The following is a 57,671-nucleotide window of genomic DNA, read 5'->3' as shown; positions in this document are numbered from 1 at the left end:
ATTGAAAACAAATACTCCCGAAGACAAAAAACAGCTTAAGCGCGGATTAAGCAACAGACATATTCAGTTAATAGCCTTAGGCGGTGCCATTGGCACGGGTCTATTTTTGGGCGTCGGGCAAGCAGCTGTTCTGGCTGGGCCATCGGTTATACTTGGTTACGCCATTGCAGGGATCATCGCCTTTTTTATCATGCGGCAATTAGGGGAAATGGTGGTGCACGAACCTGTTTCGGGCAGCTTCAGCTATTTTGCAAACAAATATTGGGGGTCGTTTGCCGGATATGCTTCGGGTTGGAATTATTGGGTTCTTTATCTATTAGTCAGTATGGCCGAGTTGACAGCTATTGGTCACTATGTACAGTTCTGGTGGCCGGAAATTCCATTGTGGATATCTAGCTTGTTTTTCTTCATCGTAATCAACTCACTCAACCTGGCTTCAGTAAAAGTATACGGTGAAACAGAATTTTGGTTTTCCATTATCAAAGTAGTAGCTATTATCGCCATGATTATTTTTGGAGTTTACCTTCTGATAAGTGGAAAGGGCGGAGAACAAGCTACAATAGAAAACTTGACCAACGACGGAGGTTTCTTCCCAAAAGGTTGGTTGTCTAGTAATGAAAATGGTGCTTACCAAGGGCTTTTAGCGGCATTGGTGATGATTATGTTTTCCTTTGGTGGACTGGAATTGGTCGGCATCACCGCCGCAGAGGCTGAAAATCCCGAAAAAAATATCCCCAAAGCGACAAACCAGGTGTTATGGCGCATACTTATTTTTTATATCGGTTCATTACTGGTGTTGTTTTCGCTCATGCCCTGGCGTAATATCACGCCTGAAACAAGTCCGTTTGTAGAAGTTTTTGCCAGTCTAAAAGGGTTACAGTTTGAACTTTTTGGCATAACGTATTATTTTACAAATATCATTGCAAATGCATTGAATGTTATTGTGCTTACCGCAGCACTTTCTGTATATAATAGTTGTGTATATAGTAACTCGCGGATGCTTTTTGGTTTGGCCGAGCAAGGCAATGCCCCAAAGTTTCTGACGAAATTGAATAAGAACCATTCTCCTGTGAACGCCATCTTAGTTTCTGCGGGGTTAGTCGCGATATGTATCATCGTCAACAAGTTGATGCCGGAAAAGGCATTGGAGGTATTGATGAGTTTAGTCGTTTCATCACTCGTCATCAATTGGATTATGATATCTTTAACACATATTTTTTTCAGAAGAAAAATAACCGAAAGGTTAGAAACCTCGTCATTTCCCACGCTTTTATATCCTATCAGTAACTATGTCTCTCTTTTCTTTCTGTCGGGCGTACTGGTTATGATGTGGTTTACCGGGTTAAAGATTTCGGTAGAATTGATACCTATCTGGCTGATATTGCTATATATCACGTATCGATTGGTGCAACGCAATAAGAGTCAAGGAGAGCTTTGATAATAAAACCGTCAGCTTTTAGTTTTCACCAGCTTCCTCTCCCCATGTTTGCAGTTTTTCTTGAAGAATACGTGATATTTTATTGAAATAACGTTTTTGTTTATATCCCATTACCCATTGCACACCTTGAACAGCGTTCGTACAGAAAATCTCGTCCGCTTCTTTCATGATTTCTGGGCTTATCTGTGCCTCAACCACGGGCACGCCTTCGTGCTCCGCCATCTCCATAACAACTTTTCGCATCACACCTTCCACACACCCTTCTGTTAAAGCAGGTGTATACAGTGTTTTGTCGTAATATACAAATATATTGGATATCAATCCTTCGCATAGATTTCCTTCTTGATTTAGTAGAAATACCTCATCGTACGCAAATTTCTTTTTATATAGACCTGCCATCACGTAAATCAATGCATTATTTGATTTCAGATGTGACAAGTCGCTGTAGGGCTTTTTAAAATCCGTATACAAATCAACAATGAGTCCTAATTTTTTATCACGTAGCATAGGCGGCATACGGGACACCTGTAGGACATATACAGGCTTATTGGTTTCCGGCGCGTATGTTCCACCACCTGCTCGGTAAACAATTAAGCGTATACGTACCTGCTGCCCGAGCATATTATTTTTTCTTATCAGTTCTTCGGCTTTGGAACGAATAAAAAAAGCATCAAACTTAGCATATTCATCCAATTGCAGCGTTTGCATACCCTGCTGCAAACGATTTACATGGAGATCCAAAAACCGTATACCGCCATCTTTCCACAACATGGTTTCGAACAGCCCGTCCCCATAGCGTAAGGCGCGATTATCTATTGTTGCGATTTCTTGATTTTCGGCAATAAGCTGCCCATCAAAGTTGATATATTGTAAAGACATAAATTTTCTAATTTAAACTTATCGATCTGTCGACGCGACATAAGACCGCCATTTTTCCAAAACGGCTTGAAAATCGGAAGGAGGAGACATACGAAAATGCATCGGTTCTTTTGTGCGGGGATGAATAAAACCCAATGATTCGGCATGTAATGCTTGTCGAGGCAATAACTCAAAACAGTTATTTACAAATTGCTTATACTTGCTGAATACTGTTCCTTTTAGAATCTTGTCACCTCCATATGATTCATCCGAAAACAGCGGATGACCTATAGATTTAAGATGTGCCCGGATTTGATGGGTACGCCCTGTCTCCAACTCACATGCTATCAACGTAACATATCCCAAACGTTCCAATACTTTATAGTGCGTAACTGACCATTTGCCTTTTTCAGGATCATCATACAGCTCCATTATCCGACGATCTTTAGCATTCCTCCCGATATAACCGGACACTGTACCGTCCTCTGTTATATCTCCCCAAGCTAACGCCAGATATTTTCGATTTATTGTGTGATCAAAGAACTGTTTGGCCAAAAAAGTCATCGCCCATTCATTTTTTGCGACTACCAACAATCCCGATGTATCCTTATCGATCCGATGTACCAAACCTGGACGTCCCGTATTACCTGGTAGAGTAGGCAATTGGCTTAAATGATATGTCAGGGCATTGACGAGCGTTCCCGTATAATTGTTAAAACCGGGATGGACAACCATGCCAGCCTCCTTATTTACCAACAGTAGGTCATCGTCTTCATAAATAATATCAAGCGGTATCTTTTCGGGATAAACTTCTGTATCACGAGGTGGGTCTGGCAAGACCATCGTGACGACATCCAATGGTTTTACCTTATAACTCGCTTTAGCCAATTTTCCATTTACAAAAACAGTTTCGGCATCAATAGCATTTTGAATGCGACTTCTGGAAGTATTTTCCACCCTGTTCATCAAGAACTTATCAAGTCGCAATAGCGCTTGTCCTTTATCGGCTTCAATTCGATAATGCTCGAAAAGCTCCTGCTCATCCTGTTCGTGAATGTCTAATTCTTCTGCCATCACGCAAAAGTATCGAAATCCTTTAAAATCTACTAACTTTGGCAAAAGTATATGTTGGATTTTGAGTTTTACAGTCCCGAAGAAGAGATTGCCCTCCCATTTTATGGAGAGTACGGTGTCCGCGTATTTGTCAAACGAGATGACCTTATCCACCCCTATATATCGGGCAATAAATGGCGGAAACTGAAATATCCTCTGCAGCAAGCAAAAGAAGAGGAGAAAAGTTTATTAGTGACTTTTGGCGGAGCGTGGTCTAACCATTTACTGGCCACAGCGTGTGCGGGGGCGAAATTTGGTTTCCGTACGTATGGATTTGTACGTGGAGAAGCAATAGACAACCCTGTACTCACATTATGTCAGTTATTCGGTATGGAATTACATTTTGTAGACCGGGAGAGCTATCGAGATAAAAAAGGATTGTTTGAGACCTATTTCGCCAGCTCGGAGGAATCTTATTTTATTGAAGAGGGGGGGTACGGCCCGTTGGCCGCTCAAGGATGCAGCGAAATAACAAACGAATTACGTCGTACTTATGATCACTGCTTTTGTGCCTGTGGTACCGGCACTACTTTGGCAGGCTTAGCACACGGTATCGCTAACCAACAACGGGCGACAACATTACATGGTGTTCCTATACTTAAAGGAGGCAACTTTATCCGCGATGAAATCGCGAAACTTGGTGTACTGAACGCAGTGGATATATGTCTACACCTAGATTATCATTTTGGTGGGTACGCAAAGACCAAACCGGAACTCATCGAATTTATAAAAACATTTACGAGTCAGACATCTATCTTAATAGAACCCACGTATACCGGAAAATTGTTCTATGCAGTGCACGATTTAATCGCGCAACGACAGATTGCACCGGGATCGACAGTGTTAGTGGTTCACTCCGGGGGGTTGACAGGTCTTTTAGGGATGCTGGATAAGTTTTAATTATTCAAAAACAATTTCTCCAAAAAAGTCTGGCAAATGGAAATTTGGCGTAGGATATTCTATTTTATTCCACGAAAGGAAATGTGGAGTTGGTAAACTATCGCCGCACTTAAAGAAGTTGCCATGTGCACTAACACCCGTTAAACGCTCTATTTTATCTTTTACAAATACATCTGTTGGAATCACAAGAATGATATTCCATTTCTTTTTTCCATCCACATTTACAACTGTGGTTGCTGTCTGAATTTTTACTGTCGTTTCTGGCTCAAGACGTATTCTCTCGTCTTTTATTCGAGAACCGGCACCTACCAATCCTGTTCCCAATACATTGAATTCGATGTTGTAATAGCTTGCTTTTCCGTCGAACGAAACGAAAAACTCTACACAACTATCTTCCCATACGGCTTCATTGATCCGAACATATTGTGCTTTAACAAACTCTTCCTGAACGCTATAATGGACAAATATCCTTTGATTGTCATGCGCTATCTGGAAATGCACATCGGGCTTGTAAGGAAATCCTTTCCAATTTACCTGTGCTATAGATTGCCACTGCAATGTCTCCATTTGTTGGCTTAAATCATAATATGTAAAGTTTTCGAGCGCTATATCACGGTAAGGTACTTGTAAATGAGTCACCATTTTCTAAATTTATACATGAACACTTTCTTCCAGAATGGATGCAAGTTCCTCTTGATGCCGTTCCATTTCTTGCACTAATTTAAGCTGTGCTTTCGTTCTAACCAAATTATGTGTAGAATAATGTATTTTATAGTAGGTATCGCCGTTTAGATAATCGGTAAGAAAGCGAACGGCTTGCATAAAGGGCAACAAAAATACGCCGTGCAATAATGACGTTGTTTCCTTTTCCGTCAAAAAATCGCATGCTTCGCTCATATACCCCTGCGTATAAGCTTTGAATAATGGTATATTCAATCTAATCTTCTCCGTATCCGGCTCATCCTCTGCTGCAGAATTGATAATAGTGCGAATAGCGTCTCCGAAATCGTAAGCTACGTAACCCGGCATTACCGTATCCAAATCAATTACACATTGCACACGGTCATGCTCGTCAAGTAAAACATTATTGAACTTTGTATCGTTATGGGTAATACGCAGTGGCAAATCACCGCTGTTCCCCATTAATAAAATGGTGCGCATCCGTTCTTCCCGCTTCAATATATAATCTAGTATATCTTGTACTTCGTTGACACGGCCTGCGGCGTTGTCCTTTATAGCTTTACGCAAATTAGCCATTCGGAAGTCGATGTTATGGAAATTCGGTAAAATCTCTATCAATTTGCCTGGATCAAGATCGGATAGCTGCTTTTGAAACTCGCCAAATGCCTTTCCCCCCGCATATGCTTGCGCTTGCGTTTCTACTATATCGTAGCTTTTCGTACCTTCCAATAAGATAAACATTCGCCAAAAGCCATCATTTTCATCTTGGTAGTACAACTTTCCCTCATGGGTGGGAATCAATGTTAATGTCGATTTGTCTACCTTTTCTTTTCCGAAATGTGCTAATTTCTTTTTCAGATGGTCCAATACGACTTTCGTATTCTCCATCAACCCTGCTACGTCAGCAAAGATCTGATTGTTAATCCGCTGAAATAGATAACTTTTACTATTGGTTTTTACTCGATAGGTATCATTGATATGCCCCGATCCAAACCGTTCTACTTGAATGATATCTCCTTCTATATCAAATTGAGATGCAGGACCTAAAATATTATTATTCTTTAATTCAGACATCGGAAATTTTAAAAATTTAACAAAAACTATGTTAAACGCTGGCAATATCTATAAATAAATCAATAAATAAAAGTGCTGAATTAAAGCAAACGTTTGTTCTTTTTCTAATTTGATTTTGCGTAAATCTAAGTTGAGAATCGGGAAACCAAGAATACTATCGTTTTAGTTTTTTTAGAATGATGTGCAACGCTGGAAAAGAATTTGTATTTTAGAGCATAAAATGGGCGTATGCTGACAGAGATTATTATTATAATAACATTGATCATTTTTAATGGAATATTATCTGCTTCCGAAATAGCGATTGTATCAAGTCGAAAAGCTCGTCTTCAGGCGGCAGCAGATAAAAACAACAAATCTGCTCGGATAGCTTTAAATTTAAAGGAAAATCCCAATCAGTTTTTATCTACTATTCAGATTGGCATCACTTTAATCGGCATCCTTACGGGTTTTTTCAGCGGCGGAACTATTTCTTCTTATCTAGCCACCGTATTTAGTCAAGTATCGTTTCTCACTCCCTATAGTCAACAGGTCGCTATCATTGTTGTGGTACTCGTTATTACTTATCTTTCCCTAGTCATCGGCGAGCTTGTTCCCAAGCGGATCGGAATGGCTATACCAGAGAAATACGCGTCATTCGTTGCCACACCAATGCTGTTTTTGAGTAAATTTGTCAAACCATTCGTTTGGTTATTAAGTATTTCAACAGACGCACTTGTTCGGTTACTGAATATCAAGGTTTCAAAAAATACCGTTACAGAAGAAGAAATCAAAGCGTTGGTCGACGAAGGCGTGATGAGTGGCGTCATTGAGAATTTCGAACATGATTTTGTCGATCGCTTGCTCATATTAGGAGATAAACGCGCTATCAACCTAATGGTACACCGCTCAGATATCGATTGCTTGGACCTCCAAAATAGTTTCGAAGAAAACAAGAGCATTATCCGACAGTCTGAACACACTGAATTCCCAGTAGTAGACGGTAGTTTCGACCAGGTGAAGGGTATCATCCATGTCAAGACTTTTCTAAAAAAATATATTGACAATAAACCGATTGACTTGAGATCATTGGTGAGACCCATTCCTTTCGTCAATGAAAACACATCGGCTTACAACATATTAAACGTCCTGAAAAATGGCAGAGCACAACTCGCGATCGTGATTGATGAATACGGTATACCACAAGGTATCGTGTCCATAAAAGATATTGTACGTCAGCTTTTTGGCGACATGAACAATGGAGAAGAACGTTCAGATACCTCTATCCGCAAACGGGAAGATGACTCGTATATTATCGATGGAAGAACACAGCTAGATGATTTTTTAGAATATTTTCAAATCGAGTTAAGCGAAGAAGAGGAAGATGATATCTCTAATATTACTACGTTAGGCGGATTAATATTTCTCACGTTGGACCATGTACCGGAAGAAGGTGAATTCATCCACTTCAAGGACTATAAATTGGAGGTAATTGATATGGATGGTCATCGAATTGACAAGGTGTTGGTGACCACACCGCCCCTTTTTACGAATAACGTCAACGAGAACGCGGATTAATAAGGAATTGTCAACTCTTCTAGTTCTTCAATACTTCCTTTAAACATGTTGAGGTCTACGTTTCCCTTTATGCCCCGTACATATCCTCGTTCAGAGAATTGCCAGAAATTCCAATGCTTTTTAGGTTTATCTACCCAAAAATTGTAATTCGCTATCCACAATACGTAATCAGAAAACTCTTTTTCCAAAAAATCAGTAAAATAACTATCCCCCGAATAGAGGATAGGTTGGATACCGTAATGTTTCTCGATTTCGTCCAACCACCGCTTCAACCCAACCTTTAACGAATCCATGGGCTGCTTGCGTGGACGTTCCTCAATATCCAATACAGGTGGCAGATCACCGGGTCTGAGTTTAACTGTGCTTATAAAGTTACGTGCTTGGCGAATAGAGTTTTCGTTTGGTCGAAAATAATGATAGGCTCCACGTAATTTGGCTCTACTTTGTGCAGCTTTCCAATTTACTAGGAAGCGTTTGTCCTTTGCCTTCTCTCCCATCGTAGCACGAATATACACAAAGTCGATCGGAACCTGATCGTATATGGTGTTGATATCTATCCAATTAATATCGCCTTGGTACTGGGATATATCGATACCATACACGTAATCATCATGCTTCTCCATCAACTTCACGTTGCGCTCTTCATGTTCGCCCGTGGTGTGCCTATCCGTTGACTCTTCCAGAAAAATCCAGCTTTTGAGGGTATAGGAAAAATCGGTTTTAAAATATAGGAGAGCCAATCCTAACAGTATACCTACCGGTACAACCACACTCCAAACCAAATATTTCCTCCGTTCTGCATCGTTTGCTTTAGCCCCTCTCCTAACGGCTTTCCTATGTTTTGTCATATCTCGCAGTGAAAATAGTGGATTTATTTTTCATTGGCAAACGGAAAAAATACGTAATGAGCCAGAGTTTGAATTGTTTTTTTGTAGCTGTCGAGACGTCCCAAAAAATAATCCACCTCATTTTCAAAGGATAATACACAAAGGCTAAAATAAGTTTTGAGAAGCGGGTCGGAATTTCTACTTTTGTCGCGGAGAGTTGGCAGAGTGGTCGAATGCGGCGGTCTTGAAAACCGTTAACTGTCACAGGTTCGGGGGTTCGAATCCCTCACTCTCCGCCAAAGCTTCAATCAAAGGATTGGAGCTTTTTTGGTGTTCCTTTTTCGTGAAAAAGGGAAACCGGAATGCAAAAAAGGGTTCCCGTTTCAGGACCCAAAAGAGGTAATAGGCGCAAATTGCTTTTGCCGTTTTAAATCCGTATATTTGTATACATTTCAAAAAAGGCATCTATCTCTTATCCTCAAGCCATCCGCTTCTTATAAGATTTACACCCTTATTATTTATCACTTTAACCCCTTTTAATGTCAAGAAATCAACTTACATTCAAGAAAAAAGAACTTGCTAAAAAACAGCAACTGAAAAAAAAAGAAAAACAAGAAAGAAGAGAACTAAACAAATCCTCAAACAACAAAGGTAAGTCATTAGAAGAAATGTTTGCCTATGTGGATGAATTCGGCAATCTTTCCGACACGCCACCAACACAACCTTACAAGTTTAAAGAAGAAGACTTGATTCGTCCTGCAGACACAGAAGACGAATATCTTTATGGTAAAGTTTCTTATTATAACGAAGTAGGCCACTACGGTTTTATCCGTGACAACCTGAGCAAAGAAACAGTTTATTTTAACGATAAACTGGCCGGTATGGTCTTAGCCGTAAATCAAAAAGTAAAATATAAATATATTCGTACGAAACAGGGAAACCAGGTTTCAGAAATAGAACTACAACCTTAATCTTTAGGGTAAAACAGAAAATGGCGGGCTAAAAAGCCCGCCATTTTAACATGAAGAGTAGCCTAACCTCCATAGTTAGACTATTCCACCATTATCTCGCTACGCGAACATTCACCGCGTTAAGCCCTTTTTTACCTTGCTCAACATCGAATGTTACGCTATCGTTTTCACGTACGTCACTTACTAGACCTGTTGAATGGACAAAGATGTCCTGACCACCATTACTTGGTGTAATAAAACCGAAACCCTTGGTAACGTTAAAGAATTTTACTGTTCCTTCTTGCATTGTATTAATTGTTTATTGATAAATTATTATTTCTTTTTTCGGTTATTGGTAATTGAAAACCGATTAATCTTTGAATTTTTAAAAGTGTTGGCTTTTCCTCCTCACTACATAAAGAAAGTGCTTTCCCTTCCTTTCCAGCTCTTCCCGTACGGCCGATACGATGTACGTAAGTTTCCGAATCGACAGGCAGATCGTAGTTGATAACAAATGGAAGCTCCTGAATATCAATCCCCCTAGCCGCGATATCGGTAGCTATCAATATATTCACACCACCGTTTTTAAAAGATGTTAAAGCCTTCTGTCGAGCTGACTGCGATTTATTTCCATGAATACTAGCAGCAGCTATTCCGCCTCTACCAAGTATTCTGACCAATCGATCCGCACCGTGTTTCGTACGTGTAAAAATCAAGGTCTGTGTTACGTTTCCAACTCGTAGTACCTCCGCTAAAAAAGCAGCCTTGTCCTTCTTTTCAACAAATGAAACAGATTGTACAATTTTCTCGGCTGTAGACGATACAGGAGAAACATTGATTTCCGCCGGATTATGAAGCATGGTATTGGCAAATTTCCGGATTTCATCAGGCATCGTGGCGGAAAAGAATAATGTTTGTCTTTTCTGAGGGATATGCTTTAAGATACGTTTTATATCATGTACAAAGCCCATATCCAGCATACTGTCTGCTTCATCCAGTATTAATATTTTAATTTGGCTAAGGCTTACGTGTCCTTGGTTAATCAAATCCATCAATCTACCCGGTGTAGCAACCAGTATATCGACTCCCTTACGTAATCGTTCCACTTGTGCAACTTGGGAAACACCACCATAGATCGCCAAACGACTTATGCGGATATTCTTACTGTATTGCGCAACACTTTGGTCGATTTGTATTGCCAATTCTCTTGTGGGAACAAGTACCAATGCTCTCGGCATACGGTATTTATCAGTATCTAATGCCAGCGACTGAAGTACCGGCAAAGCAAAAGCTGCTGTTTTTCCAGTTCCGGTTTGGGCACAGCCGATGATATCTCTGCCGTCCAATATAAGGGGTATAGCTTGTTCTTGTATCTGTGTGGCCGACGAGTAACCAATGTCATTGACGGCTCTTATAATAGGGTCTATTATCCCAAAATTATTAAAATTCATTTCTTTAAAATTATGATTGTACTCCATAACGTCGTTTATAACGTTGACGGATTATCAATCGCATATCCCGACAAGCCTTTGCTTGTTCCCAGTAGAACAATGCATTTTGTTTGTTAGCAGTAATATATCGAGATGTTCAGATCGGAGGGTTTCAACGCCAATCAGCACGAATGCTGTCTATATTTATGATAACTTAAATGGCAACTGAAAAAGCTAAAATTGATATCGCAAGTTAAACTAAACGAATCAGAAAGAGCGTAGGCAGAGCCTTGTGTCACCAAAGGTAATGCTAATTATTTGTAAATAAAAGACTTTTCGTTATTTTTTGAACTATCGCTTATCAATATATATCTTTTGCATTATTAACTTACTATCTGGACATCGCTTGAATAACCCTGACATGCGACATAAAAGCTTGTCTAAAAGACTTGAATTCGACATATTGGATATTGTATTCTTTACAGGTTTGCTGCACAATTTTATTGATGGCAGGATAGTGTACGTGACTAATCCGCGGAAAAAGGTGATGCTCCACTTGAAAGTTAAGTCCTCCTAATAACCATGTTAACACGTTATTCTTCGTAGCAAAATTGGCTGTTGATTGAATCTGATGAACCATCCACTCCTCTTCCACCTTAGATTCATCTATTGTCTTGAACTCTGTTCCAGATACTACATGAGCTAATTGAAACACCGTTGCCAAACTAATACCACAGACAGCACCGGCAATTCCCCATCCAATCAACGTAGGTAACCAACCGACATATATAATAGGTACTAGGACAAACGCAGTAAAATGTAATATCTTACTTGTCCAAAAGATGACTCTTTCACGAAGTGGGAAATGGAATTTATCTGAAGTTACTCCCATCCTCTGCCTAAAATACTTTTCATAATCCTGATAAAATATCCAAGCTAAATAGGAAACACCATATAACACGATAAAATAAAACGATTGATAACGGTGGTGTTTTTTTAATTGCTGGTCGTGATGGATCCGCATGAATTTCACTTCAATATCGTGATCTTCGCCATCGATATTGGTGTAGGTGTGATGCGCGATGTTATGTTTAAGTTTCCAAAAATATATGTTGCCTCCCAATAGATTTAACGTATAGGAAAGCACGGTATTTAAATGTTTGTTGTCCGAGAATGAATTGTGACCTGCGTCGTGCATAATATTGAAACCAATTGCGGCAAGATTGCCACCGAATAAAGCACAGAGTACAATACTTATAGCCCAATGAGGCTGTATAAACACTAAAATGGCATATAACAACGCAAAAGTAGTTAACAGCACCGCTGCTTTGATAAATATTCGTCTATTTCCCGTTTTCTTCTTATCTGTACTCTTGAAATAATCGTTGATTTTAAATTTAAGGGATTTTGAGAACAATGTGTTGACATTGTTAAATTTAATGGATGAGCTCATTGGATCTTGTAAAAGTGGTATTGTATCTCGTTGTCTTTAATGTCTAGTCTATCGGCTAGTGTTTCTTTTGTAAAGATAGGCGTTATACATCACAATTTATCTAGTTAACAGTTAAATGAATGTTAAATCGTAAATTGCCGTTTTAAAGTGTTAAAATTTGTTAATACACTTGATGCTATGTAACATAAGACACGGATCATCGTTATATAAGTAATTCATAATTTAGGTTAATAATTGGTTAGTTAGTGAAAATCCCGGAGCTCCCCGCTTCGGGATTTCTTTTTGTAGAGATAATTTCTAAATTACTATAAAAAGCAAAAGGGTTCAGATTTTATCTGAACCCTTTCTAGCCTCTTTACTTCGTATCTTTTTTTTCCGTTTCTGTGTTTCTTCTTGTTTCTATGTTTCTTTTTTCGAATAAACCCTTTGCTTATTCTTTGCAGATACATTCTCCATAAAGAAGCGTTTATTTTGAAGATCGTCTCTTTTTACTTTTTTGCTTCTCTCATATATAGAACGTTGGCGTGTCTAATATATTGTATAAAAAATATATTTTTTTTTGCAATCTTGATTATAAAATTACTTGTTATACCTTATAGAAAAATGCCCCAGTCGGCTTGTAGACCCTGGAATAGCAATACTACCACCATTTACGGAAGTATTATTGGTATTCAACAACCTAATTTTAATATTTGGCTTGTTGAGGAGCTCATCTGGTAAATTATACGTGAACACCTTAAGTCCAGCAGTAACATTCTGTACTTGGTTTGCAGCAATTTGTCCTGAAAGCTGATAGGCTACAATTTGATTCCAGTTGTCGCCATCAAGCGAATATTCCACCATAAAATCCCTAGGCCCACCACCGGTGCCTGTACTACTAATACTGACGGCTTCAAACTGTAAAGAAAGAGACGAAGTAATTCCTAATGTAGATACATTGTCCATAATCCAGTATCTACCCGCTCCCCACGAATTTACGTTATATGAAGAATTGGCAATAATAGTATTAGCCCCGGGTTTATCTCCTCTGTATTTGTCAATGAGATATATCCCGTTCAACGTATTACCTGCATAAAACCCTGTACCGTTATCTTTTTGAAGCGTTGCATTCGCAGGGCCAGTAGTAGGCGGAAGGTTAGGCGTCCCATTGGGAAACCCTGTGGTTGGTTGGAACTCCCATTCCACCAATACATTCGAAAAACCATTTGCTCGATTTGGATTGATGGCAATATCGGATTCGTCAAGATGGCGGATAGCGTATTGTCCCAAATTGCCATATGCGCTCTCCGTTATTTTGACCACCAAGCCTGTGAGAGTACCAGCACCTTTAGGCACGCTTTTCCGACGATATTCAACATCACGGTTTGTAATGAGATACATGGTCCCTCCTTGTATGTCTCTTATTGGGGCGGGATAGTGCCTCGTTGCATAATCAGCATACGATTGAGTAACATAGAATTCATGGAAATTGGTATATCCACCGTGTGGCATGGCAAATTCCACATCTTTGAGTGTCACTACAGACAATAGATGATCTTCTGTCAAATCGCTCATATACAAACGATGTGGAGCAAAGCTCAAATCAGCTTCACGTGTCAATACATTAGCTGCATTTATACCCTTTATGATTCTATATTCGGCACCACAGTCTTTAAATGAAGCGATTTGGGCACCATCTAGAAGCAAATGCACCTTATCATATTTATTGAATGTAAGGTTTTCAGCAGATTCAAACGCTATCGCTCTACTGTTCTCGTCTTGAATAATATAGGTATTATTTCGGAAGTTCTTGGAAGTTCCGGTGGAAACGATATTTCCTATCACCGATATATTTTCGTCTATCCCGCCCAAAGACAATCCGTTGACATACCCAAAATCTTTCTGTTCAGGCGGGCCGTCGTTCCCAGCAGCCATCTGTGTCACGAATATTTTATCCCATACTTCTATATCCTCGTCTCCCGTATCTTCATATGACAGAATAACGGTTGCGACCCGTTCCTCGTCCAAAGTATTCCGTGTTGTCTGGAATTTAAGGGCTTCCTGTTCTACACTTACACCAACTACCCAGCCACTGCTCTCCTCTTTTTCATAGATAATTTCTACAGCGATTGCCTCCGATGGAATATTACTATTTAATTTAATTTCATGGTTTCTAGGCCGTGATCCCACTTCCATTTCATTTTCCTCTAATGTAAGAAAAGGATCACTAGATAATTGTGTGAGCTTGATTTTATGATATTTTCCATCCTTAACCGTCACAATAAAAAACTCTACTGATCTGGCTTGAACAGCGTCATTTTCATCACACGACAAACGTAATTGCCCGTCTCCTGTTCCCCCTGTATTTTCTACCTTTAGCCAAGCAGCCTCTATTTCCCCCACTTTCCAAGACGTATTGGAAGAAACTTCAATAGATATCGAACCTCCGTCGGCCTTAACGACAGGATTCACATTGCTAACTTCTAACGTATCGGCCATTTCGATCTCTTTGCTACAACCGATAATCGTAGCAAGAAAAAGAAGTATAGATGCCACCGAAAAGACAGAAGGCAATATCTGTTTATAATATTTTTTATTTAGCATAATCGGTTGATTTGTTTATTTTTTTATTTCGATATATGTTGGATAATGATCAGAAAACTTATCGGTAGACGTCGACTGTATAATATCAGCATAAACTACTGTATTTTTAGCGTTATTGCTTACGAAAAGATAGTCTAGTCTAGCGCCTTCATTGGGTCCGTTCGACGATACGTTATCTACTGGCCATGTGGGTTTAAACACGTTGTTGAGCAACGGATACGTATCATGGAAGTTATATACCTTCAACGTATTGGTGACAGTATGGTCTCTACCCGCATATCGATATGCAGATCCATAACTATCGCGGTCAAACTCATTGTGATCGTTGAAATCTCCCCCAATTATAACCGGAACGTCGGTATATAGAGCGGCATCATCCATAATGATTTTTATCTCGTCTTTACGAGCAATTTGATGGACATTCCGTTCATTATCCAATTCATAGGGACAGAGATGAATAGAAAATACTCTTATGCCAGACGTTTCACCCGTTACATAGCCATGATGTAATACGCCGGTTTGAACCACTTTTCGGATGTCTTTAATTTCCTTTTTGGAAGTGATACCTGTGGGGATACCCACCGTTTTTGTCAAAACAGCATAATCATGTCCATAGGCTTTGGCGAACGTGGCAAAGGAGGCATCTGTAAAATGCATCATTTCCTGGAGCAAAATAATATCGGGGTCGTACAGCTTCACCCAATTCGTAAATTCTTGTCTCAACTGGGCATTGTTTTTAAAGCCCTCCTGAATATTATAACTCATTACTTTTAGTACATCCTGTTCGGCTAAGGTTACAGCAATATTATTGTTCTGTTTTTGTTCAATATTAAGCGCTATTTTCTTAGAATTGTATCCCGGAGCGACGACGGTTGCATATCCTGTCGTAGTGTGGCTTGCGTCTTCGATCTGTATTTCTCCATCTTCCCTTGTGAAACCTTCGCCCACCCGAATATGTTTTGGTGCAAGTCTTCGGTAAGACACGACATAAGCACCGTCAATAGGTTTACCCGCTTCGTCTGTTACATGGAAAGTCAATAAAGTTCGATCTTCACCACTTCCGGGAGCAAAAGGTCCCGGATCAAACGCTATATCCCCCTTACATCCTACCGTTATCAGAAATAGAAAAAAGGCAAGCGGCATAATATTCTTTATTTTTGTTTTCATTTTATCATTCCTAGTTTTCATTATCTTATCCTCCTGTTTTATCCCAACCCGGATTTTGGGCCAGATTTTCTTCACTCAATAATATCTCATCTAATGGTATCGGATACAGGTAATCTTTACCCTCATCCCATTTCTTCGTTATATCGGGCAAATTGATAATCCGTCCACCATTTCGACCGTTTTCCAACACCAATTCTCCAAGGCGTTGATATTGTCTGCCCGGTATGGGAGTAGGTGCGCTACCCTCATAAATAACCAAGTCGACTGTACCATTCCGATCCAGATCATACTCGCCTGCCCCTGGAAAATACATGCCATAAAAAGGCTTGGCAAGCCGCGCTCCTTCCTTCCACCGCATAAGATCCCGGTAACGATGTCCTTCTTTAACAAGTTCAATGCGACGTTCACGTCGGATTTCCAGGATAACACCTCTATTTGCTCCAGTTCCTACATTTGGATATTCGGAAATGAGATAAGGATCCGGATTTGCATTGGCCATATCTATATCGAGATTAGGCATATCTACACGGTCACGCAATAGTTTGATGCTACGATTGACATCTGCTTGTGAGAGTGTACCTAACTCTGCCTTAGCTTCTGCATAGTTTAATAGTACTTCCGCATAGCGGAATATCGGCATATCATTGATATTCCTCCCCGCGTCATACTGGGCAGACAAAACATATTTAACATATTGGTATCCGGTTACGCAGGTAGCAAAGTCCGGTACACTCACTTGGTTACTCCCGATCCGTCTATAACCAGGCGTACGGATAGTTTGTCCCAAGCGAGGATCCCTGTTCTGTGTTTCTTCATAGAATTGCATCGTTCTATATCCGGAAATGTCCGTAAAACGGCTGCCGTCTTTCATGAGGTAGCTGTCTACTAAGGATTTTTGCATACCAGGTCTACCGAACGAAGCGGAAAGGATATAAAAGTTAGCCGAATGTATCAATGGAATAGCTTCCGTATATTGCCGTGCCAGGATCATCTCCTCCGTTATGGCATTTTCTGCGATGAACAGCTCGTGGTACGCTGCATCTGGATTACTCGTATAAATGCTATATACGCCTGCTTCCATCAATTCTTCTGATGCTTTTACACATTCCTGAAGAATTTCCTCCCAGTTTCCCAAATCGTGATATTTCCGGAACGTTCCCTCAAATAGGCACATGCGTGACTTTAATGCTAAAGCCGTCCACTTGGTAATCAATTGTGCACTTTTTTCCTGTCTACCGTGGGCTATAGCGAAATCAATGTCTTCCAACATTTTTTCAAACACCAGTTTTCGAGAGTCACGTGGCTTCAGAAGTTCTTCATCATCTGTTCCCAAAGCTTTCTCGTACCAAGGTACATCACCAAATCGTACTACCTTATCGAAATAGAAATACGCTCTGAAAAATCGCGCTATTCCATCGTATAATAGCCGAGCCTGCTCATCCGGACATTGATGGGAGTGCTCCAAGTAAATATTGATTCGACGTAATGCGTCCCAAGACCATCCACCTCCACTACCGGGAGTTATACGTGTTCCCCGGAATTCATCCGGCAGGGTATTACGCGCCTCATCATCAGCTTGATGTGGATTATTATAATGTATAGCTAGTGCATCAGGCAACTCATTATAAAATGCATTAGTATAGTTCTGTAACTCTTGTGCATTACGAAAATAGTTTTCCGGCGCGAGTTCTGCCAAGGGATAGCGCTCTAAATAACTGTCATTGCAGGATACCGCGAAACCAATTATACTTAAAGCAATATAACGGAATGTCTTTTTCATCATCTTTAATTTCTAATGCTGTTTTACTTGATTAAAAAGTTAATTGTGCGCCAAACGAATAGATCTTGCCCATAGGATACGTTCGACCAGTGGGATCAGACATGACTTCTTCGGGATCCAGATAATCCGTTTTCAACTTTGTCCATGTATGCAGATTTTCACCTCCCACATATATCCTCAACCGATTTACCTTAATTCGGTCCATCCACTGTTGCGGCAGCGTATACCCGATGGTCAGATTACGCAGCTTTAAATACGCTAAATCCTGCAAATACATATCGTTCGCAACGGATAGTTCTGCGTTTTGCGCCGTATAACCTCGTAGAAATGGAAAATAGGAGTTAGGATTGTCTTGCGACCAGACTTTGCTTGGGAAATCAACCGGAATAAACGAATCGTATGGACGTGAGTACACCGACCAAAATACTTGACTGTTCGGATCCGGATACCAATGTCTGCGGCCAATACCTTGGAGAAAAACCGTCATGTCAATACCGTTCCAACTTCCTCCCAAAGTCAGCCCATAAGAGTAGCGTGGCAGACTATTTCCGATGATTTTCCGATCACCCGGATCATCCAGGGTATTAGCTCCACTGTTGATAACACCATCACCATTGATATCCATAATCTTAATGTCCCCCGCCTGCAACATGCGCAGTTCTTCTGTAGGTGCTTGCACCCTGCGACGGTTAATCTGGTCTTGGTTCACGATGGAAGCCCAAGCCTGTGCTTCTTCTGTAGTCTTAAAAAATCCGGCATACGTATATCCCCAGATTTCGCCCCAACGCTTACCCACGTAGTGCGAACTGAGATGTCCGTCGGGATTTTCAAATTTAGTAATATGCGCTACGTAGTCAGACAATACTCCTCTTACATTATAGGAAAAGGGTTTCCCAGCTATTTCAAACTGATCATTCCATCCGATAGTAAGATCAAATCCTTTGGTCCGAAGATCGGCTGCATTCACTCGCGGCTCGGTCGCACCGAAAACACCTGGCAGCTTCTGTCCCAAACTAAGCATATCACGTGTATCCCGAATATAGAAATCCGCTTCTACTGACAAGCGGTTTTTCAACATATTTATATCCAAACCAAGGTTACTGGTCGTGATGCTTTCCCATGTCAACGTATTTGCTACCGGGGCAGGGTGGTTCGTTACCGAAAGTCGTTGGCCATCGACTCCGTAATTAATTTGTCCTGTTCCCATAGAAGAGATATAGGCATATGTATCAACTTCTTGGTTTCCAAGTGATCCATAGGACGCCCTGATCTTCAAATTACCTATTAGTGGGCGTATGTTATCGAAAAACGTTTCTTCGCTAAGACGCCATCCGGCAGAGAAAGACGGGAAGAAACCAAATCGACTACGTTTAGGGAAACGCGACGTCCCATCGTAACGACCACTTGCCTCAAAAAGATATTTTTCGGCAAAATTATAGTTGAATCTATAAAAGCCACCGCGCACCGCCCATTCATCGGCACCACCCTTAAACTGTTTATTTCCAACGACTAGATCTAAGTCATTCAATGTTTCGGAAAGTAGATTATCACCTATACCGCCGATGCGTTTATATGTTCGGTCTTCTTGGTTAAAACCTGCGGTCACACTAAAATTGTGGTCACCAAAGTTTGTTTCGTAATTTCCAAAAATATTGATAAAGTTCCAATAAAATTTGGTCATATGTTCGTCCAATCGATCCGAACTGAGTGCGGCTAAATTATGACGTTCCATGACACCGGGAAATTTGGAATAATATTGTGGGGTAGACCGATATGAATAATCCGTTCGATACTCTCGATATGAATAATTGGCTGTCATGGTCAAACCTTTTGCCAACTTGAATATTGCCTCTGTCGTATTGGTCATTTCTGTTCCATTGTTATAGCCTTTCATTGTACCGCTTTCCAAGGCATTATGAAAACCGTAACCAATGGGGTAGCTATTGATCCCCGAATATCCTGTCAATGTACCGTCGGGATTTCGAGGTACATACGCCGGATGGTACTGATAAATCGGGTCGTTGCTCACATTGTTTGACACCTCATTGAAATTGGTAGCTAAGCCATGCCAATCGTAGGAAGACTTAAAGAAATGGGTATTGTTGCTTACTGTCAACCAGTCTTTCAACTCACTCTGTACCTTAGCTCGCAGGTTATATCTTCTAAAGTGGTCAGGATTAATATTAAGAAGTCCTTGTTCTTTTGAAGTAGCTCCAGTTAATGAATATCGGGTCTTATCATTTCCACCCGAAATCGTGACATTATGTTCCTGCTTTGGACGCTTATCGTTATATAAATAATTAAACCAGTCGAAATTCCCATAATAACGGTACATATCTTGCCCACTGGCATTTTGTTTGACAACTACCCACGGTCTGTCGGGGTGTTCCGTCTTATCATTAACCCGTGCCCAAAGTTCAGCGTAATCTTCCTCACTATAGCGTGTAGTTCCATATCCAAGGGCGTTGTACATAGCGTCATCATTGATTCGGGCATTCCAGTATCCAGATGTGATGAAATCAGTATTTACTGCATGGGTGGTATAGCCTACATTAGTCGTATAAGCTATATTTGTTTTACCTTCTTTCGCGCTTTTAGTCGTCACTAATATCACTCCAAATGCTCCACGTGCTCCATACACAGCTGCGGCAGAAGCATCTTTTAGGACCGTAACGGATTCTACATCATTTACGTTGACCCGATCTAATGTTCCCAGGATGCCATCAATCAGAATCAACGGCCCTCCCCCATTAATCGAAGTGGTTCCCCGCACGTTGACACCACCACTGGTACCCGGTCTTCCCGAACCGAAAGTTACATTAACGTTGGGAATAGCTCCTTGTAATGCTTGGCTAAGTTGGGTAACGGGACGCTGTTCAAAATCTTCGCCCGAAATCTGGCTTACTGCTCCCGTCAAATTCACTTTTTTCTGCGTACCATACCCTACCACGACAACTTCATCCAGATCGGCAACTTCTTCTGCTAACTCTATCCCAAATACCTTGGTATCTCCGATACTTATCTCTTGCGGTCTATAACCTATAAGGGAGACGACTAAGACCTGTCCGTTTTCTCCTACGATCTCAAATCGTCCATCTTCCCCTGTCATCGTACCTTTCGATGTGCCTTTAATCGCAACGGTGGCTCCTGATAAAACTTCGCCTTTCTCGTCGCGAACGACACCCGAAATCGGGCGTTGCTGAATAGGTGCTACATAAGATTCTGATTGGTTTTTGGTTTGATGGATTTTGTTAACGATAATAGTCTTTTCTTTTAAATTAAAATCAAAAGGCAAGCCTTTTAATAATAATTGCATCGCTTGTTCCAAGTTTGTTCTACTCGTCTTGATGTGAGCGACCTTAAAACCTTTAACTTCGTTATGTTTGTAAAAAAGGTAATATCCTGTCTGACGGCTAAACTCTTTTAACGCGTCTTCTAGCGAAACATTACTACCTTCATAACTCACATGCTGGGAATAACCCTTGGCACTCAAAAGAAATGTTCCAAGAATCATAAATAATACTGTAAGTCGCATAACCCTAAAAATCTGTGAAGAATAAATTTTACGGAAAGGTATTTTCCGTAAACCGTTTAAATTCATATTTTTGATATAGTTAAGTAGTGAATTGATGTATCCGATTTTTCAATCTTACTATTTGATTATTTAGCGGTAGTATGGCAGTACTACCGTTTTTTATTTTATTATGTTCCTTTCATACATTTAGTTTTTTTGTCCAACCATTAGTTTTCTACCCTCAAGGGAAACATCTATATTTCCGTATGTTAATATGTCCAGTACTTTTTGAATGTCCTCGTTCCTTTTTATTTTACCGACAAATTCGTCTTTTGGATACGCACCCGTATAGATAACTTCCACATCGTACCATCTTGCTAGTTGTCGCATCAGCACGCCCAACTCTACCCGATCAAATTGGAATACCCCCTCTTTCCAAGCCATGATAGCTTCTATATCAGCTTTTGCTATTCTATCCTTTCCATTTTTGTTCGTTATCATTTCAAAACCAGGTTTCAGTACATGTTCCCGCTCTGCCCCTTTGACGCTAACACTACCCTCTAAGAGAGACGTCCGGATATAGGGTTCATCAGCATACGCGTTGATATTGAACTTGGTTCCCAATACCTCAACCTGTTGTCGTGAAGCTTCAACACGAAACGGTCTGGATACATCTCTTTGTACTTCAAAATATACTTCTCCTTTAATGGATACCTTTCTTTCTTCCTTGGAAAAGTTGGATGGGAACGATATAGAAGATGCACTATTCAACCAAGCTTTTGAACCATCGGGCAGTACTACTTGATAAATGCCTCCTTTCGGTGTTTCAATGGTATTGTTAATCGAAGCAACATGATTTGGGTGGTCTATTATTTCAAACGAAACCAACCCATCTTCTTGTTTTCGGATAACAAAACCATCCCCCTCCTCGATCACACCTTCATCTTCATCGGTCAAAACAAATTGCTTGCCGTCTCCCATGGTTAATATGGCTTTATTTCCACCAGGCATAACATGTTGGGGATGCGCTACGATTTTTTCTTCTGGTGTCTTATAGGTGTGCTGCGTTTCTTGACTTTGGTAGATCACAAAAAAGCCTACTAGCAAGACCGCCGCCACACTCGCCCAGACACGCCACGCAATCCTACGTTTTGTAATTTCCGGCCTTTCATCAACAATGCGCTCCCATAGTTCTTCCTTTACCGTGCGAAGATCACTTTCGTTAGTTTCAGAAATTCTCTTTTGAAGTTCATTGGCGTACCAACGCTCCAAAAAATCCCTTTCCTCCTGCGAACATTCGCCGGAAATATATCTTCCTATTAATGCGTGAATTTCTTTCTCTGTCATACGGATTTATATCCTTTACGACTAAGAGACAAGATTCCCCCCATCCGGGTAGTAGAAAAAAATGAAAATAGTTTAAAAGAGAAAAGTTAATGCAACGAAAACAACATAATAGAAGACAATCTCCAACTTAGACTTGAGTATCTTCAACGCATTGCTGACCTGTTTCTTCACCGTTTTGTCTGAGATATTGAGCTCTTCGGCAATTTCTTTATAGGTTTTGTGTTCATTGCGGCTCATTTCAAAAATTTGGCGCATCTTACTTGGTAGGGCGGCTATCTCTTCGGTAATCCGTTCCCGCACCAAATTTTCCCGCAATAGATAATCGGTTTGGTTTTCTCCCGCTTCAAAATACTGAACAAGGGAAAATATATACTTCTCGTGAACCTTATGGTGAACATAGGTGTTCAGCACTTTATTGCGAGTGGCTTTGTATAAATACGCCTTCAAAGACAGTTGGATATTTAAATCTTCTCTTTTATCCCAAAGCTCCACAAATATTTCTTGTACAATATCCTTTGCCGTATCATCACAAGAAGTCATAGCCTTGGCCTGTGCGTACAGATTTTCCCAATAGCGTTCATAAAGCTCCCGGAAGGCTTCCGTTTTACCTTTTTGAACGAAAGACAACAAAAGTTTATCTTCAAAGGATTCGTACATTATAACATACTTGTTTAAAAATGGTCGGTGTATCTGTGACCAAAAATATATCTTTTTTCGATACGAAAGAAATATTTTTATATGAACAGGATGTTAAGGGAATCTTATTTTAGTATAAAATATAAGTCTGGAATGATAAAAAACAAACAATTCATTCTACCACCTTCCCTTTGGCCAAAAAACTATCGTACGTATAGGCATTATAGGGCAATATCTTTTGTGCCGCATATTTCGCAACAAAACATACGATCAAAATAGGTAAAAACAATTCAAACCCATTGGCAGCTAATCCGCAGACTAGGAAGAGAGCAGTAAATGGGGCATAGATCGAAGCCGACAACGTTGCCGCTGCTCCCGCCAGAATGAAGTTGATGAGAATAAGGTTAGTGCTAAAGAACGTATTGCAACATATGGCAAAACCTAGCCCTAATAAGGCACCTGCGACGATACTCGGCGCAAAAACTCCTCCATCTCCACCTGCTCCGAGGGTCAGGGAAGCTACCAGAGGCTTCAGAAGGACAAGTAAAAAAAGAATTCCCAAAGACAGCCGTCCTCCCGTCATTGCGGTATCGACCACCCCTTTCAGACCGTGGTAGCTATCGCCATACAATAGCGGAAAGCAAAAAATTAGTCCTCCGACAATTAGTGCGCCGAGATTGACACGTATAAAGTTATTATTGATCTGTGAGAAAAACATTTTAACACGTGTAACCAACAAGGTGAAATAGATAGATAGGAATCCGCATAGCACACTTAAAAGGATAAAAAAAGGTAATGCACTCGTATACCAATCCTGAATTGTATAGGTGAAAAACGGGTGATTATCAAAAAAATGAACAAATACCCCGGAAGTGATTGCGGCTGCGGTGCATGCCAAAAAAAGTGTCTTATTGAATTTTCTAGCCACTACTTCCATAGCAAAAAGCCAACCGGCAAACGGACTCCCGAACAATACCGCCACACCTGCAGTTACCCCAGCACAAATCAATTCCCGTTTGTACATCTTGGCGACGCCTCTTTTTTCATAAACAGCATTACCAATAGATGCAGTAGCAACTACAGTGGATACTTCTATCCCCGTCGAACCACCAAAGACAACCGTCAAAAAGCCATTGACATAATGGGACGGAATCTTAAATAACGGGAGATGATCTTTTCTGTCGTCTAACGTTTTGAAAATTTCCGTGAGCCCCTTATTCTTTCGGTTGTGGAACAACCATTTACGTAGAAAATAGATAGCCGTAATGCCTATACTTGGAAATAACAGAAAAAACCACGTATTTGTATCGGAAATCCACTCTAGCATTCGAATTTCTACCCACTCGGTGGCGTGTTTTAATGTATAGGCCAATAAACAACAAACCAAAGCTATTCCTAGCGAAACTACTGTAAGTTTCCAGTAATGTTGCTTGATAATCTTATTTCTATCCACTTACCTTTTCTTTTCTATATTGTTGATTTTTTCTGAATAGCATAAATTGCGTGTGTCACGAGTGAATGAATGCTATTTTCGACAAAGGACGGAATAAATATAGAATACTGCTACATCTATCTAAAAAAGCTTTCCAAAAATTTTGGAAAGCCTTCTCAAGTTATTTATTGGATTGTAAGGATTTAACAACCAATTGTTGCCCCATTGGGAATAACCGCATCACGCTTGATGACCACGATACCATCACGTATTGTATGCGTCGAGAAATCAGCATCAGGTAAATGTAATCCACCCTTTATACGGACATCATTTCCGATTCGGCAATTTTTATCGAGGATGGCATTTTCTATATAGCATCGCTCGCCCACACCTATCGGAGGTGGTTGTTGTGTATTGCCTAGCGCGATGACTTCTTCGAGATGTTCATAATGATCTCCGCCCATCATATAGGTGGATTTGATGACCGTTCCTTTTCCTATACGCGAACGTACCCCAATAACAGATCGTTCTAATTTGTCACCATTCAAGATGCAACCGTCAGCCACAATGGTATTGTTCAGTGTTGTACCTGAAATCTTAGAGGGTGGTAACATACGTGCCCGCGTAAAGACTGTTTCGTTAAAGAGGTTAAAATCCGGTACATCATCCGTCAATCCAATATTGGCATCAAAAAAGGAACGGATGGTTCCGATGTCCGTCCAATACCCATCGAACTGGTAACTTAATACTTTTTGGGCCTCAATGGCATCTGGAATAAGTTCTTTCCCGAAATCCATCCCTGGATTCTCTACGAGCATTTTTCGTAATACACCTTTTGAGAATACGTAAATGCCCATCGATGCTAAATAAAGTCGTCCTTGCCGTTGCATATCTTCTGACACTTCTGACGCCCAATTCAGTACTTCTTCGTTGTCTGGCTTTTCCGTAAACGAGGTAATCTCATTGACTTCATTTGCCTTCAAAATACCAAAGCCCGTTGCATCTTTACCATTGACTGGAATAGTAGCTATTGTGACATCGCCACCGTTATCCACGTGAAAATCAATCAACGACGAATAGTCCATCTGATACAATTGGTCGCCTGATAAAATCAGTACATAGTCGTAGTCGACATTGACCAAATTCTTCTGCGTACGTCGAACGGCATCTGCCGTACCCTCAAACCATCGGTCTCCTTCCAATGTCTGTTCGGCAGCGAGTATGTCCACAAAGCCTTTGCTAAAAATACTGAAATTGTAGGAATTCTTGATGTGTTGATTTAGCGACGCGGAATTAAACTGCGTCAAAACGAAAATTTTGTTATATCCGGAATTCAGACAATTAGAAATGGGAATATCGACCAATCGATACTTCCCTGCAATAGGAACTGCTGGCTTAGAGCGCTGTTCTGTCAATGGGAAAAGGCGTGTTCCACGGCCCCCTCCCAATACAATCGATACTACTTTGTGTGCCATACCATTAAATTTATAACCGGTTATACAAATTGATATACTGTTGAGCAGATTTATCCCAAGAAAAATCCAACTCCATTTCCTTTCTTCGAATCCGTTGCATTTTCCCTCGCTGTCCGATATAATCTAAGGCGCGTCCGATTGTTGAAACAGCGTCTTCGGAAGTAGCATCTGGGAAGACAAAACCGTAACCATTCTTCTCATTTACATCCCGCACGGTATCTTTTAACCCTCCTATCCCGCGAACTATCGGAATAGTGCCGTATTTCATTGCATACAACTGGTTTAATCCACAAGGTTCCACTCGGGATGGCATCAAAATCATGTCTGCTGCTGCATACACTTCATGTGCTAATGTTTCGTTATAACCGAAGAACGTCTCTAAACGACCCGGATATGCCGCTAATAAAGCCTGTAAACTAGCTTGAATCTTGGTATCGCCTGAGCCTAGTATAAATATACTTATTTTATTTTCATTATGCGAAAAAATATTTACAACAATTTCTGGTAATAAATCTGCTCCTTTCTCGGCAGCAAAACGTCCGATATACGTTAAAAGGGGCAACGTTTCATCCAGACCATATTTTTCACAAAACGCTTTCTTATTTTTCGCTTTACCTTTTTTGCTGGACTCAATATCATAGTTAACGGGTATCAGTTTATCCTCTACCGGATTCCAATATGCATCATCGATGCCGTTGACAATACCATAACCTTTTGCTGCTTCCGAAAAGAATAAGCTTTCCAATCCATTTGCCTGTCCGTAAAGCTCTTGAAGATACCCCTCACTAACGGTCGTAAAAGCATCACAACACTTGACAGCTGCCGCTAGTGGATTGATGAGTCCGTCCCAATCTAATAACCCCCATTTCCACGTATCAAATGCGGGCAACAGAATTCCCTTATTCCAATTCATCCAGCCTTGATATTGACCGTTATGCACGGTAAATACAGTTTTCACCTTTTCAAATTCTTTAAAGTCATCAGCATGCTTCATCAAGAATGGGATTAACCCTACATGATGATCGTGGCAGTTGATAACATCGGGTTTAATCTCACTGTTTTTAAGCCAATCTAAACATGCATGTTGAAAAGCTATCCATTGTTCTGCTTCGTCCGGATAACAATATACTTCCTGTCTATCCAATTTACCGGGTATGCGAATTAGGTAAAGGGGGAAGCCTAGACTATCCTCGGTTTCCTTCAACACCTCATAGTGTAGTTCTTCCGATCCCTGAAAAAAAGAGCCTTTCGCAATTGATGAAAAGTCGTTGTCACGTGTAAAAGGCCTATCGTAGTATGGACATATCACCCATGCATCGATACCGAGTTTACGCTGATATCTTGGCAATGCACCTACTACATCAGCCAATCCGCCTACTTTCGCCAACGGAAAACATTCCACACTTAAATGTATTACGTGCATATTAAACTTGTTTAAGGATTAGTCCGCCTAAAGGCGGTAATTTAAGCTTTATCGATTGCCTGTAACCCATCCATTCCACTTCTTCGGAAGGAGCAGCATGCTGATGGACTCCGCTTCCATAATACGATACATCATCCGAATTGAGAATTACTTCCCAAACACCTGCTGTAGGAACGCCTACGCGGTAGTCTCGCACGACTGGTGTCATATTCAGAACAACCAACACATCATCAGATAAGGTACTTCCGCGACGTAGATAGGCAAATACACTATTTTCATTATCGCCAAGTTCTATCCATTGAAAGCCTTCGGGGCTAAACGCTCGCTCATACAGAGCAGGCTGCCCCCGATACAACATATTAAGGTCCTTCACAAATTGCTGTATGCCGCGATGTGGTTCAAACTGCGTGAGATGCCAATCAAGAGATTGATTAACATTCCATTCGGAGGTTTGACCAAACTCCCCTCCCATAAACAAGAGCTTCGTTCCCACAAACGTATACATATAAAGATATAGCGCACGCAAGTTGGCAAACTTCTGCCATTCATCACCCGGCATCTTATAAATAAGAGACTGCTTTCCGTGCACCACTTCATCATGTGATAAAGGCAGCATAAAGTTCTCGTGGAAACCGTATACCGTCCCAAAGGTTATCTTATCATGATGATACCGACGATTAATGGGGTCTTCCTTGAAATAGCTCAACGTATCGTGCATCCAACCCATCATCCATTTCATACCGAAGCCCAGACCATTCGCAAATATTGGTCTGCTCACACTCGGCCATGAAGTGGACTCCTCTGCAATCGTCTGTACATTGGGAAAATGAGCATACACGGCTTCGTTAAATTCCTTTAAGAAATGTACAGCTTCTAGGTTTTCGCGTCCACCATGTTCGTTCGGTATCCATTCCCCCTCATTGCGGGAGTAATCAAGATAGAGCATAGAGGCCACCGCATCTACCCGCAAGCCATCTATATGATATCTATCCAACCAGAAAAAAGCATTCGAAATTAAGAAAGAACGAACTTCATTTCTTCCATAATTAAAGATATACGACTTCCAATCGGGATGGAATCCCTTGCGTGGATCCTCATGTTCGAAGAGGTGTGAACCGTCAAACTTATACAAGCCATGGGCATCTCCCGGGAAATGAGATGGCACCCAATCTAGGATAACACCAATATTATTTTTATGTAAGCTTTCGATGAGGTGCATTAAATCCTGCGGACTTCCATAACGAGAGGATGCCGCAAAATAGCCTGTAATTTGGTATCCCCAAGAGGGGTAAAATGGGTGTTCCATCACGGGCATAAATTCAACGTGCGTAAATCCCATCTCCTTAAGATAAGGCACCAATCTATCAGCAATTTCGCGATAACTCAGAAAACGTTCCGGGTCAGACGGATCGCGTGACCAAGAACCAATATGCATTTCGTATACGGCAAATGGTTTGTCAAGTGCATTATACGCTTGTCTTTGTCTCATCCATGACTGGTCATTCCATTGGTACCACGTTGTTCCTACAACAGAAGCGGTGTGAGGCGGTTGTTCGTTCACCAATGCGAATGGATCTGCCTTTTCAAGACGTTCTCCGCTATTCGAATGAATATGATACTTGTATACCTCCCCTAGCTCCAGTCCTTCAATGAAGCCTTCCCAGATACCACTGCTGTCCCAACGGACATGCAATTGATGACTATGGGGATTCCATCCGTTGAAATTACCTGTTACGGAAACTGATGCCGCATTTGGAGCCCAGACTGCAAAGTGTACGCCTTCTTTTCCCTTGTGTGTTACGGTATGCGAACCTAATTTTTCGTACAGCTTAAAATGCCTACCGGCACGAAATAAATTAATATCGAAATCCGTCAATAACGAATAGACCTCTATTGCCTGCCCCATAATCTAAGTTGTTTATAATTTATGAAATGGTTAACCGTCGAAATTCTTTTTCAACCGTGATATAATGTTTGCCTTCTTCATCTACTAACATGTTCAGTACGTCTCCATCTACTTCTATATGATTAACAGCAAAGGGGAGTCCAATAAAGTAAATCTTATAACTATCAAAACGTTCATGATACAGCCCTTCCAAGTGTTGAACAACAGTTAAGCCGTTTTGTTCCCCTTCCACAATAAAATATTTTTCGTTGTACACACTTTGCTCATAAGCAAAAGTTTCACCATGGTCTGTATAGACGTGAGATTCATATCGTCCTTGTCCCCAATAAATATTTAGCTTTAGCGCATCTATATTTTTTTCCATGGTGTATTGCATCACTGGAAATTCGGGAATAACACTTCCCCCACGAATAAAGATGGGCATTTCGTCCAATGGCGTTTCCACATCATGTTCTTGTCCGCCTTCAAGCAGCGTATTATCAAAGTAATAATACCAATTACCTTCCGGTAGGTACACGATTTTTGACTGTTGGCCGGGGTGGATCACAGGCGAAACAAGGATATTGTGGCCAAAGGCAAATTCCTCTTCCCGTTGCAGATTTTCCGGTTTGTGCTGTTCCAGTAGTGAAATAGGACGCAAAATCGGTTCCCTATACTTATGTTGCCTCCAAAATACCGAATATATATAAGGCAGTAATTTATAACGAAGTTCGATAAATTTTTTACAGATAGCTTCCCATTCTGGACCAAAGCTCCAAGGCTCTCGATCACGTGTATCCCCTGCAGAATGGACGCGCATAAACGGAGAGAATACACCGAATTGCATCCAACGAGTATAAAGTTCGCCGTCCGGCTCTCCGGTAAAGCCACCGATATCCGTACCGCAGAATGAAAGACCAGAAATGGATAAGCGTTGTAATTGAAGTATACCAATCTTTAAATGTTCCCAAGTGGCAATATTATCTCCTGTCCATACAGACGAATAGCGTTGTGTTCCGGCGTAGGCTGCACGAGTGATCGTAAAGGGACGTTTATTTTTTTGGAGTTTTTTCAATCCATCATACGTGGACCTGACCATCTGCATACCATATACATTATGCGCCTTCCGATGGGATCCACGAAACCCTTCATAGAAATGCCGCACGTCGTCAGGAAATGTTCCTCGTCCGAAAACCGCAGGCTCATTCATATCATTCCATACACCGGCAACACCGTCTTCTACTAAACCTCTATATAAAGTGCCCCACCATTCCCGTACTTTAGGGTTCGTAAATTCTGGAAATTGACAACGTCCCGGCCATACGTACCCTTCCATAAAGTAATCGTCTCCACGGCGACAGAAATATTTATTTTCTTTCCCTTCGTTAAATACCCAATAATCTTCGTCCACCTTAATCCCGGGATCGATCATCACAACGGTTCTAAAACCATCCGCTGCTAAGTCTGAAATCATTTTTCGAGGATCGGGGAAATAGCGTTTATTCCAGGTGAAACAACGATAACCATCCATATAATCGATGTCTAGATAAATGGCGTCACATGGTATCTGGCGCTTACGGAACTGGCTGGCAACTTCCCGGACGTTGACTTCGGGATAATAGCTCCACCGACATTGATGGTACCCGACTGCCCATAAAGGAGGCATATAATGTGTACCGGTCAGTTCATGATAACGTTTTACAACGTCCATCATTTGAGGCCCATGAATGTAGTAATATTGCAATTCTCCACCCTCTGACCAATAACTTGTTTGATCGTTCTGTTCGGCAGCAAAGTCAAAATACGTTCTAAACGTATTGTCGAAAAAAATACCATAGGCATCTCCATCTGTTACACCGATATAAAACGGAATGGTCTTATATAATGGATCTTGATTGAACCCAAAACCATAGGTATCCGAATTCCAGTTTTGATATCTTCGACCACGCAAATTTAGGTTGGCGGACTTATCGCCTAAACCAAAGAACGCCTCGTCTTCAGACGCATGTTTCGTACAATATACATAGTAACCTCCGAAATCCGGATTCTCTTCCCAATGCATAGGTTGCTGATCAGCATTCATAACTTTGCCGTCCAAACTCTCAAACGAAACAAGAAAATTTTCTTTTTGTATTCGACAAACCAAGACACTGGTTTTGATGAGAAAAGCGTCATCTATTTCCAAAATGGAGAAAGAAGTAGGATGCAAGTCCAAATCTCGCTTAATAGCATAAGAGAAATCATCAAGAAATAAACTTCTAGGTGCTAAACGCACCCGAATGATTTCATCGGAAAACACTTTCACTTCTACACTGGCTTTCCCATCTGTAAAGACAAATACATTCCCTTGCTTGACATACGAAAGAATCTTGTTCAAATACTTTTTTTCTACTGCGGGCACGTCAAGCACGGGATTGTTGACGTGATGGATGTTATCCAGGGTCTCCCCCTCTAATATATCCGTAGCAATCTCTTCTTTTTTAGGGGATTCAGCCATATTCTTTTCTCTTTGTTTAACTTTAAATTGATTTACGTTGCTATTAAAGTACGATAATTTTTAGAAAAAGAAAAAAAATCCTCGCCAAGATATGGCGAGGATTTACTTTTTTGAACGTTAGCGCTATTCAGCCGTTACGCTTCTAAACACGTCTCCAAATCGGGCAAAGGTCTCGTTGGCAACTTCAATAGCTCGCTTTTGGCTATCGGGGCCTTCACCGTGCTTATTCAATACATCAACAAATGTGCTCCACATTTTACCAGTATTTTCTCCATAGCCGGAAAAGAAAGACGTTCCTTTCATTACACCGTATTTATTCAACATTTGTACAATATATGGACCGCCCATAATAGAACCTTCCAATACGTACAATGCACTCAACGCCTCCAATGTATTGCTTACTGCCGGCGCTGTCGTCGTAGGCAAATCGTTTATATTTCCACCAAGCTCTTCTATATCGGCTTTAATATAGGATGAATTACGTCGTTCGGCATAATCGGGCAACACGTCTGATGTGATAAATGGAGCGATGGCTTTTTCTACGGCATTGAAATAAGCGTAAAAATTCTTAAGTACTTCTGCATAATCCGCATCAGATCGAACGGCTTTAAGTTGTCTCACCACCACCCCCTCTAAGGTTTGGTGTGCCTCTTTTGTGTTTTCTTTGATATTTTGATTTAACATATTCTTTTCTATTATAAACTGTTTCTATACAAAGATTAGTATAAATTCCCTTTATTGGATGCTGAAATCTGACGTTTTATGTCTGCAAACCGATATTTCAAGATTACCAACCTTTCAATGCCCGATTGCCAACCCCATTTATGATCCTATCGAATCTCGAAGGTATTACGATCTCCTGGAATCAATACATATTCAAATGTGGCATACATAATCGGTTCACCTTTTTTCCATTGTTCCTGTTTGAACAAGTCTTTGTAACAAGAAATCATTTTAATTTTTGCATAATCTCCATTGGCGGTTTTCAAAATAACTGTACGCGGTTGGATAACCGATCCATCTTTTTTGGTAATAGGCTCCGCCAACGCATAGGCCACATGTTTATCTTCTTCTGCTCCCTCACGTACCAGCGTTCCATTAAAGTCATACAGATACCAACCCATTCCTGCACCAAAGAAACCTTGATCATCCGTACCTATCACATCTTTACCTGTTTTGAATTCAATACCCGAAGGGAGTTGTTCAACGTCATTAAACTCCTTTTCTACGATGTCAATCCCTCCAACTGCATTGCTTCCTACACCATGATTTCCTTCATCCGTTCCATTATTACCCGATAAGAAGCTCGTAAACATACCTCCAAACGCCAAATCCCACTTGGCAGAATTAACGGAGTCCTGCGGTATCGATCTGTTTTCCGATAGGCTGTAAAAATAAACGCCAGACTCATTCGGCTCAGATCCCTCACCCGTTGGGGCTATAGGTAGATTTTCGACACGGATAAGTTTGTAATAATTTCCATTATCCTCTTCATCATTTATAGGATCGCTGTTTTTCTCACAGGCAGTAAGTCCTACGCTAATTGCACATGCTAGTGCAACAATTCTAAATAGTTTGTTCATTATAAAATAGTTAAAAAGTTATCAAAATGTGGCTTTTATAGCCGTAAATTATTCGCTTGTTTTTAAATTTTTACTACCATCTTCCTGCACATAATACCGGAAGGTAAAATAAGGAGCTGGCCAGTTCATATTCGTGACGACAGGTGGATTTCCCTTGTATGCATTAATCAACTGTAGTTTTGCATATTTACCGTTAGGTAATCGAATAACATAGGTACGGTTGGGCAAAGGTTGCATCAGGTGGGTGTCTAAACTATAGCGAAACCAGCCACTGGAGGATTCGGAAAAAGCCCACCCTATACGGTCGATATCACTTTTATCAAATTCCCCGTCACTCGGTGCAGTGGTTACCCCATCATAGGGTTGATTAATCATCATAACCGCCGTATTCGTTGCAGGGCCTTCAAACCCGGGACTTCGTATATGCTGTGCGTTATTGATGTGCACCTCAGAATTGTACTCTCTTGTGAAAGCAATATCCCAATCTAATGTTTTCAACCACTTCAAGGAATCTTCTTTCGTCTTGATCCATATTTGTCTTTGGTCACGAAACCGGAATAGAAATGTATAGGCATCTCGCTGTTCTTTTCCATCGACACCTTCTCCCATAGAGGCCTCTGTATCTCCTGGTAGATCATAAATCACTATACTGCGACCATCCTCTAACGGTGGGGCGGCATCGTCATCCTTTCCACAGGCTTGCATTGCAAGTAATATGATGATACAGAACAGACAACTACCCAATTCCCCCAATGCAATAATGGGTTTTAATTCACTGATAATCATATCTCTTGTCTTCATCATGATGTATTTATTTTATTTTTTTTAAAAACGGTTATTCTTTAAACCACCGATAACTCACGCCACCTAATATAACCCTACCCGGTTGTCCCGGCATATACCGGTGTGTGAATCCCAATAGATTGTCTGCTATAAGACGAAGAGTCAGCTTGTTCTTCCACAGCTTTTTCTCCATCGTTAAGTTTAGCAGGGTATGGTCTGGTACAAAGGCATCGTATTCGTCAATAAACTGATTCCCGTTAATTTCCTGGAAAGGATAGCGGCCGCGAATATTTGCTCGCAGATTAAATGTCATGTTCCAGGGTTGATATTCATACGTGGCTTTTAAATTGACCATGTGGCGCGAGCGATCTTCAATTCCCCAATAATCTCCTATTGTTACGGGGCGGGATTCTCCGGTTATTGAATTGTTGATCATTTGGTTGTATGGATAGTTACCAGCACGAATACTATCCAATACCGATAAATCCTTTGCAATCAGGTATTGGTAGCCTACAGATAAGTTCAGATTTTCCAAGGGGCGATAACCTAGAGATAATTCAAAGCCTTTATTGGCCGCACGAGGCAGATTGCGATATGTAAAAATTTGTCCCACAGTCGTTCCATTCCCTACCGCTACCGCATTGATCTGATTAGCGATACGATGATAAAAAACAGAAGCTTCCGCACGTAGACCGCTATTTGGATTCCAGATGAAACCGACGTTACTCGACAGGCTATTTTCTGCTTTCAGATTACCTGCAGTCAAATTAAGCATGTAGGAATTATGAAAGCTCAATTCACCATTTCTATCTAACGCTTCCATCACGTCTCGCACTTGATCGGTCCCGACAACCATATAATTTGCAGCCGGATTATAAAAAACTTGATAGCGCATCTTGTAATCCGGAGCCTTGAAACCAGCTCCAACACCCGCTTTCATCAGCCATTCTTCAGATAAATTATATTGCAGCCCCAGACTCGGACTCACACGCCCCCGATAGACATTCGTGTGATCATATCTCAACCCCGTCGTTGCTCGCAGTCTTGTTAAAGGTTGCCATTCAGTCTGCAGATAAGCAAATGCCGTATTTAAATTTCTTTCCTGACCTAAGTCTTTATTATCCATCAGTTCCAAACTCCCACCTATTCCTCCAGTCAATTGAATACTACCAATTGGTGCATAAGCAAACTGTTGTTCCAATCGATGTATTTGCTGCCCAAACTTTTCTGCTCCGATTAACGCGTTTTGGCTGATCCAGTTAGTTTGCATTTCATTTTCGTATCGGGTAAAATAATAACGGCTCATACTCCGTACACCATTGGCGAAGTTATAGTCGTAGCTGGCGGAGAGATTTAGGTCGCGATCCGTTTGTTTATCTTCGTTAACCCATTCATCAGACCACATATTAACCATTTCAGAGTTCCCTTCGGTATATCGCGTAGTTATACCCAATGTACCATCTCTGGATAATCGATATCGCGCCCGTCCTTGAAAACTATAATTACTATAAGGTGGTATGGTTGTTCCTCCGATCATATATCTCGAATCTGTATTGAAACCATCGGTCTTGTAATAATTACCCGACATTACAACGGAACCCCGTTGATTTGCAAAAGGGGTCTCCGCTTCGACCGTAGCATCAACTGTGTTTAAACTGCCATATAGCAAAGAAGCGTGTGCTTGCGGAGTAATTGCTCCATAACGCGTAATGATATTGATTGCTCCCCCCAGTGCATCACTCCCATATAAACAAGAAGAAGCTCCTTTTATCATTTCAATACGTTCCACGTTTGTAACCGAGATACGAGACAAATCAAAGTTTCCGTTATTCCGACCCAACATAGGTTGTCCATCGATCAATACCATTACATAATTACTGCTAAAACCTTGTACCTGGACACCAATAGCACGCGATCCACTCGCAATATCGTTGACCACGGCAACGCCCGTCTGTTCTTTCATGATCTCATCCAATCGCCTGCTTCCCATGAGTTCAATTTCTCTACGTGTAATGACCGTAACGGGCATAGCTGCATTTTCTGCCTTTACCAAATTGTCCACCGCTGTCTGTTTACCTCTCACTTCCACTCCTTCTATTGCATAACTTTCAAGCTCCAATTCGATTTCCAAATCCACATCTTTACCTTCCAATACGACCTCGAGTTCTTGTGAAGCATACCCAACGTGCTCTACACGTAATCTATATGTCCCTTCGTACAGTTCTGTAAAGCGAAATCGTCCGGATTTATCTGTGTTTAGGACGTGCTGGTCGGGCCATAATGTTAATAATATCTGATCTGAAGTTTCCTTTAAATCTGTTAACCTGACTTTTCCGTCTATTCTATATTTCTCTTGTGAGACAACACCTAACGGGAGCAACAATATAAAAAAAAGACACTGTTTAAAGATCTCTAATCGACCAACCATTATTTTTAATTATTCTAAATAACAATTACAAAAGAACATAAATGAAAGCGAAAAGTCTATATGATTTCCGTCAAATTATATATGAAAATCGACATAACTAAAAACACCTATACAATAAAAATTAAAACAACTATCTATTTATCAGATATTTATCATGCAAAAACAGTAATTAAAATTCCAAAAGAAGTTTAGTAATTACTTGTATTTAGACTAATTATTGTTTTGATTTGTATCACAAAAACAAAAAATTTATGGAACTTATCTTAAAAAAATATAGTCTCACCCTATTTCTGCTTACTACGCTACTTTTTGTGGAAGCAGCCCCAAAACGTATCATTACTTTAAATAGCGCGTTGACAGAAACAGTGTTTGCTTTAGGTTTCGGTTGTTCGATTGTCGCTACGGACGTGACAAGCGAATCGCCGGCTATGGCAAAAAAATTACCAAAAGTTAGCAAAAACAGGTCAGTATCATCTGAAGGTTTGATCCGTTTTAAACCTGATATTGTGTTGGCGATTGAGGGTGAAACACCCCGTACTGTTGTACAACAATTGGAAACCGCAGGCGTTAAGTTCGTTGCTATCCGCCAGCAATATTCACTTAAAGGTGCTTTAAATTTTATCCAGAATGTTGCCGATGCATTAGGTGAGACAGATCGCGGAAAAGAACTGGTAGGCACGACACAAAAAGCACTTCAAGAAGTTGAATTGTCCATGAAGAAACAACCTTTTACAAAAACACCAAAGGTACTTTTCATTTATGCCAGAGGAACCGGAACCATGAGTGTAGCGGGAAAAGGCAGTAGCATAGACGAAATTATAAAATTGGCAGGAGCTCAAAATGCAATACAAGAATTTGCTGATTTTAAACCCTATACGACAGAGGCGTTGGTCAGTGCAAACCCTGATATCATACTGATGTTTGATTTCGGTCTCAGCAGCCTTGGGGGGAAAGAAGCTATGCTCAAATTACCTGGTGTACGTCTAACCAGTGCAGGAAAAAATAAAAGAATAATCCAAATCAACGGCCCGTTGCTCATCAATTTCTCCAACAGGTTACCGGAAGCTATACGAGAACTTAATTCTGCCATAAAAGCCGTGTACAAATAACAGACGAAATGATCCTTAAACAGCGCATTATACTCGTGACTATTCTAGTTATCATGGCATTAACGGCAATCATATCCTTGGGGTTAGGGGCATTCAATATCCCGACCAAAGAAGTATTTATCGCATTGGCAAACAAGATCGGGTTATCACAAAACACGACCGCTGACGAGATGTTTGCAGATGTACTTTTTGCTATACGTATGCCACGCGTACTATTAGGCATGTTAGTGGGCGCTGCCTTGGGCATATCCGGTGCAGCGATCCAGGGGATCTTCCGCAATCCGCTAGCTGAACCCGGACTCATCGGCATATCGGCTGGTGCATCACTCTTTGCCGTATTGATCATTGCTTTCGAAACGCTACTCTTTGTAAGCCTCTCTGAGCTATTAGGATATTATCTTCTGGCTTTTGGTGCCTTTGCAGGTGCTGGTTTAACAGCATTTGCGGTTTACCAGATATCGAAAAAAAACGGACATCCGAATATCACCACGATGCTTTTGGCAGGAATTGCCATCAATGCATTAGCGGGCGCGCTGACTGGGTTGACGACCTATATGGCTACCGAACAGCAATTACGGACCATTACTTTCTGGATGCTCGGTAGTTTAGGCGGGGCAACATGGGAAAATCTCGGAGCCATATTTCCGTTTATTTTACTTCCATTGGCCTGCCTTCCCTTCTTTGGCAAAGCCCTCAATGCATTCGCCCTTGGAGAAGGCCAGGCCGCATTATTGGGTATCAACACAGATTATACAAAACGCTGGGTCGTTCTGTTTTCAACTTTAGCTGTCGGTGCCTCTGTTGCAGTATCGGGTATTATTGGTTTTATTGGTTTGTTAGTGCCACATACAGTGAGGTTACTTGGCGGTGTAGATTATAGATACGTATTGATCGGGTCTATGCTACTCGGCGCAATGATATTGACGCTGGCCGACGTACTATCGCGCACGTTGGTAGCGCCTATAGAATTACCCATCGGAGTCATTACCGCACTACTCGGAACACCTGTTTTTCTCTATATTTTAATAAAAGAAAACAAATAATAACAACTATTGCTAAGTTTGATGCTACGTATAGAACAATTATCATATGAAATAAAAGGTCATCGCGTGTTGAAGGATATATCCCTTCAGGTACGTAAAGGAGAGGTAGTAGCCTTGTTGGGTGCAAACGGAGCTGGGAAATCGACCTTGATGCGACTTATTTCCGGCGAGTTAAAACCAACATCCGGCAGTATAATGCTGCTCGATAAATGCATCGATAAATATGACGGTAAAACGTTGGCGCGTAGTCGCGCCATGCTAAGCCAACAGCACGCTATTAACATGGCTTATACAGTAAAGGAACTGGTTATTATGGGGCGTTATCCACATTTCCAGTCGTCTCCTTCGACAAGAGATTGGAAAATTGTAGAGGAAACGATGGCCATCTGCGGCATCACTGATTTTGCCGACCGCGTGTACCTCAGCCTATCCGGCGGCGAACAACAGCGTGTACAATTGGCCCGTGTACTCAGTCAATTATGGGACAACCCCGATGCGCTACTCTTATTAGACGAACCTATATCTGCATTAGATTTACATTACCAACAAAAGGTTCTGTCTATTGCGAAAAGTTTATCCCGTCTAGGTTTTATGGTACTGGTCATTTTGCACGACATTAACATGGCATCCTTATATGCTGATCGCATTATCATGCTAAAAAACGGTCGTAAATGGTTGGATGGTACACCGAATGAAGTATTGAACAGTAAAAACATTTACACCATTTTTTCCGTCGAATCGTTGATAAATATAGATAACCATTCGTTAAAGCCACATATCCTTTTTAAAGAAATGCGTGTTGATCCCCAGTTTTTTAATATTCAGACGATTAAAGCTTATGTTGATAAAAAGTAAAATCATAGAATTAGACGAATGGCTCTTTATAGAGGAAATTCCAGATCAATATTTGCCAGATAAGCCGCTCGTGGAAAAAAGAGAAGAAATTGTGCGGAGTCCTATCGTTATGAACAACTTCCAATTATCAACCAGTGGACTTTTCATTCTATATACGAATATGCAAGCGGATCAGCCTGCCCATATTTACACCGAAATCGAAGGAGAAGCTATCACCAGTCAATTTATCTTTTTCAAGACACCCAATAGTAAGCTTCCATACGGCATGAGCCGCCACAATATTCGTTATATACCAACCATAAAAAACAGTCATGAGGTCAAAGCCGGCATAGAATATACGTACTTTATTGCTGTTATATCAAAGGAGTATTATCTCAATCTAATAAAAAAAGACTCTATGTTACACAGACACTTCGTTGAGCAAATCGAGAAAGGTCATTATACTTCTTTTGCTGAAGAAGACCAAATGGCAACGTATGAAATGCAACAAACGATTAGAGAGCTAGTAGATTCCAAAAAAACGGGAGAGATTCGCAGATTACATACCGAGTCACGTATTGTGGAACTCCTCATGTATCAATTCGAACAGTATAACGAAAAAAACGATAACAAGGGTTCTTCATCACTATATGATGAGGACAATGTTAAAAAGTTAGAACTGGCTCGGCAGATACTCGAACAACGTATGGCCAATCCGCCTAATCAAAAAGAATTAGCGCAGGAAGTCTTTATGAGCGAGAGCAAGTTAAGAAAGGATTTCAAGGAATATTTCTCCGTAACTGTACACGATTATCTTACGCGAATCCGCATGGAAACAGCCCGTGTCTTGCTGCTGGAAGAAAAAATATCTGTATACGAAGTTGCCATACGAACAGGCTACGGACATCAAAATAATTTCAGCAGTGCTTTTAAGAAATATTATGGTATTTCCCCCGGCGAAGTAAAGACCGGAAAAGGATAAGTTCGGGCTATTTACTTCGGATAGCTTCTACAGGATCAAGTTTCGCGGCCTGAATAGCGGGCACTATACCCGCAATTAAGCCAATAAGCGTGGATAATACGGTGGTCAGAATAACCATCTTCACACTAACCACAATGGCTACACCAGCTAATACACCAACCAACGCCGCAAGACCATAAACAATCAGCAATCCGATTCCTCCACCTATAAGGCACAATAAAATACTCTCTATCAAGAATTGGGATAAAATAAAAAACTGCTTCGCACCCAATGCTTTTTGTATACCAATAAGATTGGTGCGCTCTTTTACACTTACAAACATAATGTTCGCAATTCCAAAGCCTCCGACGAGGATGGAAAAGATACCAATGAAAAATCCAGCAAGGTTAATAATACCAAACATCTGGTCTAGTTGTGCAGTAATAAGAGTTGTTTGATTAACCGAGAAATTGTCTTCACGTTGAGGAGGCAGACGACGTGCAGATCGCATAATGCCAATGAGCTCACTTTCGGCCTCGTCTAATGAATATTGTCGCTTAACCTCAATCGCAATACTGGGACCATAGTGTTCGTAATTCACCAGATTACGAGCCAATGTGAACGGTATATAAGCAACCTCGTCATTGGAGACATTGATAAGAACACCCGAGCCCTCCTTCTTCAACACACCAATTACCTGCATCTTCCGTCCCAACAACGTAATGTATTTACCAACAGGAGTGGTATTGGGAAATAACCCCTCTGCAATGGTGGCTCCTAAAATAACACTATGACTACCAGCACGTGACTCCTGCTCTGTAAAATAACGCCCATCAATTACGTCCAGATTCCTAATTGAATACATTTCGTGCGTAACGGCGGTCACGTTGATGTTCGAAGCTGAATTATTTCCATATTTTGCTGTGGAATTAGGGATATTAATGGAATAGGCTACTTCTTCTGCCGTCGTCATTCTATTTTTCACTGATTCAAAATCTGCGTATTTTGGTTCCGGACGATTAATATATTTCCACCAAGGATATTCTCCTTCACCTCCCCACGGCCACTTCTCCACATATAGCGTTCGGCTTCCTATTTTGCGAACGGATTCCTCCAGGTTATTTCTCAAGGTGTCCACAGCAGAAAAGACACCAATAATCGTCATGATTCCAATAGTTACACCCAACAAAGACAATAGCGTACGAGTGCGATTATCCCGTAAAGCAGATAGCGCAAATAAAAAGCTTTCTTTGATAAGCGTAAGGGTCAAAAACATATATGCTGATAAAAATAGAGATTTTTTTCGTGAAACAAGTTATACAGGACAAAAATGCATTTTTTTGTTTTATTATACTTAACTTTGTAAGCATTTTTGAAACCCAAACCGAACTGAATTGTTAAGGTTTCAAACAGAACAAAATATATCGAAGTAGAAAATGAAACCGATCCCGACGTTGTCGGGAGAGCTCTCATCAATAGATAAAAAAAAGTAATTAGATGAAATTATCACAGTTTAAATTCAATTTACCGGAATCATTGTTGGCAACTGAACCATCAGAACAGCGTGATGAATCACGTCTAATGGTTTTACATCGTGATTCAGGAAAGATAGAACACAAAATTTTCAAGGACGTATTGGATTATTTCGACGACAAAGACGTCATGATTTTAAATAATACCAAAGTATTTCCTGCTCGTATGTATGGGAATAAGGAAAAAACCGGAGCGACGATTGAGGTGTTCTTGTTAAGAGAATTAAACAAAGAACTACGCTTGTGGGACGTATTGGTTGACCCGGCACGTAAAATACGCGTAGGCAATAAGTTATATTTTGGTGAGGAAGATCTATTGGTCGCTGAGGTCGTAGACAATACTACTTCACGTGGTCGTACCATTCGTTTTCTTTTTGACGGTACTGATGAAGAATTTCGCCGTAACATTGAAATTTTAGGTGAAACCCCGCTTCCAAAATATATAAAACGTAAGGCAACACCAGAAGATAAATTCCGTTATCAAACAATTTATGCCAAAAACGAGGGAGCTGTCGCTGCACCTACTGCGGGACTCCATTTCTCACGTGAATTGATGAAACGACTGGAATTAAAAGGAGTTGAATTTGCAGAAGTGACGCTACATGTAGGGCTGGGAACTTTCCGTACCGTAGAAGTGGAAGATCTAACCAAGCACAAGATGGACTCCGAACAATTCATTATCAGTGAGGACGCTGCCCGCACAGTGAATAAGGGTATCGACGAAAAAAGGCGTGTCTGTGCAGTCGGAACGACATCTATGCGTGCTATTGAATCATCTGTTTCGGCAGACAAGCACCTTAAAGCAGCAAACGATTGGACGAGTAAATTCATCTATCCGCCTTATGATTTTAGCATAGCAAATTCGATGATCACAAACTTCCATACACCAGAGTCGACTCTTCTAGTGATGATTGCAGCATTTGGCGGATACGAAAATATTATGAATGCTTATGAAGTAGCCGTGAAAGAAAAATATAGATTTTATTCTTATGGTGACGCGATGTTGATTATCTAGTCACGATAATATTGTTTTTACCATGGAGACGTAATAACATTACGTCTCTATTTTTTAGTCTTCTTGGAAAAGGCTTAAGTTCCAACACAAAAAAGCCGTTGAGTGTACACTCAACGGCTTTCCAATTTCTCGGTATTACAATAAAACTTAGTTTGCTTGTTCAGCAGGAATTACGGATACATAAGATTTATTGTCGGCTTTTTTGCGAAAAACAACGGTACCATCAACTAAAGCATGCAAGGTATGATCTTTACCTATACCAACATTTTTATCTGGGTTGTGTTTTGTACCACGCTGACGAACGATAATGTTACCGGCGATAGCTTGTTGACCACCAAAAATTTTAACGCCTAATCTCTTACTGTGTGACTCACGGCCGTTCTTAGAACTACCCGCACCTTTTTTGTGTGCCATTTTTTATCTTAATTTATGACGTAAAGTCAGATTAAAAATTCTTTTTCTAAACCAAAAGCGATATCGCCTTTACTTGCCCTTTACAGGCTAATACCTGTAATTTGAATTTTGGTAAATTGCTGACGGTGACCGTTTTTCTTTTTGTAGCCTTTACGACGTTTCTTTTTGAAAACGATAACTTTATCACCTTTTAAATGAGACAAAATCGTAGCTGAAACTTTCGCTCCTTCGATAGAAGGCGTACCTACCGTGAATTTACCGGCATCTTCCGCTAACAATACATTGTCAAATTCAATACTAGCGCCTTCATCTCCTTGTAAACGGTGCACAAAAAGATACTGGTCTTTTGCAACCTTAAATTGCTGTCCTGCTATATTTACTATTGCGTACATTGTTGTTTAATATAATTTGTTAATATTTAATAAGCTGCAAAGATATGAAAACAAATTAAAAAGCTAAAATTAAAAAGTAAAAATCGCGATTCGTGATCGGTAATTCATAAAAGTCATAAATTATGAGTCACGACTCTCGAACTAGCTACTAAAATAAGCCCGTACGTTTTTACCTTCTACCCAATTCATAAAGGCTCTGTTGACCACTTTGTTTCCTCCCGGTGTCGGATAATCGCCCGAAAAGTACCAATCACCTAAATGATTCGGACAGGCATTATGTAAATTGTCTAATGTTTGATAGACAACTTCCAATTCTGCTCCTAAATGATGTGGACGAATAATTCTGGCGATCTCTGCAGAGATTTCTTCATCCGTAAATGGCTCGTAAATAGCCTTCACATAGTTCTCTACTTGATCTTTCGGCATTGTTAAGGAAGCTAAACATTTTTGATATACTTCATCAATGATATGCGCCATTCCGCTGCTTTTCAACAAATTTATTGCTGCCTCAAACGCTACGAATTCACCCATTCTCGACATATCGATACCGTAACAATCCGGATACCGAATTTGGGGAGCAGAGGAAACAATAACAATTTTTTTCGGATGCAATCTATCTAAAATCGTCAAGATACTTTGCTTCAGCGTCGTTCCGCGCACAATGGAATCATCGATAGCTACAATGGTGTCAACATCATTCTGCACAATACCATAAGTGGTATCATAAACGTGTTGTACCATATCCGTACGATCCGCATCCTGTGTAATAAATGTACGCAATTTGGCATCTTTAACATTCAGCTTCTCGAAACGTGGTGTAATGTTAATCATTTCTTCCAGTTCTTGATCTGAAATCTTATCAGCACGATTTAACAACACGTCTTTCTGATAGTTTCGTACGTAGGTATTTATTCCCTCCATCATCCCGTAATATGATACTTCTGCTGTATTTGGGATAAACGAAAATACCGTATTCTTGATGTCATTGTCTACTGCTCTCAACACTTGTGGACACAATAGACGACCCAATTCCTTACGTTCTTTGTAAATATCAGCATCCGAACCTCTGGAGAAATAAATACGTTCAAAAGAACACGATTTCTGCTCTACTGGCTGGCGGAACATTTCTTCCGTAATCGTTCCATCTTTTTTAGCTATCAATGCATGTCCCGGTTTAATCTCTTTAACCGCTTCCAATGGTATATTAAAAGCCGTTTGGATAACCGGACGTTCAGAAGTTACAACAAGTACTTCATCATCTTGATAATAAAAAGCCGGGCGTATGCCTGCAGGGTCACGCATTACGAAAGCATCTCCATGTCCAAAAATTCCGGCAATAGTATATCCGCCATCCCAAGTCTTCGCCGAACGGGTCAGTATTTTGGCGACATCGATATTTTTGGCTATCAATGCACTTATTTCAATATTAGAATGTCCTTCTTCTTTGAACTTATCGAACAGTTCCTGATTTTCATCATCCAGAAAGTGTCCGATTTTCTCCAACACCGTAACCGTGTCTGCTTGCTCTTTTGGATGTTGACCTAATTCGTATAACTGTTGCAACAGTTCATCAACATTCGTCATGTTGAAGTTACCCGCAACGACGAGATTCCGACTCATCCAGTTATTCTGGCGAAGGAACGGGTGACAACTTTCGATACTGTTTTTGCCATGAGTTCCATAACGTAAATGTCCTAATAGCACTTCCCCCGTAAAACTTACATGTTGCTTGAGCCATTTAGTATCTTTAGACTCTACCGGATACGCCTTATTTACCGCTGCGAATTTCTTCTGTATGTATTCAAAAATATCCGCTACTGCAGATGAACCCATCGCACGATACCGGGAAATATAGCGATGACCAGGCTGTACATCAAATTTAATAGTGGCTATACCTGCTCCATCTTGGCCTCGATTATGCTGCTTCTCCATGAGAAGATACATTTTATTGATGCCATAATAGGGCGTACCATATTTTTCTTGATAATAAGACAGGGGTTTTAGTAATCGAACAAGTGCTATTCCGCACTCATGTTTTATTGCGTCACTCATAGCTTGAATTGATGCTGCAAAGGTAAAAATTATTTAGAAAAAAACTATTCCTTCTTATGCTTCACATCCTAACAAACCTGAACAAATGACAAAAAATACAGATATCTAAAAATCATCGCCCAGCTCCAGATCTTCGTGATTGTCCCCGCCCAGACTATAATAGTTATTTTCCTCGTCTTCTGAGCCTATTTCCTCTTCGGCATCGTCCAGTTCGGATCCGGGCACATCCAGCCCTTCGTCTAACGAGCGTCCCCTTTCCTCTTCTTCCTGCCCTACCCGATCACTCAAAATCCGCTCTTCCTGTTCAAAGATATCTTCATTTTCGGGATAATGAGGATATCCCGGAAGGTCCTTATCCTCTTCTTCTTCGGATCTATGTTTTCTTGAATCTTGCATATTGATATGATTTTATTCGTTTTGACCAATAACTTATCTTTTACTTAACATTTTTTTCTTCATTGGTTAAAGGTGCTGGGGGGATCTCATTCACTTCTCGTTCGATTTCTTTTACCTCTATATGTACCGCAAATTCTGAAGGTTCTATCGGTACGCCTTTATATGTAGCATACTCCCGCGTATAGATAGCCCCTAGATATAAGATAGCTGCCGTATAGTAAACCCATAATAAAATCAGCACTATCGAACTAGCTGCTCCATATGTGGATTCTGTGTCTGAGCTTTCAATATAAATACCAATCAAGAAACGCCCAAACACAAAAAGCAACACCGTAAACAGTGCGCCAGATCTCACGGTACGCCATTGTATATTAACATCCGGCAATACTTTGAAAATCACGGCGAACAAAACAAAAATGACACAAAATGACAGGAAAAAATTAAGCCCACTAAACAAGATTACCGTAGCGTCGGGAAAAAATCGCTGTAAGCGATCCGTAAATGCCAGAATAGTTCCATTAATGATCAACGTAACCACCAATAGAAAACCAAGTCCAATAACCAACGAAGAAGAAAGCAGTCTATCTTTAAGCATCTTAAGCCAACCCTTTTTTACCTTCGGACGTACATGCCAAATTTTGTTAATGGAGTTCTGGATATCGCCAAAGACTGTCGTTGCTCCCAGCAACAATGTTACCGCACTGATAATCAATGCTATATTTGATTTCCCAGAAAGCGACAAATTCCTAATAACCTCTTGAATCTGACTAGCTGCACTTGCTCCCACGAACCCACGCAGTTCTTCAAAAACCTTTCCTTGGATAGCCTCTTCGCCTAAGAAAATTCCAGCAAGCGAAATCATCAACACCAAAATAGGCCCTAATGAAAAGACGGTATAATACGCCAATGAAGCACTGTACTTCAAACTATCTTCACTCGTAAATCCCAATACCGTATTCTTTAAAATAGTAAAGTGGGATTTAAAAATATTTTCTTTATCCTTTGCCATACGCTATAAACTAAGTATCTACATTTAATTAATAAACGACTCGGCTTTCCAAAAGTTTAGAAAACTTCATAAACCGCATCGTACTGAACACTAATCTTGCAACAATTTATCTTCTATATTGTTCGTATAGAACATGAAACGACAAGGACATCCGTTAAAAAGAAATAAAAAACTGATCTTAGCGGGATTTGCTATCCTTATCGGCGGTATGTGCATGCGGTTGGCTTGGATCTTCATCCACGATCCACTTGGCCCAGTTATTATTATCGCAGGAGCGGTTCTGTTTTTGGGAGGGGTTATATTTTTTATAAATACAATGTATAATCAAAAGCACAAATTTTAATTCCTCATGCCACTTGCCTGTAAATCGGATAAGAAATGTTACTTTTGACATGGCAGTTCAAATAATCCAAAGCCTATGTTTAGGAACCTTTCTTTTTTCACTATAATGATGTTGACAATTTCCTCCTGTAATAATAACGCAAAAGAAAATCAATCAAGAATACAAAAGCGAGATCAAATTTTAAAAACAATTACGGCACCTCCCTTATCCACCAATATAATTAACTTAAATGATTTCGCCGCATCAGGTGATTCATTGACCGATAATAAACCCGCTTTTGACAAGGCATTAGAAAAATGCAAAGCATTAGGTGGTGGAAGAATTGTAGTTTCACCCGGGATCTATTTGGTAAATGGCCCTATTCATTTAACAAGTAATGTCACGCTCGACTTACAAAAAGGAGCGAAATTAGTTTTTGGTTCAAATCCAGACGACTATCTACCAGTTGTATTAACCAGTTGGGAGGGAACATTTCTGTATAACTACAGTCCTTTTATTTATGCCTATCAAGCGGAGAATGTCGCGATTATTGGAGAAGGTATAATTGACGGGAATGCAAAGGACACATTCAGCACGTGGCATGCAAAGCAAAAACCAAGTCAAACGCTAAGTCGAAAAATGAATCACGAAGATACACCGATAAAAGAACGTGTATTTGGAGCAGGGCATTATTTAAGACCTCATCTCGTCCAGTTTTTCGAATGTAAAAATATCTTGATAGAAGATGTTACGTTAGCTAACTCACCATTTTGGTGTGTTCATCTATTAAAATCGGAAAATATTATAGCCAGAAGGGTGAAGTTTGATGCCTTCAATAAAAACAATGATGGATTCGACCCGGAATATTCCAAGAATATACTAATTGAAGATATTGATTTTAATAATGCCGACGACAATGTGGCTATTAAAGCCGGCCGGGATTATGAAGGTAGAAAAACTGGAATTACGTCTGAAAACATTATCATCCGTAATTGTCGCTTCAAGGGTTTACATGGTGTCGTCATCGGAAGCGAAATGTCCGCTGGAGTACAAAATGTTTTTGTAGAGGATTGCACGTTCGGTGGATATTGCAAACGTGGTATTTATCTGAAATCAAACCCCGACCGGGGTGGTTTTATCCGTGACATTTATGTCAATAACGTCGAATTTGGTGAGGTAGAGGACTGTTTCTTCATTACATCTTATTATCACGGGGAAGGATCGGGTCATGAAACAGATATACGGGATATCTTCGTCGATGGTCTGCGTTGCAATAAAGTGCACAACGCGGCCTTAGTGATTCAAGGCTATCCAACCAAAAAAGTGAGCGACATACATTTTTCGAATATCCAGATAGATACGGCCAAGACAGCTGTCAGTTTCACCAATGCCGAAAACATTGTATTTAATAATCTTATTATAGGAGACGAGGTCAAAGTACCATCCCATGTGCAATAGTGCGTTTATCGTAGACTAGCCGTTATTTCTTCTCCACGAGATACTTCCAGTATCGTCTAGGAACATGTTGGAGGTGTAACTTCATGTTTTTTCGTGCTTCAATATTGGTGCTGGTATAGTATAATTTCCAAAGGCGCTGGAAAAGTTCATCACGTTCGTCCATTTCAATAGCAATTGAAGGCATCGTGGCATCTTGTACTTCTTCTGGGCTAAGCTGTACCTCTCCTACCTGTCGCGTGTCGAATAGCAAGCCATACTTTCGTTTCATATCATAAATCAGCCAGGGCATATCCGCATATCGCTTTCGGAAAAAGTCCGAAATTAAAGGCAATACGTTAAAATCCGGTTCGACCACTGCAAAGAACAAGCCATCCGAACTTTTACTAAAACGGATAAACGCTTTCATACGATGACGTTCGCGGCTCACCTTTTTCAATATCTGTGAAAAGTACAACACATGCTCGTCACCATAATGTTGCCTTATATTTGTCCGACCGCAAAAGATTTGGTGCAAGATAAAAAAAGAGGCCAGCCAAGCTTTCCGGTCTTCCGAAAGGAATGCCCGATAAAAATCCGTCGCTTCTACTTTTCCGATACGTGCCTGTAAACCTTTCTGAACCCGTAATGCTTTCCGATTATCTGTCACGATTGTCCTCGACTCCGCAAATAGAGCTATTTGATAATCTTCCTGCATTAACGGAATAATATTAAATTCCTTTCTCTCAAAGCTTTCAAATACACACGATAAAAAGCCAAGGTACGTCCCGTCAAACAGATAATACATATTAAAATAACGTTAATTGTCCAGTAACGGTCTGTCGTCGATTACCGCTGCTACTTTCACTCAAAATGGCATTCCGAACATGCCCCATACTCGGGTTTCCCAATATAAAAGGAGTGTCCACGCATTGCAAAAAATATTTCGCACGGTTGTAGGCAATGCCCATCTTTTGGAGTTGATAAGTATACAATCTACCAAACTTCCGTGCTTGTACAATCTTTATCGCCGACTGACGGCCAATCCCCGGTATACGAATGATGGCGTTAAAGTCGGCTGTATTCACATCCACCGGAAAAAAATGAGGATTACGTAATGCCCAACTTAACTTAGGGTCTATATCCAGATCCAGATGTATATGTTGGGGATTTAAAATTTCGTCGAGCCGAAAGCCGTAGAAGCGTAATAACCAATCTGTTTGATACAAACGATTTTCACGAACCAAAGGTGGAGCTGAGCCAATTTGAGGTAACAACGAATTTCCATTATTTATCGGAATATAACCACTATAATAAACCCGCTTCAGATTATAGTTCTTATAGAAATCATCGGCAACTTGCATGATTTCAAAATCATTTTCAGGCGTTGCGCCAATCACCATTTGCGTACTTTGACCGGCGGGCACAAAAATCGGTGTATGTTTTATGAGTTTCTTTTCTTCCTTAAAAGATTTCATCTGTTCATTTACAAACGCCAAAGGTTTTCTTACCGATTCATGGTCTTTCTCGGGAGCCACCAACTTAAGCCCTGCTTCTGTTGGTAGTTCCAGGTTGATACTCATCCGATCTACATATAATCCAGCTTCCTTTATTAATTCCTCGCTCGCACCGGGAATCGTTTTAAGATGGATATAACCATTATATCGTTCTTCTTGTCGCAACTTTTTTACAATCCGCAACATGCGTTCCATCGTAAAGTCAGCATTTTTGAAGATACCGGAACTTAGAAAAAGTCCTTCAATATAGTTTCGACGGTAAAAATTCATCGTAAGATCTACCACCTCTTCCACGGTAAAGGCGGCTCTTTTCACATCATTGCTTTTACGGCTTACACAGAAAGCACAATCATAGATACAATGATTGGTCAATAGAATCTTTAGCAATGAAACACATCGTCCGTCTTCGGTATAAGTATGGCAGATGCCGGATGCCGAAGCATCGCCGATCCCTCCTTTATTCTTTCTCGTACTTCCGCTAGAACTACAACTCACATCATATTTGGCGGCATCCGCCAATATCTTCAGTTTTTCCTCAATACGCTGCATAACAAAACAAAAATACTAATTTTTTTAGCTAAAAACATAACGACAGAAATTTGGTTATTTATTAATATGCTACAATTTAGACAGGAAGGTATCTATTGTATACCGGGCAATTTCTACATCGATCCATGGCAACCGGTAGACTTTGCTGTAGTAACCCATGGTCATGCCGATCACGCACGTTGGGGTATGAAAAAGTACTTATGCCATCATTTTACGGTACCTATATTAAAAAGTCGTATTGGGAATGATATTGCTGTACAAGGTGTTTCCTATAACGAGTCGCTTTATATCAATGACGTCAAAGTATCGTTGCATCCGGCTGGACATATTGTAGGTTCTGCTCAAATCAGAATGGAATATAAAGGTAAAGTATCTGTTGTTTCTGGAGATTATAAAACACAAAACGATGGTCTATCTACCCCTTTCGAGCCTATCAAATGCCATGAATTTGTATCCGAAAGCACTTTCGGACTCCCTATCTATAATTGGTTATCGGTGGAACAACAAAATCAGCAAATGCAAAATTGGGTATTACAGAACCAAGCAAACGGTAAAACATCTGTTTTTATTGGTTATTCGCTGGGTAAAGCCCAACGTATCATGAAAGCACTTTCAGGAATCTCTCCTCTACATGTACATTATTCCATTGGCAAACTAAATGAAGCTTATGAAAGTGCGGGTGTTAAGCTCCCGGCCTATCATATTATCAATTTCCAGGAAGATATCAAGCATGTAGATAAGGGGATTGTCATTGTTCCACCTGCCTTAGCGGACTCCAAAATAATCAATAAAATACCCCATATGGCAAATGCTATTTGCTCGGGGTGGATGCAAGTACGAGGATCCCGCCGTTGGCGGAGCGCCGATGCAGGTTTTGCCATAAGTGACCATGCAGATTGGCATGGGCTTTTGGATGCTATAAAGACGACGGAAGCTGAAAATATATATATAACACATGGACAAACAGCTGTTTTTACTAAATATCTGAATGAAATCGGGATATCAGCAGAAGAGGTTAAGACAGCGTTTGGAAATGAAGAGGAAGAAGTTGAAGAAACAAAAGCAAGTAAGTTATGAGAGCCTTTGCCACTTTAATTAATACCTTGGACAGCACTAACAAAACCAATTTAAAATTGGAAGCTATCGACCGTTTTCTCCACGAAGCCGACAATGATGATAAATTATGGTTTCTTGCCCTCTTTACCGGGAAACGCCCGAAACGCAATGTCAACACCGCATTGATGAAACAATGGGCGATCGAAGTTGCTGCAATTCCCGAATGGTTATTCCAAGAATCTTATGCTTCGGTAGGCGATTTGGGTGAAACTATTGCGTTGGTTTTACCACAATCGCCACATTACATCGATCGAACGTTAACGGAATGGATGAATAGGATTATCGCATTGAAAGACAGGACTGAAGCTGAAAAAAAAGAATTTGTCCTGCTGGCGTGGAATAATCTTCCTACCACCGAACGTTTTATTTTCAATAAATTATTAGGTGGCAGTTTCCGACTGGGTGTCTCTTCCAAAACGCTTATCAATGCTTTGGCGAAACATTATCAGATGGACGCCAGTGCAGTGGCACATAGTGTTATGGGCGACTGGAAAATGGGCGACGTGACATTTGATGATCTCATAAAAGGCCATTATACCGATACACAACTTTCCAAACCCTACCCTTTTTGTCTGGCCTACCCGTTGGAAAAAGAATTGAATGAACTGGGCGACGTGCAAGATTGGCAAATAGAATATAAGTGGGATGGTATCCGCGGACAGTTTATCAAACGAAATGATGAGGTGTTCATATGGTCTCGTGGTGAGGAACTAGTTACTGATCAATTTCCCGAAATAAGAGATAATTTGCTACAGTGGCAGGGAAATTTTGTCATCGACGGCGAAATCCTAGTCGTGAAAGAACAGGAAGTGATGAATTTTTCGGCGTTACAGAAACGATTAAACCGGAAAACGATTAGCAAAAAGTTATTGGAGGAATTTCCTATCCAAGTGTACGCCTACGACCTCATCGAGTGGGAAGGCGAAGACTGGCGACACAAAAGTATGTTGGAAAGAAGGCAACAATTGGAATCGCTATTCCTTCTTAATCCGTCTCCTCACTTGCAGTTATCCACGGTTATCACTATTGATGACTGGGAAGTGTTACAAGCAATTCGGGAAAACGCCCGTTCCATCAATAGTGAAGGCATCATGTTAAAACACAAAGCATCTCTTTATCATACCGGACGGAAGAAAGGCGATTGGTGGAAATGGAAAATTGATCCATTAACGATTGACGCTGTCTTAATTTATGCCCAAAAGGGAAGCGGGCGACGAAGTGCCTATTATACGGATTATACCTTTGCCGTGAGGGATGGTGAGAATTTAGTCACTATTGCGAAAGCTTATTCTGGGCTGACAGACAAGGAAATAAAAGAGGTTAGTCGTTTTGTCAACAAAAACGCCATCGAAAAATTTGGCCCGGTACGAACAGTTAAACCCGAACTAGTATTTGAAATCGCTTTTGAGGGTATTGCTTTTAGCAATCGACATAAATCGGGCGTAGCTTTACGTTTTCCTCGAATAGCACGGTGGCGAACAGACAAAACGGTTGCAGATATCGATGATATCGAAGAAATCAAAAAAATGATTCATTGATTTGAAAAATAACAGGCAACATACCGAAGGCTATACCATTATCACGGACTGGATGCGGCAAAAAGGCAATACACCTTTTAGCTTTCAGGAAAAAGCATGGAAGAAATACAGTAATGGTTATAGTGGCATGGTGGTCGCTCCTACCGGATTTGGAAAAACCTTTTCCATTTTTCTCGCAGTATTGATTGATTTCATGAATAATCCTTCCCGTTACCAAAAAGGATTAAAGCTATTATGGATAACTCCGTTGCGTTCGTTAGCGAAAGATTTGGCCCGTGCTATGCAGGAAGCCATTGATGAGATTGGCCTGGATTGGGAAGTGGAGGTACGGAATGGTGATACGGACATTAAGATAAAGCAACGGCAAAGCCGACAAATGCCTGATGTATTATTGGTAACACCCGAAAGTCTACACCTATTGCTCGCGCAAAAAGGTCGCCAACGTTTCTTCAACACTTTGCAATGCATAGCCGTAGACGAATGGCATGAATTACTCGGAACAAAGCGTGGTGTCATGGTTGAACTGGCACTAGGATTTTTAAAACACCAATATCCCAAGCTTCGAATATGGGGCATCACCGCCACTATTGGAAATCTGGATGAAGCTATGGAGATAATCATACCCCATGCGAAGAAACGCATAAAAATCGTTTCGCGCGAGACGAAGAAAATTGCCATTATCCCTGTGTTTCCGACAGAAGTGGAGGTATTGCCCTGGGCAGGGCATTTGGGCGGCAAGTTAGCAGAAGAAGTTGTACCTATTATTTTGGGAAGTAAATCCACATTGGTTTTCACCAATACCAGAAGCCAAAGTGAAATGTGGTATCAATTGCTATTGGAAGCACATCCCGATTTCGCGGGTCAAATTGCGCTACATCACAGTTCTATTGACAGCCAAATCCGACAATGGATAGAGGAAGCCTTGAGTGAAGGAAGACTAAAAGCTGTTGTGGCCACTTCTTCTCTCGATTTGGGCGTAGATTTTAAACCCGTGGATACCGTTGTACAAGTTGGCTCTAGTAAAGGCGTCGCGCGCTTTATGCAGCGTGCGGGGCGTAGCGGGCATTCTCCTCACGAACTATCCAAAATCTATTTTGTTCCCACACATTCGCTGGAATTGATTGAAGTGGCCGCCTTAAAAGAGGCTGTCAAAACACAAACCATCGAAAACCGGGATCCGATGGTACTTACGTTTGACGTATTGGTTCAATTTCTGGTTACCATCGCTTTAGGCGGCGGCTTTAAAGCAAAGGACCTCTACCCGGTTGTCAAAAACACGTTCGCATTTCAGGAGATAACTGAGGAGGAATGGGACTGGTGTATCTTTTTCATCACGCAGGGGGGCGCTATCGGCAAGAATTATGAAGAGTTTCATAAAGTTACACCTAAGGAAGACGGTATGTTGGTGGTGGAGAAAAGACGCATTGCTATGCTACATCGCATGAATATGGGCGTTATCGTAAGCGACGCGATGATGCGGGTCAAATTTCTTTCTGGAGGCTACATCGGCATGGTAGAGGAATATTTTATTTCGAGACTGCATAGCGGTGATAAATTTGTTCTAGCTGGCCGCGTGCTCGAACTTATTCGCGTGAAAGAGATGACGGCATATGTTCGGAGCTCTTCAGGCCGAGCTTTTACACCAAGTTGGCTAGGTGGCCGCTTACCATTGAGTTCTAATTTAAGCCAGTTCTTACGACAAAAATTGGCACGTGCCAGACATCCCGATAGCCGTGAAAAAGAACTGCAATTCTTACATCCTTTGGTCACACGACAAAATGAACATTCGCATATTCCTGCAGAAGACGAATTTTTGGTGGAGTCTATTCATACCAAAGAAGGGTACCATCTTTTTATGTACCCATTTGAAGGGAGGTTGGTACATGAAGTTATGGCGAGCTTGATCGCCTACCGCATTAGTCTGTTGATTCCAATAAGTTTTTCTATGGCAATGAACGATTACGGATTCGAATTATTTTCTGATTCAGAAATTGCAATAGATGAATCTCAACTAAAAAAAATTCTCAGTCGGGAACATTTGATGGAAGACGTAATCAGCAGCATTAACGCTACAGAAATGGCGAAGCGGAAGTTTCGGGATATTGCCGTCATCTCGGGTATGGTGGTTCAAAACCAACACGGAAAGCAACAAAACAACAAGTCTTTACAAGCTTCTTCAGGCATTATATTTCAAGTTTTGGAAGAACATGATCCCCAGAATCTACTGCTGCGCCAAGCGTACGCCGAAGTATTCAATCAACAATTGGAAGAGCCGCGATTGGTAGCTGCATTTGAACGGATACATTATAGCAAAATCATTTATAAATTTGCAACTGGGTTTACACCATTGAGCTTTCCGATTAAAGTAGATAGTTTACGGCAATCCTTATCAAGTGAAGATCTGACAAGCCGTATTCAACGACTGCAGCAGAGCAATTGGAAATCTCCCAGAAGAAAACGATGAATATTATTACGCAAGACATATCCTTTTCCGATACATCATTGACATTGACAAACCAACGTGTATTGTTTTGGGAAAAGCACCATACACTTATTCTTTCTGATTTGCACTTGGGTAAAGCGGCACATTTTAGAAAAAATGGTATTGCTCTCCCCACGCAGATAACGTTGCAGGATTTGCAACGCCTGGAACAATTGATACAATATTTCCCCGTTAAACAAGTCATTATCGTAGGTGATTTAATTCATGCCGGTGCTAACACGGAGGTTAGTTTGTTACAGCAGTCCATTGTTAAGTTTCCTCATATCAAATTTGTTTTAATCAAAGGAAATCATGACCGCTTCGCAGACGAGAAGTGGAACAAAATGGGTATTCACGAAATTTATCAAAACTGGCAGCTAGACAACATTTATTTTACACACCAAGCTTCTCACCTTTCCAACGCTCACACCATCAGCGGACATGTACATCCGGGCATCAATATGCGAATGCCTACAAAAAGGACAATTATCTTTCCATGCTTTGTCGTCTCGACACAACAAATTATATTACCCGCTTTTAGTCTATTTACCGGTTTTGACACGAAATCAGCGCCAGACAACGCCGTCCGTTACGCCTTTCATGAGCACGATATCTTTTGTGTTCAGTAGCTTCGCCGTTCATTTTTTTAACATATGCAAAACAATATGAAATTAACGTGGTTATATTACCATTGCAAAAATAATTCACAAAAAAATGGACAAACAGTCGATTTTTTATTTTAAAAAAATAGCTAACATCAAAAAAGAGAATCAAAAACATGAAGAAACTATTCTATTCTATTGCACTGACCTGCATAGTTGTAGGGTGCAATAACGCAGACAATAAAAATTCCGAAGAAAACAAGGAAGACCATCAGATGAAAAACCCATCCGCTGGGTCAAGTCCCGTTAACGACTTATATGGCAAAAACTGGAGACTTACGGAATTAAACGGAAGCCCGATCACATTGGATACAACGTTTCAACAGAAGCCCCACCTTATCTTCCATGAAGATAGTAAAGTCTCCGGCAATGCGGGTTGTAACGGTATGGGTGGCAACCTCGAGCTAAAAGAAAATAATGGTATTACCGTCACTGACATTTCGGCTACACAAATGGCCTGTCCAAATCTTGATGTGGAAACAC

47 protein-coding genes and 1 tRNA gene (1 of these 48 cut by a window edge) are annotated in these 57,671 nt (G+C 40.7%); 16 read left to right on the top strand and 32 right to left on the bottom strand.

Going from position 1 to position 57,671, the window contains the following annotated elements; all coding sequences use genetic code 11:
- Nucleotide 1 precedes the first annotated feature (1 nt).
- Entirely contained in the window at nt 2-1,438 is a 1,437-nt protein-coding gene (locus tag G5B43_RS16035) for an amino acid permease (RefSeq protein ID WP_165295814.1), read from the top strand.
- Nucleotides 1,439-1,456: 18 nt separating this feature from the next.
- On the opposite strand, the gene G5B43_RS16030 is transcribed toward G5B43_RS16035, so the two are convergent.
- Together G5B43_RS16030 and G5B43_RS16025 are read right to left on the bottom strand one after the other, a co-directional pair.
- Nucleotides 1,457-2,317 (bottom strand): aminotransferase class IV, encoded by an 861-nt coding sequence (locus G5B43_RS16030; protein ID WP_165295813.1) that lies wholly within the window; start codon nt 2,315-2,317, stop codon nt 1,457-1,459.
- A gap of 18 nt (nt 2,318-2,335) precedes the next feature.
- Nucleotides 2,336-3,370, bottom strand: coding sequence for an RluA family pseudouridine synthase (locus G5B43_RS16025; RefSeq protein WP_165295812.1), 1,035 nt, complete (start codon nt 3,368-3,370; stop codon nt 2,336-2,338).
- Between the two features lie 51 nt (nt 3,371-3,421).
- Between G5B43_RS16025 and G5B43_RS16020 the strand changes: the two genes are divergently transcribed.
- Nucleotides 3,422-4,309 carry a 1-aminocyclopropane-1-carboxylate deaminase/D-cysteine desulfhydrase gene (locus tag G5B43_RS16020; protein ID WP_165295811.1) on the top strand — a complete coding sequence of 296 codons (888 nt, stop codon included), beginning with the start codon at nt 3,422-3,424 and terminating at the stop codon, nt 4,307-4,309.
- Here G5B43_RS16020 and G5B43_RS16015 read toward each other — a convergent pair whose 3' ends face one another.
- Together G5B43_RS16015 and G5B43_RS16010 are read right to left on the bottom strand one after the other, a co-directional pair.
- Complete coding sequence (locus G5B43_RS16015; RefSeq protein ID WP_165295810.1) at nt 4,310-4,951, bottom strand: carbohydrate-binding family 9-like protein; 642 nt, start codon at nt 4,949-4,951, stop codon at nt 4,310-4,312.
- Nucleotides 4,952-4,960: 9 nt separating this feature from the next.
- Complete coding sequence (locus G5B43_RS16010; protein WP_165295809.1) at nt 4,961-6,064, bottom strand: phosphotransferase enzyme family protein; 1,104 nt, start codon at nt 6,062-6,064, stop codon at nt 4,961-4,963.
- A 228-nt stretch (nt 6,065-6,292) separates the two neighbouring features.
- Here G5B43_RS16010 and G5B43_RS16005 point away from each other — a divergent pair, with 228 nt between their 5' ends.
- Nucleotides 6,293-7,618, top strand: coding sequence for a hemolysin family protein (locus tag G5B43_RS16005; protein WP_165295808.1), 1,326 nt, complete (start codon nt 6,293-6,295; stop codon nt 7,616-7,618).
- On the opposite strand, the gene G5B43_RS16000 is transcribed toward G5B43_RS16005, so the two are convergent.
- A complete protein-coding gene (locus tag G5B43_RS16000) occupies nt 7,615-8,466 on the bottom strand; it encodes a glycoside hydrolase family 25 protein (RefSeq protein WP_165295807.1) in 852 nt (283 codons plus the stop codon). The genes G5B43_RS16005 and G5B43_RS16000 overlap by 4 nt on opposite strands.
- A gap of 190 nt (nt 8,467-8,656) precedes the next feature.
- Between G5B43_RS16000 and G5B43_RS15995 the strand changes: the two genes are divergently transcribed.
- Both G5B43_RS15995 and G5B43_RS15990 read left to right on the top strand, forming a co-directional pair.
- Nucleotides 8,657-8,744, top strand: a tRNA-Ser gene (locus G5B43_RS15995).
- 240 nt (nt 8,745-8,984) lie between these two features.
- Nucleotides 8,985-9,416, top strand: coding sequence for a cold-shock protein (locus tag G5B43_RS15990; protein WP_240904892.1), 432 nt, complete (start codon nt 8,985-8,987; stop codon nt 9,414-9,416).
- A gap of 91 nt (nt 9,417-9,507) precedes the next feature.
- On the opposite strand, the gene G5B43_RS15985 is transcribed toward G5B43_RS15990, so the two are convergent.
- The 18 genes from G5B43_RS15985 to G5B43_RS15900 all read right to left on the bottom strand — a co-directional run bounded on the left by G5B43_RS15985 (nt 9,508) and on the right by G5B43_RS15900 (nt 36,811).
- Nucleotides 9,508-9,702: a cold-shock protein gene (locus G5B43_RS15985; RefSeq protein WP_165295806.1), complete on the bottom strand. Its 195-nt coding sequence runs from the start codon at nt 9,700-9,702 to the stop codon at nt 9,508-9,510.
- Between the two features lie 4 nt (nt 9,703-9,706).
- Nucleotides 9,707-10,846, bottom strand: a complete 1,140-nt coding sequence (locus G5B43_RS15980) for a DEAD/DEAH box helicase (RefSeq protein ID WP_165295805.1) — start codon at nt 10,844-10,846, stop codon at nt 9,707-9,709.
- Between the two features lie 370 nt (nt 10,847-11,216).
- The gene (locus tag G5B43_RS15975) at nt 11,217-12,278 is read right to left on the bottom strand and encodes a fatty acid desaturase family protein (RefSeq protein WP_165295804.1); all 1,062 of its coding nucleotides are present in this window, start codon (nt 12,276-12,278) and stop codon (nt 11,217-11,219) included.
- A gap of 579 nt (nt 12,279-12,857) precedes the next feature.
- Nucleotides 12,858-14,861, bottom strand: a complete 2,004-nt coding sequence (locus G5B43_RS15970) for a DUF5689 domain-containing protein (protein ID WP_165295803.1) — start codon at nt 14,859-14,861, stop codon at nt 12,858-12,860.
- Between the two features lie 15 nt (nt 14,862-14,876).
- The gene (locus G5B43_RS15965) at nt 14,877-16,028 is read right to left on the bottom strand and encodes an endonuclease/exonuclease/phosphatase family protein (RefSeq protein ID WP_165295802.1); all 1,152 of its coding nucleotides are present in this window, start codon (nt 16,026-16,028) and stop codon (nt 14,877-14,879) included.
- Between the two features lie 25 nt (nt 16,029-16,053).
- Nucleotides 16,054-17,811 (bottom strand): RagB/SusD family nutrient uptake outer membrane protein, encoded by a 1,758-nt coding sequence (locus tag G5B43_RS15960; protein ID WP_240904891.1) that lies wholly within the window; start codon nt 17,809-17,811, stop codon nt 16,054-16,056.
- Between the two features lie 28 nt (nt 17,812-17,839).
- On the bottom strand, nt 17,840-21,322 hold the full coding sequence (locus G5B43_RS15955) for a SusC/RagA family TonB-linked outer membrane protein (protein ID WP_165295801.1): 3,483 nt from the start codon (nt 21,320-21,322) through the stop codon (nt 17,840-17,842).
- 207 nt (nt 21,323-21,529) lie between these two features.
- Entirely contained in the window at nt 21,530-22,669 is a 1,140-nt protein-coding gene (locus G5B43_RS15950; RefSeq protein ID WP_165295800.1) for a FecR family protein, read from the bottom strand.
- 72 nt (nt 22,670-22,741) lie between these two features.
- A complete protein-coding gene (locus tag G5B43_RS15945) occupies nt 22,742-23,326 on the bottom strand; it encodes an RNA polymerase sigma factor (RefSeq protein ID WP_165295799.1) in 585 nt (194 codons plus the stop codon).
- Between the two features lie 151 nt (nt 23,327-23,477).
- Entirely contained in the window at nt 23,478-24,758 is a 1,281-nt protein-coding gene (locus G5B43_RS15940; RefSeq protein ID WP_165295798.1) for a chloride channel protein, read from the bottom strand.
- 182 nt (nt 24,759-24,940) lie between these two features.
- Complete coding sequence (locus G5B43_RS15935) at nt 24,941-26,212, bottom strand: glucose-1-phosphate adenylyltransferase (RefSeq protein WP_165295797.1); 1,272 nt, start codon at nt 26,210-26,212, stop codon at nt 24,941-24,943.
- 10 nt (nt 26,213-26,222) lie between these two features.
- On the bottom strand, nt 26,223-27,635 hold the full coding sequence (locus G5B43_RS15930) for a glycogen synthase (RefSeq protein ID WP_165295796.1): 1,413 nt from the start codon (nt 27,633-27,635) through the stop codon (nt 26,223-26,225).
- 1 nt (nt 27,636) lies between these two features.
- Nucleotides 27,637-29,541, bottom strand: coding sequence for a 1,4-alpha-glucan branching protein GlgB (gene glgB / locus G5B43_RS15925; protein ID WP_165295795.1), 1,905 nt, complete (start codon nt 29,539-29,541; stop codon nt 27,637-27,639).
- Nucleotides 29,542-29,560: 19 nt separating this feature from the next.
- Nucleotides 29,561-32,017, bottom strand: a complete 2,457-nt coding sequence (locus tag G5B43_RS15920; protein ID WP_165295794.1) for a glycoside hydrolase family 31 protein — start codon at nt 32,015-32,017, stop codon at nt 29,561-29,563.
- Nucleotides 32,018-32,140: 123 nt separating this feature from the next.
- Complete coding sequence (locus G5B43_RS15915) at nt 32,141-32,701, bottom strand: biliverdin-producing heme oxygenase (protein ID WP_165295793.1); 561 nt, start codon at nt 32,699-32,701, stop codon at nt 32,141-32,143.
- Nucleotides 32,702-32,847: 146 nt separating this feature from the next.
- The gene (locus G5B43_RS15910) at nt 32,848-33,600 is read right to left on the bottom strand and encodes an HmuY family protein (RefSeq protein ID WP_165295792.1); all 753 of its coding nucleotides are present in this window, start codon (nt 33,598-33,600) and stop codon (nt 32,848-32,850) included.
- A gap of 48 nt (nt 33,601-33,648) precedes the next feature.
- Nucleotides 33,649-34,404 (bottom strand): HmuY family protein, encoded by a 756-nt coding sequence (locus tag G5B43_RS15905; protein WP_165295791.1) that lies wholly within the window; start codon nt 34,402-34,404, stop codon nt 33,649-33,651.
- A gap of 31 nt (nt 34,405-34,435) precedes the next feature.
- A complete protein-coding gene (locus tag G5B43_RS15900; RefSeq protein WP_165295790.1) occupies nt 34,436-36,811 on the bottom strand; it encodes a TonB-dependent receptor in 2,376 nt (791 codons plus the stop codon).
- Between the two features lie 251 nt (nt 36,812-37,062).
- On the opposite strand from G5B43_RS15900, the gene G5B43_RS15895 reads away from it, so the two are divergent.
- The 4 genes from G5B43_RS15895 to G5B43_RS15880 are packed head-to-tail and all read left to right on the top strand — an operon-like array spanning nt 37,063 to nt 40,779.
- A complete protein-coding gene (locus G5B43_RS15895; RefSeq protein ID WP_165295789.1) occupies nt 37,063-37,920 on the top strand; it encodes a hemin ABC transporter substrate-binding protein in 858 nt (285 codons plus the stop codon).
- Between the two features lie 8 nt (nt 37,921-37,928).
- Nucleotides 37,929-38,963 carry a FecCD family ABC transporter permease gene (locus G5B43_RS15890; protein WP_165295788.1) on the top strand — a complete coding sequence of 345 codons (1,035 nt, stop codon included), beginning with the start codon at nt 37,929-37,931 and terminating at the stop codon, nt 38,961-38,963.
- A gap of 21 nt (nt 38,964-38,984) precedes the next feature.
- Nucleotides 38,985-39,818 (top strand): heme ABC transporter ATP-binding protein, encoded by an 834-nt coding sequence (locus tag G5B43_RS15885; RefSeq protein WP_165295787.1) that lies wholly within the window; start codon nt 38,985-38,987, stop codon nt 39,816-39,818.
- Nucleotides 39,802-40,779, top strand: coding sequence for a helix-turn-helix transcriptional regulator (locus tag G5B43_RS15880; protein WP_165295786.1), 978 nt, complete (start codon nt 39,802-39,804; stop codon nt 40,777-40,779). The genes G5B43_RS15885 and G5B43_RS15880 overlap by 17 nt, the downstream gene beginning before the upstream one ends.
- A gap of 7 nt (nt 40,780-40,786) precedes the next feature.
- Here the strand turns inward: G5B43_RS15880 and G5B43_RS15875 are convergent, their stop codons facing one another.
- Nucleotides 40,787-42,034 (bottom strand): ABC transporter permease, encoded by a 1,248-nt coding sequence (locus G5B43_RS15875; protein WP_165295785.1) that lies wholly within the window; start codon nt 42,032-42,034, stop codon nt 40,787-40,789.
- Between the two features lie 221 nt (nt 42,035-42,255).
- On the opposite strand from G5B43_RS15875, the gene queA reads away from it, so the two are divergent.
- Entirely contained in the window at nt 42,256-43,305 is a 1,050-nt protein-coding gene (gene queA, locus G5B43_RS15870) for a tRNA preQ1(34) S-adenosylmethionine ribosyltransferase-isomerase QueA (RefSeq protein ID WP_165295784.1), read from the top strand.
- A 147-nt stretch (nt 43,306-43,452) separates the two neighbouring features.
- Here queA and rpmA read toward each other — a convergent pair whose 3' ends face one another.
- The 6 genes from rpmA to G5B43_RS15840 form a co-directional block, all read right to left on the bottom strand.
- Entirely contained in the window at nt 43,453-43,719 is a 267-nt protein-coding gene (gene rpmA, locus G5B43_RS15865; protein ID WP_130139574.1) for a 50S ribosomal protein L27, read from the bottom strand.
- A gap of 80 nt (nt 43,720-43,799) precedes the next feature.
- Nucleotides 43,800-44,111: a 50S ribosomal protein L21 gene (gene rplU / locus G5B43_RS15860; protein ID WP_165295783.1), complete on the bottom strand. Its 312-nt coding sequence runs from the start codon at nt 44,109-44,111 to the stop codon at nt 43,800-43,802.
- A 141-nt stretch (nt 44,112-44,252) separates the two neighbouring features.
- Nucleotides 44,253-46,163, bottom strand: a complete 1,911-nt coding sequence (locus tag G5B43_RS15855; RefSeq protein ID WP_165295782.1) for a class II glutamine amidotransferase — start codon at nt 46,161-46,163, stop codon at nt 44,253-44,255.
- Nucleotides 46,164-46,268: 105 nt separating this feature from the next.
- Nucleotides 46,269-46,559: a hypothetical protein gene (locus G5B43_RS15850; protein WP_165295781.1), complete on the bottom strand. Its 291-nt coding sequence runs from the start codon at nt 46,557-46,559 to the stop codon at nt 46,269-46,271.
- 40 nt (nt 46,560-46,599) lie between these two features.
- Entirely contained in the window at nt 46,600-47,568 is a 969-nt protein-coding gene (locus tag G5B43_RS15845) for a YihY/virulence factor BrkB family protein (RefSeq protein WP_165295780.1), read from the bottom strand.
- 178 nt (nt 47,569-47,746) lie between these two features.
- On the bottom strand, nt 47,747-47,962 hold the full coding sequence (locus G5B43_RS15840) for a hypothetical protein (RefSeq protein WP_165295779.1): 216 nt from the start codon (nt 47,960-47,962) through the stop codon (nt 47,747-47,749).
- 54 nt (nt 47,963-48,016) lie between these two features.
- Here G5B43_RS15840 and G5B43_RS15835 point away from each other — a divergent pair, with 54 nt between their 5' ends.
- Nucleotides 48,017-49,348: a glycoside hydrolase family 28 protein gene (locus G5B43_RS15835; RefSeq protein ID WP_240904890.1), complete on the top strand. Its 1,332-nt coding sequence runs from the start codon at nt 48,017-48,019 to the stop codon at nt 49,346-49,348.
- Nucleotides 49,349-49,370: 22 nt separating this feature from the next.
- Here the strand turns inward: G5B43_RS15835 and G5B43_RS15830 are convergent, their stop codons facing one another.
- Together G5B43_RS15830 and G5B43_RS15825 are read right to left on the bottom strand one after the other, a co-directional pair.
- Nucleotides 49,371-50,132 carry a TIGR03915 family putative DNA repair protein gene (locus G5B43_RS15830; protein WP_165295777.1) on the bottom strand — a complete coding sequence of 254 codons (762 nt, stop codon included), beginning with the start codon at nt 50,130-50,132 and terminating at the stop codon, nt 49,371-49,373.
- A gap of 1 nt (nt 50,133) precedes the next feature.
- The gene (locus tag G5B43_RS15825; protein WP_165295776.1) at nt 50,134-51,390 is read right to left on the bottom strand and encodes a putative DNA modification/repair radical SAM protein; all 1,257 of its coding nucleotides are present in this window, start codon (nt 51,388-51,390) and stop codon (nt 50,134-50,136) included.
- 66 nt (nt 51,391-51,456) lie between these two features.
- On the opposite strand from G5B43_RS15825, the gene G5B43_RS15820 reads away from it, so the two are divergent.
- The 5 genes from G5B43_RS15820 to G5B43_RS15800 form a co-directional block, all read left to right on the top strand.
- Complete coding sequence (locus G5B43_RS15820) at nt 51,457-52,467, top strand: ligase-associated DNA damage response exonuclease (RefSeq protein WP_206367394.1); 1,011 nt, start codon at nt 51,457-51,459, stop codon at nt 52,465-52,467.
- Complete coding sequence (locus tag G5B43_RS15815; RefSeq protein WP_165295775.1) at nt 52,464-54,044, top strand: ATP-dependent DNA ligase; 1,581 nt, start codon at nt 52,464-52,466, stop codon at nt 54,042-54,044. The genes G5B43_RS15820 and G5B43_RS15815 overlap by 4 nt, the downstream gene beginning before the upstream one ends.
- A gap of 1 nt (nt 54,045) precedes the next feature.
- Nucleotides 54,046-56,508, top strand: a complete 2,463-nt coding sequence (locus tag G5B43_RS15810) for a ligase-associated DNA damage response DEXH box helicase (protein ID WP_240904889.1) — start codon at nt 54,046-54,048, stop codon at nt 56,506-56,508.
- A complete protein-coding gene (gene pdeM, locus G5B43_RS15805) occupies nt 56,505-57,155 on the top strand; it encodes a ligase-associated DNA damage response endonuclease PdeM (protein WP_165295774.1) in 651 nt (216 codons plus the stop codon). Before G5B43_RS15810 ends, pdeM begins: the two co-directional genes overlap by 4 nt.
- Nucleotides 57,156-57,304: 149 nt before the next feature.
- Nucleotides 57,305-57,671: the 5' portion of an META domain-containing protein gene (locus tag G5B43_RS15800; protein WP_165295773.1), read on the top strand. The gene runs 113 nt beyond the window's last position; only the first 367 of its 480 coding nucleotides appear in the window; its start codon is at nt 57,305-57,307; its stop codon lies beyond the right edge, outside the window.

The sequence above is a fragment of the Sphingobacterium sp. SGR-19 genome (assembly GCF_011043555.1).
Taxonomy (GTDB): Bacteria; Bacteroidota; Bacteroidia; order Sphingobacteriales; family Sphingobacteriaceae; genus Sphingobacterium.
The sequence above is the reverse complement of the archived record's forward strand: the minus strand, read 5'-3'. Positions and strand labels throughout refer to the sequence as shown.

Coding starts and splice junctions, on each gene's coding strand:
- G5B43_RS15985 (WP_165295806.1), bottom strand. CDS start 9,702: ATGCAAGAAGGAACAGTAAAATTCTTTAACGTTACCAAGGGTTTCGGT.
- G5B43_RS15830 (WP_165295777.1), bottom strand. CDS start 50,132: ATGTATTATCTGTTTGACGGGACGTACCTTGGCTTTTTATCGTGTGTA.
- G5B43_RS15815 (WP_165295775.1), top strand. CDS start 52,464: ATGAGAGCCTTTGCCACTTTAATTAATACCTTGGACAGCACTAACAAA.
- G5B43_RS15900 (WP_165295790.1), bottom strand. CDS start 36,811: ATGGTTGGTCGATTAGAGATCTTTAAACAGTGTCTTTTTTTTATATTG.
- G5B43_RS15875 (WP_165295785.1), bottom strand. CDS start 42,034: ATGTTTTTGACCCTTACGCTTATCAAAGAAAGCTTTTTATTTGCGCTA.
- G5B43_RS15825 (WP_165295776.1), bottom strand. CDS start 51,390: ATGCAGCGTATTGAGGAAAAACTGAAGATATTGGCGGATGCCGCCAAA.
- G5B43_RS15960 (WP_240904891.1), bottom strand. CDS start 17,811: ATGATGAAAAAGACATTCCGTTATATTGCTTTAAGTATAATTGGTTTC.
- G5B43_RS15965 (WP_165295802.1), bottom strand. CDS start 16,028: ATGAAAACAAAAATAAAGAATATTATGCCGCTTGCCTTTTTTCTATTT.
- G5B43_RS15990 (WP_240904892.1), top strand. CDS start 8,985: ATGTCAAGAAATCAACTTACATTCAAGAAAAAAGAACTTGCTAAAAAA.
- G5B43_RS16020 (WP_165295811.1), top strand. CDS start 3,422: ATGTTGGATTTTGAGTTTTACAGTCCCGAAGAAGAGATTGCCCTCCCA.
- G5B43_RS15945 (WP_165295799.1), bottom strand. CDS start 23,326: ATGTACGAATCCTTTGAAGATAAACTTTTGTTGTCTTTCGTTCAAAAA.
- queA (WP_165295784.1), top strand. CDS start 42,256: ATGAAATTATCACAGTTTAAATTCAATTTACCGGAATCATTGTTGGCA.
- G5B43_RS15980 (WP_165295805.1), bottom strand. CDS start 10,846: ATGAATTTTAATAATTTTGGGATAATAGACCCTATTATAAGAGCCGTC.
- G5B43_RS15950 (WP_165295800.1), bottom strand. CDS start 22,669: ATGACAGAGAAAGAAATTCACGCATTAATAGGAAGATATATTTCCGGC.
- G5B43_RS16000 (WP_165295807.1), bottom strand. CDS start 8,466: ATGACAAAACATAGGAAAGCCGTTAGGAGAGGGGCTAAAGCAAACGAT.
- G5B43_RS15930 (WP_165295796.1), bottom strand. CDS start 27,635: ATGCACGTAATACATTTAAGTGTGGAATGTTTTCCGTTGGCGAAAGTA.
- G5B43_RS15920 (WP_165295794.1), bottom strand. CDS start 32,017: ATGGCTGAATCCCCTAAAAAAGAAGAGATTGCTACGGATATATTAGAG.
- rpmA (WP_130139574.1), bottom strand. CDS start 43,719: ATGGCACACAAAAAAGGTGCGGGTAGTTCTAAGAACGGCCGTGAGTCA.
- G5B43_RS15835 (WP_240904890.1), top strand. CDS start 48,017: ATGATGTTGACAATTTCCTCCTGTAATAATAACGCAAAAGAAAATCAA.
- rplU (WP_165295783.1), bottom strand. CDS start 44,111: ATGTACGCAATAGTAAATATAGCAGGACAGCAATTTAAGGTTGCAAAA.
- G5B43_RS16005 (WP_165295808.1), top strand. CDS start 6,293: ATGCTGACAGAGATTATTATTATAATAACATTGATCATTTTTAATGGA.
- G5B43_RS15895 (WP_165295789.1), top strand. CDS start 37,063: ATGGAACTTATCTTAAAAAAATATAGTCTCACCCTATTTCTGCTTACT.
- G5B43_RS15840 (WP_165295779.1), bottom strand. CDS start 47,962: ATGTCAAAAGTAACATTTCTTATCCGATTTACAGGCAAGTGGCATGAG.
- G5B43_RS15905 (WP_165295791.1), bottom strand. CDS start 34,404: ATGATGAAGACAAGAGATATGATTATCAGTGAATTAAAACCCATTATT.
- G5B43_RS15845 (WP_165295780.1), bottom strand. CDS start 47,568: ATGGCAAAGGATAAAGAAAATATTTTTAAATCCCACTTTACTATTTTA.
- G5B43_RS15955 (WP_165295801.1), bottom strand. CDS start 21,322: ATGATTCTTGGAACATTTCTTTTGAGTGCCAAGGGTTATTCCCAGCAT.
- G5B43_RS16010 (WP_165295809.1), bottom strand. CDS start 6,064: ATGTCTGAATTAAAGAATAATAATATTTTAGGTCCTGCATCTCAATTT.
- pdeM (WP_165295774.1), top strand. CDS start 56,505: ATGAATATTATTACGCAAGACATATCCTTTTCCGATACATCATTGACA.
- G5B43_RS16030 (WP_165295813.1), bottom strand. CDS start 2,317: ATGTCTTTACAATATATCAACTTTGATGGGCAGCTTATTGCCGAAAAT.
- G5B43_RS15910 (WP_165295792.1), bottom strand. CDS start 33,600: ATGAACAAACTATTTAGAATTGTTGCACTAGCATGTGCAATTAGCGTA.
- G5B43_RS15975 (WP_165295804.1), bottom strand. CDS start 12,278: ATGAGCTCATCCATTAAATTTAACAATGTCAACACATTGTTCTCAAAA.
- G5B43_RS15850 (WP_165295781.1), bottom strand. CDS start 46,559: ATGCAAGATTCAAGAAAACATAGATCCGAAGAAGAAGAGGATAAGGAC.
- G5B43_RS15885 (WP_165295787.1), top strand. CDS start 38,985: ATGCTACGTATAGAACAATTATCATATGAAATAAAAGGTCATCGCGTG.
- G5B43_RS15970 (WP_165295803.1), bottom strand. CDS start 14,861: ATGCTAAATAAAAAATATTATAAACAGATATTGCCTTCTGTCTTTTCG.
- G5B43_RS16025 (WP_165295812.1), bottom strand. CDS start 3,370: ATGGCAGAAGAATTAGACATTCACGAACAGGATGAGCAGGAGCTTTTC.
- G5B43_RS15855 (WP_165295782.1), bottom strand. CDS start 46,163: ATGAGTGACGCAATAAAACATGAGTGCGGAATAGCACTTGTTCGATTA.
- glgB (WP_165295795.1), bottom strand. CDS start 29,541: ATGGGGCAGGCAATAGAGGTCTATTCGTTATTGACGGATTTCGATATT.
- G5B43_RS15935 (WP_165295797.1), bottom strand. CDS start 26,212: ATGGCACACAAAGTAGTATCGATTGTATTGGGAGGGGGCCGTGGAACA.
- G5B43_RS15880 (WP_165295786.1), top strand. CDS start 39,802: ATGTTGATAAAAAGTAAAATCATAGAATTAGACGAATGGCTCTTTATA.
- G5B43_RS16015 (WP_165295810.1), bottom strand. CDS start 4,951: ATGGTGACTCATTTACAAGTACCTTACCGTGATATAGCGCTCGAAAAC.
- G5B43_RS15915 (WP_165295793.1), bottom strand. CDS start 32,701: ATGTTAAATCAAAATATCAAAGAAAACACAAAAGAGGCACACCAAACC.
- G5B43_RS15890 (WP_165295788.1), top strand. CDS start 37,929: ATGATCCTTAAACAGCGCATTATACTCGTGACTATTCTAGTTATCATG.
- G5B43_RS15820 (WP_206367394.1), top strand. CDS start 51,457: ATGCTACAATTTAGACAGGAAGGTATCTATTGTATACCGGGCAATTTC.